The 43,337-nt window shown below is 68.8% G+C and carries 46 protein-coding genes (1 of these 46 only partly in view); 8 read left to right on the forward strand and 38 right to left on the reverse strand.

The genetic code is table 11. The features are described 5' to 3' along the window. A protein-coding gene (locus QTI51_RS33770) for an ABC transporter ATP-binding protein (RefSeq protein ID WP_116912804.1) crosses the window boundary here: on the forward strand, nucleotides 1-292 show its 3' end. The gene continues 779 nt to the left of window position 1, outside the view; the window shows 292 of its 1,071 coding nt (coding positions 780-1,071); its start codon lies off the left edge, out of view; the stop codon is at nucleotides 290-292. Between the two features lie 21 nt (nucleotides 293-313). Here QTI51_RS33770 and QTI51_RS33775 read toward each other — a convergent pair whose 3' ends face one another. Together QTI51_RS33775 and QTI51_RS33780 are read right to left on the reverse strand one after the other, a co-directional pair. Then, nucleotides 314-1,354, reverse strand: coding sequence for an endonuclease/exonuclease/phosphatase family protein (locus QTI51_RS33775; RefSeq protein WP_116912805.1), 1,041 nt, complete (start codon nucleotides 1,352-1,354; stop codon nucleotides 314-316). A 144-nt stretch (nucleotides 1,355-1,498) separates the two neighbouring features. Then, on the reverse strand, nucleotides 1,499-3,328 hold the full coding sequence (locus QTI51_RS33780; protein WP_116912806.1) for a DEAD/DEAH box helicase: 1,830 nt from the start codon (nucleotides 3,326-3,328) through the stop codon (nucleotides 1,499-1,501). A gap of 288 nt (nucleotides 3,329-3,616) precedes the next feature. On the opposite strand from QTI51_RS33780, the gene ettA reads away from it, so the two are divergent. Beyond that, nucleotides 3,617-5,278, forward strand: coding sequence for an energy-dependent translational throttle protein EttA (gene ettA, locus QTI51_RS33785; protein ID WP_116912807.1), 1,662 nt, complete (start codon nucleotides 3,617-3,619; stop codon nucleotides 5,276-5,278). A 23-nt stretch (nucleotides 5,279-5,301) separates the two neighbouring features. Here ettA and QTI51_RS33790 read toward each other — a convergent pair whose 3' ends face one another. The 4 genes from QTI51_RS33790 to QTI51_RS33805 are packed head-to-tail and all read right to left on the reverse strand — an operon-like array spanning nucleotide 5,302 to nucleotide 8,704. After that, nucleotides 5,302-5,754: a carboxymuconolactone decarboxylase family protein gene (locus QTI51_RS33790; RefSeq protein ID WP_116912808.1), complete on the reverse strand. Its 453-nt coding sequence runs from the start codon at nucleotides 5,752-5,754 to the stop codon at nucleotides 5,302-5,304. Beyond that, nucleotides 5,723-6,208, reverse strand: coding sequence for a MerR family transcriptional regulator (locus QTI51_RS33795; RefSeq protein ID WP_116912809.1), 486 nt, complete (start codon nucleotides 6,206-6,208; stop codon nucleotides 5,723-5,725). Before QTI51_RS33795 ends, QTI51_RS33790 begins: the two co-directional genes overlap by 32 nt. A gap of 51 nt (nucleotides 6,209-6,259) precedes the next feature. Next, entirely contained in the window at nucleotides 6,260-7,639 is a 1,380-nt protein-coding gene (locus QTI51_RS33800) for a TAXI family TRAP transporter solute-binding subunit (protein ID WP_286517450.1), read from the reverse strand. A 27-nt stretch (nucleotides 7,640-7,666) separates the two neighbouring features. Then, a complete protein-coding gene (locus tag QTI51_RS33805) occupies nucleotides 7,667-8,704 on the reverse strand; it encodes a P1 family peptidase (RefSeq protein WP_116912811.1) in 1,038 nt (345 codons plus the stop codon). A 40-nt stretch (nucleotides 8,705-8,744) separates the two neighbouring features. On the opposite strand from QTI51_RS33805, the gene QTI51_RS33810 reads away from it, so the two are divergent. Beyond that, nucleotides 8,745-10,082, forward strand: coding sequence for an NAD(P)/FAD-dependent oxidoreductase (locus tag QTI51_RS33810; RefSeq protein WP_116912812.1), 1,338 nt, complete (start codon nucleotides 8,745-8,747; stop codon nucleotides 10,080-10,082). Between the two features lie 12 nt (nucleotides 10,083-10,094). Here the strand turns inward: QTI51_RS33810 and QTI51_RS33815 are convergent, their stop codons facing one another. The 27 genes from QTI51_RS33815 to QTI51_RS33945 form a co-directional block, all read right to left on the reverse strand. Continuing rightward, entirely contained in the window at nucleotides 10,095-10,400 is a 306-nt protein-coding gene (locus QTI51_RS33815; protein WP_286517452.1) for a type II toxin-antitoxin system RelE/ParE family toxin, read from the reverse strand. 2 nt (nucleotides 10,401-10,402) lie between these two features. Beyond that, nucleotides 10,403-10,621 carry an addiction module protein gene (locus tag QTI51_RS33820; RefSeq protein WP_207786810.1) on the reverse strand — a complete coding sequence of 73 codons (219 nt, stop codon included), beginning with the start codon at nucleotides 10,619-10,621 and terminating at the stop codon, nucleotides 10,403-10,405. Between the two features lie 65 nt (nucleotides 10,622-10,686). Then, nucleotides 10,687-10,977, reverse strand: coding sequence for a copper-binding protein (locus QTI51_RS33825; protein ID WP_286517454.1), 291 nt, complete (start codon nucleotides 10,975-10,977; stop codon nucleotides 10,687-10,689). A gap of 45 nt (nucleotides 10,978-11,022) precedes the next feature. Further along, nucleotides 11,023-11,469, reverse strand: coding sequence for a DUF411 domain-containing protein (locus QTI51_RS33830; RefSeq protein ID WP_116912816.1), 447 nt, complete (start codon nucleotides 11,467-11,469; stop codon nucleotides 11,023-11,025). 22 nt (nucleotides 11,470-11,491) lie between these two features. After that, nucleotides 11,492-12,886 carry a multicopper oxidase family protein gene (locus QTI51_RS33835; protein ID WP_116912817.1) on the reverse strand — a complete coding sequence of 465 codons (1,395 nt, stop codon included), beginning with the start codon at nucleotides 12,884-12,886 and terminating at the stop codon, nucleotides 11,492-11,494. 103 nt (nucleotides 12,887-12,989) lie between these two features. Next, nucleotides 12,990-14,489, reverse strand: a complete 1,500-nt coding sequence (locus QTI51_RS33840) for a TolC family protein (RefSeq protein WP_353506570.1) — start codon at nucleotides 14,487-14,489, stop codon at nucleotides 12,990-12,992. A gap of 77 nt (nucleotides 14,490-14,566) precedes the next feature. Then, nucleotides 14,567-15,016, reverse strand: coding sequence for a hypothetical protein (locus QTI51_RS33845; RefSeq protein ID WP_116912818.1), 450 nt, complete (start codon nucleotides 15,014-15,016; stop codon nucleotides 14,567-14,569). 24 nt (nucleotides 15,017-15,040) lie between these two features. After that, a complete protein-coding gene (locus tag QTI51_RS33850; RefSeq protein WP_116912819.1) occupies nucleotides 15,041-15,319 on the reverse strand; it encodes a hypothetical protein in 279 nt (92 codons plus the stop codon). Further along, entirely contained in the window at nucleotides 15,316-16,344 is a 1,029-nt protein-coding gene (locus QTI51_RS33855; protein WP_116912820.1) for a glycerophosphodiester phosphodiesterase, read from the reverse strand. Before QTI51_RS33855 ends, QTI51_RS33850 begins: the two co-directional genes overlap by 4 nt. Continuing rightward, nucleotides 16,341-16,943 carry a DUF1439 domain-containing protein gene (locus QTI51_RS33860; protein WP_116912821.1) on the reverse strand — a complete coding sequence of 201 codons (603 nt, stop codon included), beginning with the start codon at nucleotides 16,941-16,943 and terminating at the stop codon, nucleotides 16,341-16,343. Before QTI51_RS33860 ends, QTI51_RS33855 begins: the two co-directional genes overlap by 4 nt. A 116-nt stretch (nucleotides 16,944-17,059) precedes the next feature. Further along, nucleotides 17,060-18,031 carry a M14 family metallopeptidase gene (locus QTI51_RS33865; RefSeq protein ID WP_503011570.1) on the reverse strand — a complete coding sequence of 324 codons (972 nt, stop codon included), beginning with the start codon at nucleotides 18,029-18,031 and terminating at the stop codon, nucleotides 17,060-17,062. 2 nt (nucleotides 18,032-18,033) lie between these two features. Then, complete coding sequence (locus tag QTI51_RS33870) at nucleotides 18,034-19,029, reverse strand: Bug family tripartite tricarboxylate transporter substrate binding protein (RefSeq protein ID WP_116912823.1); 996 nt, start codon at nucleotides 19,027-19,029, stop codon at nucleotides 18,034-18,036. Nucleotides 19,030-19,127: 98 nt separating this feature from the next. Further along, nucleotides 19,128-20,021 (reverse strand): LysR family transcriptional regulator, encoded by an 894-nt coding sequence (locus QTI51_RS33875; protein ID WP_116912824.1) that lies wholly within the window; start codon nucleotides 20,019-20,021, stop codon nucleotides 19,128-19,130. A 22-nt stretch (nucleotides 20,022-20,043) separates the two neighbouring features. Beyond that, nucleotides 20,044-20,541 (reverse strand): GNAT family N-acetyltransferase, encoded by a 498-nt coding sequence (locus tag QTI51_RS33880; protein WP_116912825.1) that lies wholly within the window; start codon nucleotides 20,539-20,541, stop codon nucleotides 20,044-20,046. Nucleotides 20,542-20,595: 54 nt separating this feature from the next. Further along, nucleotides 20,596-23,070: a TonB-dependent siderophore receptor gene (locus QTI51_RS33885; RefSeq protein WP_286517459.1), complete on the reverse strand. Its 2,475-nt coding sequence runs from the start codon at nucleotides 23,068-23,070 to the stop codon at nucleotides 20,596-20,598. Nucleotides 23,071-23,180: 110 nt separating this feature from the next. Next, nucleotides 23,181-24,170, reverse strand: coding sequence for a FecR domain-containing protein (locus QTI51_RS33890; protein WP_116912826.1), 990 nt, complete (start codon nucleotides 24,168-24,170; stop codon nucleotides 23,181-23,183). Nucleotide 24,171: 1 nt separating this feature from the next. Next, the gene (locus QTI51_RS33895; RefSeq protein WP_116912827.1) at nucleotides 24,172-24,681 is read right to left on the reverse strand and encodes a sigma-70 family RNA polymerase sigma factor; all 510 of its coding nucleotides are present in this window, start codon (nucleotides 24,679-24,681) and stop codon (nucleotides 24,172-24,174) included. Between the two features lie 146 nt (nucleotides 24,682-24,827). Beyond that, nucleotides 24,828-25,319, reverse strand: a complete 492-nt coding sequence (locus QTI51_RS33900; RefSeq protein ID WP_116912828.1) for a P-loop nucleotide/nucleoside kinase family protein — start codon at nucleotides 25,317-25,319, stop codon at nucleotides 24,828-24,830. Between the two features lie 184 nt (nucleotides 25,320-25,503). Continuing rightward, nucleotides 25,504-26,283 carry an amino acid ABC transporter ATP-binding protein gene (locus tag QTI51_RS33905; protein ID WP_116912829.1) on the reverse strand — a complete coding sequence of 260 codons (780 nt, stop codon included), beginning with the start codon at nucleotides 26,281-26,283 and terminating at the stop codon, nucleotides 25,504-25,506. Next, entirely contained in the window at nucleotides 26,267-26,920 is a 654-nt protein-coding gene (locus QTI51_RS33910) for an amino acid ABC transporter permease (RefSeq protein ID WP_116912830.1), read from the reverse strand. Before QTI51_RS33910 ends, QTI51_RS33905 begins: the two co-directional genes overlap by 17 nt. 19 nt (nucleotides 26,921-26,939) lie before the next feature. After that, nucleotides 26,940-27,602, reverse strand: a complete 663-nt coding sequence (locus tag QTI51_RS33915) for an amino acid ABC transporter permease (protein ID WP_116912831.1) — start codon at nucleotides 27,600-27,602, stop codon at nucleotides 26,940-26,942. A 15-nt stretch (nucleotides 27,603-27,617) separates the two neighbouring features. Further along, nucleotides 27,618-28,418: a transporter substrate-binding domain-containing protein gene (locus QTI51_RS33920; protein ID WP_116912832.1), complete on the reverse strand. Its 801-nt coding sequence runs from the start codon at nucleotides 28,416-28,418 to the stop codon at nucleotides 27,618-27,620. After that, on the reverse strand, nucleotides 28,415-29,221 hold the full coding sequence (locus tag QTI51_RS33925) for a GntR family transcriptional regulator (RefSeq protein ID WP_116912918.1): 807 nt from the start codon (nucleotides 29,219-29,221) through the stop codon (nucleotides 28,415-28,417). The genes QTI51_RS33920 and QTI51_RS33925 overlap by 4 nt, the downstream gene beginning before the upstream one ends. Nucleotides 29,222-29,331: 110 nt before the next feature. Continuing rightward, on the reverse strand, nucleotides 29,332-30,705 hold the full coding sequence (locus QTI51_RS33930; RefSeq protein WP_116912833.1) for an MFS transporter: 1,374 nt from the start codon (nucleotides 30,703-30,705) through the stop codon (nucleotides 29,332-29,334). 52 nt (nucleotides 30,706-30,757) lie between these two features. After that, a complete protein-coding gene (locus QTI51_RS33935; protein WP_116912834.1) occupies nucleotides 30,758-31,831 on the reverse strand; it encodes an MBL fold metallo-hydrolase in 1,074 nt (357 codons plus the stop codon). Between the two features lie 113 nt (nucleotides 31,832-31,944). Beyond that, the gene (locus tag QTI51_RS33940; protein ID WP_116912835.1) at nucleotides 31,945-32,718 is read right to left on the reverse strand and encodes an SDR family NAD(P)-dependent oxidoreductase; all 774 of its coding nucleotides are present in this window, start codon (nucleotides 32,716-32,718) and stop codon (nucleotides 31,945-31,947) included. Next, a complete protein-coding gene (locus QTI51_RS33945; protein WP_286517462.1) occupies nucleotides 32,715-33,278 on the reverse strand; it encodes an ester cyclase in 564 nt (187 codons plus the stop codon). Before QTI51_RS33945 ends, QTI51_RS33940 begins: the two co-directional genes overlap by 4 nt. A gap of 153 nt (nucleotides 33,279-33,431) precedes the next feature. Here QTI51_RS33945 and QTI51_RS33950 point away from each other — a divergent pair, with 153 nt between their 5' ends. Then, nucleotides 33,432-34,160, forward strand: coding sequence for a Crp/Fnr family transcriptional regulator (locus QTI51_RS33950; protein WP_116912836.1), 729 nt, complete (start codon nucleotides 33,432-33,434; stop codon nucleotides 34,158-34,160). 50 nt (nucleotides 34,161-34,210) lie between these two features. Here the strand turns inward: QTI51_RS33950 and QTI51_RS33955 are convergent, their stop codons facing one another. Both QTI51_RS33955 and QTI51_RS33960 read right to left on the reverse strand, forming a co-directional pair. Then, a complete protein-coding gene (locus QTI51_RS33955; protein WP_116912837.1) occupies nucleotides 34,211-35,194 on the reverse strand; it encodes a Bug family tripartite tricarboxylate transporter substrate binding protein in 984 nt (327 codons plus the stop codon). 53 nt (nucleotides 35,195-35,247) lie between these two features. After that, nucleotides 35,248-35,688, reverse strand: a complete 441-nt coding sequence (locus QTI51_RS33960) for an OsmC family protein (protein ID WP_116912838.1) — start codon at nucleotides 35,686-35,688, stop codon at nucleotides 35,248-35,250. Between the two features lie 316 nt (nucleotides 35,689-36,004). Between QTI51_RS33960 and QTI51_RS33965 the strand changes: the two genes are divergently transcribed. Next, nucleotides 36,005-37,705: a long-chain fatty acid--CoA ligase gene (locus QTI51_RS33965; protein ID WP_116912839.1), complete on the forward strand. Its 1,701-nt coding sequence runs from the start codon at nucleotides 36,005-36,007 to the stop codon at nucleotides 37,703-37,705. An 80-nt stretch (nucleotides 37,706-37,785) separates the two neighbouring features. Here QTI51_RS33965 and QTI51_RS33970 read toward each other — a convergent pair whose 3' ends face one another. Continuing rightward, entirely contained in the window at nucleotides 37,786-38,265 is a 480-nt protein-coding gene (locus QTI51_RS33970; protein ID WP_286517464.1) for a tetratricopeptide repeat protein, read from the reverse strand. Between the two features lie 210 nt (nucleotides 38,266-38,475). On the opposite strand from QTI51_RS33970, the gene QTI51_RS33975 reads away from it, so the two are divergent. Beyond that, nucleotides 38,476-39,009 (forward strand): thermonuclease family protein, encoded by a 534-nt coding sequence (locus tag QTI51_RS33975; protein ID WP_116912841.1) that lies wholly within the window; start codon nucleotides 38,476-38,478, stop codon nucleotides 39,007-39,009. Between the two features lie 44 nt (nucleotides 39,010-39,053). On the opposite strand, the gene QTI51_RS33980 is transcribed toward QTI51_RS33975, so the two are convergent. Together QTI51_RS33980 and QTI51_RS33985 are read right to left on the reverse strand one after the other, a co-directional pair. After that, nucleotides 39,054-39,305: a hypothetical protein gene (locus QTI51_RS33980; RefSeq protein ID WP_116912842.1), complete on the reverse strand. Its 252-nt coding sequence runs from the start codon at nucleotides 39,303-39,305 to the stop codon at nucleotides 39,054-39,056. Nucleotides 39,306-39,354: 49 nt separating this feature from the next. Then, a complete protein-coding gene (locus tag QTI51_RS33985; RefSeq protein WP_116912843.1) occupies nucleotides 39,355-40,701 on the reverse strand; it encodes an NAD(P)/FAD-dependent oxidoreductase in 1,347 nt (448 codons plus the stop codon). Between the two features lie 155 nt (nucleotides 40,702-40,856). Here QTI51_RS33985 and egtB point away from each other — a divergent pair, with 155 nt between their 5' ends. Beyond that, nucleotides 40,857-42,113 carry an ergothioneine biosynthesis protein EgtB gene (gene egtB, locus QTI51_RS33990; protein WP_116912844.1) on the forward strand — a complete coding sequence of 419 codons (1,257 nt, stop codon included), beginning with the start codon at nucleotides 40,857-40,859 and terminating at the stop codon, nucleotides 42,111-42,113. A 113-nt stretch (nucleotides 42,114-42,226) separates the two neighbouring features. After that, nucleotides 42,227-43,144 carry an L-histidine N(alpha)-methyltransferase gene (gene egtD / locus QTI51_RS33995; protein ID WP_503011571.1) on the forward strand — a complete coding sequence of 306 codons (918 nt, stop codon included), beginning with the start codon at nucleotides 42,227-42,229 and terminating at the stop codon, nucleotides 43,142-43,144. The last annotated feature ends 193 nt before the right edge of the window (nucleotides 43,145-43,337 follow it).

A 43,337-nucleotide genomic window follows, 5' to 3' on the forward strand; every position in this document is an offset into this window, starting at 1 on the left:
GCGCTGGCCGGTGCCGGTGGGCACCTCGGCGCCCGACGGGCAGCCGGTGCACTACGGCGTGCGCCCGGGCGACATGACGCTCGGCGGCGGCTCGCACGGCGTGGAAGCCAAGGTGATCGTGGTCGAGCCCACGGGCGCGGAAACCGAGCTGCTGGTGCAGGTCGGCGAAGCCAGGCTGGTGCTGGCGGTGCACGGCCGTGTCGATGCCCGGCCCGACGAGCTCGTGCGGCTGGCCATCGAGGCCGAGAGCGTGCACCTGTTCGACCGGCAGAGCGGCAAGCGCATGGGCTGACAAAGCCCCGGTGACGGGCGCTCAGTCGGTGCGCAGTCGCAGCAGCGCCCGCACGAAGCCGTGGTCGGAGCGCGAGCGGTCGCGCCCCTCGTGCAGGTGGTCGTTGAAGTAGTCGACGCGCCGCACGTCGCCCAGGCTGTGGCGGCTGGAGGCCACGAACTCCTCGCTCACCAGGATCTGGTCGAGCACATCGGGAAAGCCCTGGTGGATGTGCGAATAGGCCACGTCCTTCTTCAGCGCCGCCTCGCCCTGCATCTCGTAGGCGTTGAACAGCGCCACGTCGCGCGCGCCCTTGTCGTACGCGACCTCCGATGTGGCCGCCACCAGTTGCGTGGTGACGCTGTGCGGGTTGTCGTTGAAGTCCCCCATCACCACCAGCGGCACGTTGGTGCCCTGCAGCAGGTCGATGACGATGCAGCGCAGGGCGGCGGCCTCGGCGCCGCGCATCAGCAGCGAACGCAGCGAGGCCATCACGCCGACCTTGCGGTCGTCGCGGTCCTCCAGGTGGTTGCCCTGGGCGTCCTGCAGGAACTTGGGGCGCTTGGACTTCAGGTGCACCGTGAGCACGTGCACCTGCTGGCCGTGCTTCATGTGCACCGTGACCAGCAGGGGTGGGCGCTCGAAGCGCGTGTGCGGGCCCAGGCCGGGCACGTCGACGCCGAAGCCCGGCGGAAAGTCTATGAAGGAGCGGACGTCGTCCACCTTGAGCCGCGTGGCGATGCCCACGCGCGGCGTGCCCTGCGCGCCCGGCCGTGCGGGCGAGCCCGGCGGGCTGCCGGGCAGCGGCGTGTTTTCCGCGCCGGGCGCCGACACGAAGTCGTAGCGCAGCCCGCTGCGCGCGATGCAGGCCTTGAGCGCCGCCTCGTCCCACACCTCCTGCACCGCCAGCACGTCGGCGTTGAGCGCGTGGAAGCGCTCGCCGGTCCAGTCGATCTTTCGCTCGTACTCGCGCTCGGTGTAGCCGTCCTGGTTCTCGTAGTACACCCGGCTCGGGTTCGCGAGGTTCAGCAGGTTGCAGGTGGCTACGAAGAGGGTGGCGTAGTTGGGTGGGATGTACTGCATGAGGACACGATTGTGACGATTGTGTCCTGAGTCGGAATGGGCGGTCGGAGCACTGTGCGCGCAAGCGCATGCCGCGGCGCCAAAGAAAAAGGGCACCGAAGTGCCCTTGATTCATGTGCGAGGCAGCCGTGCTGCCTGCGCTATTCAGCGACCGAACGAACGGCCACCGCCGCCGCCACCACCGGAGCGGCCACCGCCGCCACCGCCGTAGCCGCCGCCGCCACCCGAACGGCCACCGCCGCCCGAACGGTTGCCGCCGTAGCCGCCACCGCCGCCACCCGGGCGACCGCGACCGCGGCCGGCACCCATGTGGTCCACGCTCGTGCGCAACGGATCCGGCTGGCCTGCCGCGCCGCCCGCGACCGCTTCGGCGCGCAGGTGCGCGACCTGGTTGGCCTGCGTCGGGCTGTGGCTGTTGCCGTGATGGCGCGGTTGGCGCTCGTCGTGCGGCTGGTGGTTTTGCGCCTGGTGCGCCGGTGCATGGTGCGGTGCGCGTGCCGGGCCTTGCGGGCCGCGGCCTTGCGGCGCGCGTGCGCCCGGACCACGCGGGCCCTGGCCCTGGCCCTGGCCTTGACCTCCGCCCTGGCCACCGCCGTTGGCGCTGCGGCCTTGGCCGCCGCCCTGGCCGCCACCGCGGCGTTGACCGCCGCCGTTGCCGCCACCACCACCGTTGCCGCCGCCCTGGCCGGCCTTGTTCTCGCGGATGCGCGACAGCATCTCGGTGCGCGCGGCCTTCGCGGCCGCCTGCATCACGTCGCGGCTCGGCGGACGGCCGGCGCCGCCCCAGATCGTCTGGCGACCCATGGCGATCGGCTCAGCGCGCTCGCCGTCTTCAGGGCCGTAGCCCTCGACGATCTGCACGGGAATCGTCTGCTTGGTGAAGCGTTCGATTTCCTGCATGAAGCCTTCTTCGTCCAGGCACACGAAGCTCACGGCCTCGCCGCTCGAACCGGCGCGGCCGGTGCGGCCGATGCGGTGCACGTAGTCTTCGCTGACGTTCGGAATCTCGTAGTTCACGACGTGCGGCAGCTCGTCGATGTCGATGCCGCGCGCGGCGATGTCGGTGGCCACCAGGGCGCGGATGTCACCGCTCTTGAAGCCGGCCAGCGCCTGCGTGCGCGCGCTCTGGCTCTTGTTGCCGTGCAGCGCCATCGCCTCGATGCCGTTCTTGGTCAGGAACTCGGCCACGCTGTTCGCACCGAACTTGGTGCGCGTGAACACGAGCACCTGGCTCCACTTGTTCTCGTTGATGATGTGCGCGAGCAGCGCCTTCTTCTTGCCGCGGCCCACGGGGTGGATCACCTGGGTGATGCGCTGCACGGTGGTGTTGCGCGGCGTGACCTGGATGCTTTGCGGGTTCTTCAGCAGCGTGGCGGCGAGGTCGCGGATGTCGTCGCTGAAGGTGGCCGAGAACAGCAGGCTCTGCTTTTCCTTGGGCACCAGCGCCAGGATCTTCTTCACGTCGTGGATGAAGCCCATGTCCAGCATGCGGTCGGCTTCGTCCAGGATCAGCATCTGCACCTGGCTCAGGTCGAGCATGCCCTGCTGTTGCAGGTCGAGCAGGCGGCCTGGCGTGGCCACGAGGATGTCGACGCCCTTCTTGAGCTTGCTGATCTGCGGATTCATGCCGACGCCGCCGAAGATCACGGTCGAGTCGAGCTGCAGGTACTTGCCGTAGGTGCGAACCGACTCTTCGACCTGCGCGGCGAGTTCGCGCGTGGGGGTGAGCACCAGGGCACGGATGCCGATGCCGCCGAACTTGTTGGTGGCGCTGCGGCTCATGGTGAGCTTGTGCAGCATCGGCAGCGTGAAGGCGGCCGTCTTGCCGGTGCCGGTTTGTGCGCCGCCCAGCAGGTCATGACCTTCGAGCACTGCGGGGATGGCCTGCGCCTGGATGGGGGTGGGGGTGTCGTAGCCGTGCTCGTGCACAGCCTTCAAGATGGCGGGAGCCAGCTTCAGTTCATCAAAATTCATTGGAAACAATAAGCGCCATACACGGCGCAGTGGCATCGGCCCGCCAGGCGTCTTTGGCGACGCAAGGCCAGTCAAGGCAGATGAAGGTCAGGGGTGGGAGCCGAAAAACCCACTGTCATAAAGGGTTTTCTTCGTCCCCGGCAGAGAGCCGGTGTTGCGGGCAACTGGACCCGGCAACGTTGACATTGTCGCATGAGTCGATAATCGGTGGTTTGCCGCGCCCGGATGCGTTGTTCTGGCGCCCGCGCTTTTCCCCCAATTTCCGCTACCCAAGGTAACTATCCACAGATGGCTCAATACGTCTATTCGATGAACCGTGTCAGCAAGACCGTGCCGCCCAAGCGGCAGCTCTTGAAGGACATTTCGCTCTCTTTCTTCCCCGGCGCCAAGATCGGCGTGCTCGGCCTCAATGGCTCGGGCAAGTCCACGCTGCTCAAGATCATGGCGGGTGTGGACAAGGAGTTCGAGGGCGAGGCGCTGCCCATGCCGGGCATGACGATCGGCTATCTGGAGCAGGAACCCAAGCTCAACCCCGAGCACACGGTGCGTGAATCGGTCGAGGAGTCCATGGGCGCGGTGTTCGCGGCCAAGGCGCGCCTCGAAGAGGTGTACATCGCCTACGGTGCCGAAGACGCCGATTTCGACGCGCTGGCCGCCGAGCAGGCCCAGCTCGAAGCCATCATCGCCACCGCCGGCACCGATTCCGAGCATCAGCTCGAAATTGCCGCCGACGCGCTGCGCCTCCCACCGTGGGACGCGAAGATAGGCTTGCTGTCGGGCGGTGAAAAGCGGCGCGTGGCGCTGTGCCGCCTGCTGCTGTCCAAGCCCGACATGCTGCTGCTCGACGAGCCGACCAACCACTTGGACGCCGAATCGGTGGAGTGGCTCGAAGTGTTCCTGCAGCGCTTCACGGGCACCGTGGTGGCCATCACCCACGATCGCTACTTCCTGGACAACGCCGCCGAGTGGATCCTGGAAATGGACCGCGGTCGCGGCATTCCCTGGAAGGGCAACTACAGCACCTGGCTCGAGCAGAAGGGCGAACGCCTGGCGCAGGAGCAGAAGAGCGAAGAAGCCCACGCCAAGGCACTGAAGAAGGAACTGGAATGGTCGCGCCAGAACCCGAAGGCACGCCAGGCCAAGAGCAAGTCCCGCCTCGCCCGCTTCGAAGAGCTGAGCGACATGGAATACCAGAAGCGCAACGAAACGCAGGAAATCTTCATTCCTGTGGCCGAGCGGCTGGGCCAGCAGGTGTTCGAGTTCCACGGCGTGAGCAAGTCCTTCGGGGACCGCATGCTGATCGACAACCTGAGCTTCACCGTGCCGCCGGGCGCCATCGTCGGCATCATCGGCCCGAACGGCGCCGGCAAGTCGACGCTGTTCAAGCTGCTCGCGGGCAAGGAACAGCCGGACGCCGGCAGTGTGGTCATCGGCTCGACCGTCAAGGCGGCTTTCGTCGACCAGCACCGCGACGAACTCGCCAATCAGAAAACCGTGTGGGAAGACATCTCGAACGGCCTGGACATCATCAACGTCGGCAAGTTCCAGATGGCCAGCCGTGCGTACGCGGGTCGCTTCAACTTCAACGGCGCGGACCAGCAGAAGAAGGTCGGCACGCTGTCGGGCGGCGAACGCGGCCGCCTGCACCTGGCCAAGACGCTGATCGCCGGCGGCAACGTGCTGATGCTCGATGAACCGTCGAACGACCTGGACGTGGAAACCCTGCGCGCGCTCGAAGACGCGCTGCTCGAGTTCGCCGGCACGGTCATGGTGATCAGCCATGACCGCTGGTTCCTCGACCGCATCGCCACGCACATCCTGGCCGCCGAAGGCGACAGCCAGTGGACCTTCTTCGACGGCAACTACCAGGAGTACGAAGCCGACAAGAAGAAGCGCCTGGGCGAAGAAGGCGCCAAGCCCAAGCGCATGCGCTACAAGGCCCTGAAGTAAGCCTTAGCCTGTTCCAGGCTCGTTCAGGCTGCTTCCAGCGAAGCGCGCGGTTCCGCAAGGGGCCGCGCGCTTTTTTCATCGTCGGCCGCGAACACCTCGCGTGCCGCGGCAAGGCCGTTCAGCGCCGCCGGAAAGCCCGCGTACACGGCCATCTGCATGATGACCTCGACGACTTCGGTGCGCGTCACGCCCACGTTCAGCGCGCCCTGGATGTGCACCTTCAGTTGCGGCGCCGCATTGCCCATGGCCGTGAGCGCGGCCACCACAGCGATCTCGCGTGCGCGCAGGTCCAGGCCGGGGCGCGAGTAGACGTCGCCGAACGGAAACTCGATCAGCAGCCGGGCGAAGTCCGGTGCGATGTCGGCCAGGCTCTCGACCACCTTGACGCCGCCTTCGCCGTCGATTTCCTGCAGCTTGGCCAGGCCGCGTACGTAGCGCGTGTCGTCATGGCCATCGGGTGCTTGTGTGTTCGTCATCGCTCGCTTTTCCTTCCGGGGCTTTGCCCGACAAAGGAAGACGCCGGCCCGGCTGCTTCGGCTGGTTCAGCTTCTTCGACCCGTTCTCGACCGCACGGTAGTGGTCGATCTTCAGCGACAGCGCCTGCATGGATTGCTGCAGCGCCGCCACCTTGGCCTGGACTGCGGCGAGGTGCTGCTCGAGCATCTCGCGCCGTTCGCCGACGCTGGCGTCCCCCTGGCTTCGAAGCCTGGCGAAGGCCTGCATGCCCTGGATGGGCATGCCGGTCTCGCGCAGGCGCAACAGGAAAGCCAGCCAGTCCATGTCGGCGCGCGCATAGCGGCGCTGGCCGCCCGGTGCGCGCGGCACGGCGGCGATCAGGCCGATGCGCTCGTAGTACCGCAGCGTGTAGGCCGTGAGGCCCGTGCGCTCGGCGACTTCCGCAATGGTCAGACTGGTCAGGCTGGTTTCCATGGCGTCGATTCTCGAAATTAGAGCGCGCTCCAAGTCAAGCGCCCGGCCGAACTATTTTTGCGCGGTGGCCGCGTCGGCCTCCGGCGTGCCGCGCGCCAGCACCCGCTTGCGCACCGCGTAGATGTTGTTGCGCAGCGCGTAGAGCTCGTCCGCGTACGACAGCGGCACCGCCACCTTGTTCACCGTGCGGTCGAGCTGGTCGAGGTCGTCCAGCAGCGCCTTCTGGCCGCCTTCCTTCACGTCGGCCTTGGCGTCGACCTTCGCCTCGATGTCGCGCAGCCGCGCATACCAGCGGAACACGCGACGGCGAACGCGGAACTGGTACAGCGGCGGCACCACGCGGCTCAGCGGCAGCATCAGCACCAGCAGGCCGCCCAGCACCAGCCACATGCGCTCGATGAGGTTGCTGGCCCAGAAGGGCAGGTAGCGCTGCCACACCGGCGGCGTGCCGTTGATGGCGCGGTCGCCCTCGGGGCTCACCGGCAGTTCGCTGGTGCGCGTGTTCGGAAAGTCGCGCGCGCGGTTGAACCAGCCCGCGCCGCTGTGCACCGTTTGCGCGGCCTGCGCGAACAGCTGGCGCAGGGCCGGGTGGGTCTCGTCGCGCGACAGCAGCGAGGTGGTGGCCGCGAGCAGCGCCACGTCGTGCGGCGGCAGGTCTTTCGACAGGTCGACCACGCCGCGCGGCAGCGTCACGGCCGACAGGAACGGAAAGCGCCGCGAGTACGCATCGGCCTGGCCGAAGTCCATGAGCTTGATGTCGTCCGAGCGCAGCAGCCGCTGCACCTGCGGCGACTGCGGCGCCGACGACAGCACGATGGCGTCCAGCAGGCCCGCCTCCAGCGCCGCGGCGGCCGCGCCTTGCTCCAGGTTCGACAGCAGCAGGTCGTCGGGCCCGAGCTTGTTGGCCTTGAACAGCCGTTCCATGATCTCCGGCAGCCCGCTGCCCTGCAGGTCGACGTTCACGCGCAGGCCGCGCAACTGCGTGAGCGAGCTCAGCGTGGCGGTCTTGCGGTCGATTTTCTGCGCGGTGTCGGCGCGGTAGAACAGCCACACCGGCTCGAAGAACAGGCTGCCCAGCGAGTTGAGCCCGGCCTCTTCGTCGGCCTTGGGGTCGGCGCTGCCGCCGCGCACGAAGCCCACGTCGGCGCCGCCGTTGCGCAGCAGCTCCAGGTTCTCGGTCGAGCCCGAGGTGGGCTTGAGCTCGACCTCGATGCCGGTGTGCTTGAGCGCCTCCGCGTAGCGCTTGCCGAACTGCGCGTAGGCGCTGCCCGTGGGGCCGGTGGCCAGCGTCACGTGCTTGGGCGGCTGCGGCTGCAGGTACCAGTAGGCCGCGACCAGCAGGCCGATGACGAGGAACACGATGGGCCCCGCCGAGGCAATCAGGTCCCGGATCGACAGCAGGATCAGCTTGAGTGTCTTGGGCATGGCCATGGTGTGTGCCGTTGTCGGTTCGTGTGCTCAGCCGCGCGGCGCGCCGAGGTCCGCCACGCAGGGAATGTGCAGTTCGCCCACCGTGACGGTGCGCGCCGCGTGCACCGCGCGCAGCGTGGCGATGGCCACGGCCTCGGCCGCCATGGTGCTCAGCACGGTCATGCCGGGAGCGTTGCCTTCGAGCGGCACGCGGCCGGTGGCCAGCGCGAACAGCGTGTCGCCGTCGCTCATGGTGTGCACCGGGTTGATGGCGCGCGCCAGGCCGTCGTGCGCCACGGTGGCCAGCCGGTTGGCCTGCACCTTGGTCAGCACCGCGTCGGTGGCGATCACGCCGATGGTGGTGTTGGTGCCCGCCAGCAGCGGCTTGGGCAGGTCGCCGCGCAGCAGGGCGCGGCGGGTGTCGAGCAAGGCGGTGCCGTCTTCGGTGCGCGCGCCGGCCACGGGCTGGCCGGTGTTGTGGTCGATCACGTCGCCCAGCGAGTTGACGGCAATCAGGGCGCCCACGGTCACGCCGCCGACCGTGACCGACGCGGTGCCGACGCCGCCCTTCATCGCGCGGTGCACGCCGAAGAGCTTGCCCACCAGCGCGCCGGCGCCCGCGCCCACGTTGCCTTCGGCGGGCGCCGCGGTGCTCGCGGCCTCGCAGGCGGCGTAGCCGGCGGCGGCGTCGGGGCGGATGCGCGCGTCGCCCATCGGCAGGTCGAACAGCACGGCGGCCGGCACGATGGGCAGGGTGCCGAAGCGCACGTCCATGCCGATGTCGCGTTCTTCCATCCAGCGCATCGCGCCTTCGGCCGCCGCCAGGCCCCAGGCGCTGCCGCCCGCGAGCATCACGGCGTGCACCTGCTGCACCAAATTGCCGGGCGCGAGCAGGTCGGTCTCGCGCGTGCCGGGCGCCGCGCCGCGCACGTCCACGCCGCCCACGGCGCCGTCGCGGGCCATGATGACGGTGCAGCCGGTGGGGCGGCGCGTGTCCGAGAAATGGCCGACTTCGATGCCGGCGACGTCGGTGATGGCACCGGCGGACGAAAGAGAGGGAGCAGGAGTGTGGGAGAGGGCGGACATGGCGGCCGATTATGGGACCGCACCCTCTACGATCCAGCGCATGACAGTTGCAAGAAGTTTCTCCGTGGGCGGCATTGGCGGCGCTGGCGGCAATGACGGTGCGCGCCGCCACGTGGTCGTGATCGGCGCGGGCGCCGTGGGCAGCGCCACCGCCCTCGAGGCCCTGCGCGCCGGCCTGCGCGTGACGGTGCTGGAGCCCGGCGAGCCGGGCGGCCCGCAGGCCACGAGCTACGGCAATGCCGGCTGGTTGTCGTCGCACTCCGTGGTGCCGCCCGCGTTGCCCGGCGCCTGGCGCAAGGTGCCCGGCTGGCTGGCCGACCCGCTCGGTCCGCTGGCGTTGCGCTGGCGCTACCTGCCGCGCGCAGCGCCCTGGCTGCTGCGCTACCTGGCCTCGGGCTGGACCGAGGCGCGCGTGCAGCGCACGGCCGACGCGCTGCGCACCCTGCTGGCCGATGCGCCCGCGCTGCATGCGCGGCTGGCCGCCGAAGCCGGCGTGCCGCAGCTCATCGAGCAGCGTGGGCTGCTGCACGCCTACCGCTCGCGCGAGGAGTTCGAGGGCGACGCGCTCGGCTGGCGCGTGCGCGGGCGCACGGGCGTCCGGTGGGAGGAATGGTCGGCCAGCGAACTGCGCCGCCGCGAGCCCGACCTGGACGCGCGCTACACGCTGGGCATCTACGTGCCGGAGGCCGGCCACTGCCGCAACCCGGGCGCCTACGTGGCCGCGCTGGCGCAGCATGCGCGCGACGGCGGCGCCGAGCGCGTGGCCGCGCGGGCCACGGGTTTTCGCATCGAAGGCGTGCGGCTGCGCGCCGTGCGCACCGAGTCGGGCGAAATCGCCTGCGACGCGGCCGCCATCTGCGCCGGTGCGCGCTCAGGCCCGCTCGCCGCGGCCGCTGGCTCGCCCGTCCCGCTGGAGTCGGAGCGCGGCTACCACGTGGTCGTCGAAGACGCGAAGGCGGGACCGCGCACCCCGGTGATGGTGGCCGACGGCAAGCTCATCGCGCACTGGATGGACGGCGGCCTGCGCGCCGCAGGCCAGGTCGAGATCGGCGGCCTGGAAGCCGCGCCCGACTGGCGCCGCGCCGAGATCCTGCACAAGCACCTGCAGTCGATGTTTCCGGGCTTGGCGAGCGCGACCGGCACGCCGTCCGTCAAGCAGTGGCTCGGCCACCGGCCCAGCCTGCCCGACGGGCTGCCGTGCATCGGGCCGGCACGCGCCAGCGCCGACGTGGTGCTGGCGTTCGGGCACGGCCACGTGGGGCTGTGCGGCTCGGCGCGCACGGGGCGTGTGGTGGCGCAGTTGCTGGCGGGAGCGGGAGCGGGTGCGGGGCCCGAGATTGCGCTGGCGCCGTTCGACCCGCAGCGCTTCAGCGTGTAAGGCGATGCGCTTCTAGGAAAAAGCGTCGGGCGATGGCGGCCAGCCTGCCGGGTCGCGCCGCTGGTGCTGGCAACTCAGCACCACCAGGCGATCCGTCTCGACGATGTAAAAAATGGAATACGGAAAGCGCTTCAGATGTGTTCTGCGAACGTCTTCCCAGACCAGAGGTGCGCCTTCAGGCTGACGTGCAATCCGGTGCACCACGGCCTCCAGGCTGCGGGCGAATTCCGCGCCCAAGCCGGGGCGCTGCGACTCGTACCAACTCTGGGCCTCTTCCAGTTCGCGCGCTGCGCTCCTCCGAAAAAAGACGTTCGGCAAGGTCAGAGCTTCAATGATGTCTTGACGTCGGCCCAGGACACGACCGCTTGCGGGTCGGCGCGGTGTTCAGCGCGACGAAGCGCCACTTCTTCCTGTTCGCGGGGGCTTAGCTTTCGTGCCTCGACATCCCGTGCAACGCTGTCCCAGAGTTCTTCGGCCAGCTCGATGCGTTCCGCCACGCTCAGCGAAGAAAGAGCCTGCTGCAGATCGGAGCTTCCCAATTCGATCTCCCAAAGAGTGGATCAACGCTTCATTCTATGCACCGACGCCGAAGGCGCCGCAGTGGTCAGTTCGCAGGCACCATGGACATCACAGTCAACGCCCCGTCGACCTTGTCCGCCGTGAACTGCACCTTGTCGCCGGCCTTCACCTTGCCCAGCAGTGCCGGGTCGGTCACGCGAAACACCATCGTCATGCCGCTCATGTCGAGGTTGGGAATGTCGCCGTGCTTCAGCGTGATCTTCTTCGCGTCGGTGTCGACCTTGCGGACTTCGCCTTCGACGGAAGGCAGTGCGGCCTGCGCGAACGCGGCGGCTGCGAGCAGGGCGGTGGAAAGTGCGATGGCGAGCTTCTTCATGAGTTGGTTTCCTTGGTCGGTGAGTGAAAGATCCGGTGGGTCGGTTCAGCGGTAGCTTTGGTACACGCGCGTGCTGCCGTCGGCCAGCACGAGCAGCACGTCGTAGGGATCGCGCTGGTCGCCGTAGGCGGGGCCGTCCATGCCGGGCGAGCCGACCGGCATGCCGGGCACGGCGAGGCCGACGGCCTGGGGCTTTTCCTTCAGCAGGCGCTGCACCTCGCTTGCCGGCACGTGGCCTTCGATGGCGTAGCCGCCCACCTGTCCGGTGTGGCAGGAGCCCAGCTTGACGGGCATGCCCAGCCGGGCGCGCGCGGCGGCGTTGCCTTCGTCGTGCACGCGGGTGGCGAAGCCGTTCTTGTTGAGGTGCTTCACCCAGTCCTGGCAGCAGCCGCAGTTTGGGTCTTTCCAGATCTCGACCATCGGCGCGGCGGCCAGGGCGAGGGGCGTGAAGGGCAGGCTCGCGGCCAGCGCCAGCAGGGTTCGTCTTTGCATGGGTGGGTTCCTTTCAGAAAAATCAGTGGTCGTGGGCGCCATGGCCCGAGGGCTTGCGCACGGTGGCGTCGGGCTTGCCGCCCGAGCTGCTGTCTTGGGTTTCGGGCGCGCTGCGCGTGGCCGTCGGCACGTCGGCGTTCGGCACTTCGCGCGCCACGGTGCCCGGCGGGTGCTTGAACCAGCCGGGGTCACGGTAGTCGCCGGGCTTCTGGTCGCGCCGCACCTTCAGCAGCGTGAACATGCCGCCCATCTCGGCCGCGCCGAAGGGGCCGGTGCCGGTCATCATGGGCAGGGTGTTGTCGGGAATGGGCATCTCCATGCCGCCCATGTCGGCCATGCCCTTCTCGCCCATGACCATGTAGTCGGGCACCAGCTTCCTGATCTTCTCGGCCACGCCCTTGTGGTCGACGCCGATCATGGTCGGCACCTCATGGCCCATGGGCCCCATGGTGTGGTGCGCCTTGTGGCAGTGCAGCGACCAGTCGCCTTCCTCGTCGGCGATGAATTCCATCTGCCGCATCTGGCCCACGGCCACGTCCACCGACACCTCGGGCCAGCGCGCGGTGCGCGACACGGGGCCGCCGTCGGTGCCGGTCACCTCGAACTCGTGGCCGTGGATGTGAATCGGGTGGTTGGTCATCGTGAGGTTGCCCACGCGGATGCGCACGCGGTCGCCCTTGCGCACGTTGAGCGTGTCGATGGCCGGGAACACGCGGCTGTTGAAGCTCCAGATGTTGAAGTCGGTCATGGTGTTGACCTTGGGCGTGGCGCTGCCGGGCTCCACGTCGAAGCTGCCGAGCAGAAAGCAGAAGTCGCGCTGCACGGGGTCGATGAGCGGATGCTTCTCTTTCGGGTGCGTGACCCAGAAGCCCATCATTCCCATGGCCATCTGCACCATCTCGTCGGCGTGCGGGTGGTACATGAAGGTGCCGGGGCGGCGTGCGGTGAACTCGTAGACGAAGGTCTTGCCCGGCGGAATGTGCGGCTGCGTGATGCCGCCCACGCCGTCCATGCCGTTGGGCAGGCGCTGGCCGTGCCAGTGCACGGTGGTGTGCTCGGGCAGCCGGTTGGTCACGAAGATGCGCACGCGGTCGCCCTCGACCACCTCGATGGTCGGGCCCGGCGACTGGCCGTTGTAGCCCCACATGTTGACCTTGAAGCCGGGCGCCATCTCGCGCACGACGGGCTCGGCGACGAGGTGAAACTCCTTCACGCCTGCGTTCATGCGCCAGGGGAGCGTCCAGCCGTTGAGGGTGACGACGGGGTTGTAGGGCCGGCCGTTCGGCGGCACCAGGGGCGCCGCGGTGGCGGTGGAGCTTTGCGAGACCGGCTCGGGCAGCGCGGCCATGGCCACGCGGCTGACGGTGGTGGCGGCGACCGCGGTGGCGGCGCCTGCGAAGAAGTTGCGGCGGTTCATGGTGTTGGCTCCTTCCGCTTCCGGGGGAAGGTGGGGATGGGGGCTGGGCTGCGTTGGATGAGGTGGCATTGCTGGTGCTGATGCGGGTTCGGGTGTGAGCGGCTCATTCGGTGGCCCCTCCTGCCGCAGCGGCCTGCAGCGCCGTCATGCCGCCGGGCGAACTGCCCGTGAGCACCAGTTGCAGGTCGACGTCGGCCAGCCAGAAATCGCGCTGCGCCTCGATGCCCGCATTCACGACCAGCATGCTGGCGCGCGTTTCGCCCAGCAGCTCCCACACGCTCGCGAGCATGCCGTTGTAGCGCAGCACCATCTCCTCGTTGACTTTCTTGCGCAGCGGCAGCACTTCGTCGCGGTAGCGCCGGGCAATGGCGTAGGCGGTGTTCCAGCCCTGCCAGGCTTCGCGCGCCTCGCTCGCGGCCAGCACGCCCACGTCGCGAACCCGCGCGGCCGATTGCAGGTACAGCGCCTCGGCGCGGCCGTTGCGGGCCTGGCCCCAGTCGAAGAGCGGAATGGGCAGCGCGAGCTCGAAGCCGCGCTGCGTGCGGCGCGAGCGCTCGGGGCCGTCGTCGAACTTGCTGTTGCGCGCCACGCCCAGCTCCATCGCGTCGACGACGCTGGTGGCGCGCGTGAGGCCGAGCGAGCCGGCCACGGCGGTGTTTCGCGCTTGCGCCGAGCGCACGTCGAGCCGGTCGCGCAGCGCCAGCGCCTGCACGTCGCCGAGTTCGGGCGCGGCCTTGGGCAGCGGCGGCAGGCGGTCGGGCAGGGTGTAGGCGGTGCGCTCGCCGCTCAGGCCCAGCAGGCGGTTGAGCTGTTCGCGCGAGGCGAGCGCGGCCTGCTCGGCGCGCGCCAGCTGCGCCGCCGCATCGGCCAGCAGCAGCTGCTCGCGCGTGCGCTGCAGCGCGCTCCAGTTGCCTGCCTGCGCCATGCGGTGCGCGAGCTCGGCCCCGGCTTCGGCGGCGTCCTTCGCGTCGCGCAGGTACACCACGCTCTGCTGCGCCGCCACCGCGCGCACCCAGGCGCGGCGCGTGTCGGCGGCCAGTGCCAGCACGCTCTGCGCGGCCTGCAGCTTAGCCGACTCGTGCCGCTGCCCGGCCCAGCGCGCCTGCCATGGCAGCGTGAGCAGGCCCACCACGTTGAAGCTGACGAGCCGGTCGATCTCGCGCTCGCTGCCCTCGGTCAGGCGGCTGAAGGCGAACACCGGGTTCGGCAGGCTCGCGGCCTGCACGCGGTCGGCGTCGCTCAGTTGTAGCGTCGCGAAGGCGTCCTGCACGCGCGGGCTTTCGAGCAGCGCGATGCGCACGGCGGCCTCGGCGTCGAGCGGCTTGGCGAGCAGCGCGTCCACGCGCTGGCGCGAGGCTTCGTCGGGCGTGCGCTGGGCCGTGGCGCCCGCCATGAGCGGGTTGGCGCCGACCAGCGCCTGAACGTCGGCGCTGCCGCCGTCCGGCGACAGGCTGGCGCAGCCGGCCAGCACCGCCGCGGCGGCCAGCGCGGCGGCTGGCCTGATGAATGAAATGCCGCGGGTGCGTGCGCCTGGCGTGCGCGGGTCGCTACCCGGTGCGGGGCGACGGATGCCGGCCAACGGCCAGCCAACAAAGGGGTTCACGCTCGATCTCCATGAGCAATACGACCAACGCCGCGAGCCTCGAAGGGCTCACCGCGGACGGACTACGGGCAGGGAGATCAGGAAATGGGTGGCTTCAGGCCCTGGGCGGGCTCTGCGCTGGCGAAGCGGCTGGCGTGTGCGGCGGGCGCCGCCTGGGGGGCGCCGTGCACGGTGTCGATCAGGGGCATGCCGCCGAGTGCCACCGTGTGGCAGACCTGGCAGGCGGTGCAGGTGCCGCAGCCCTGGTGGTCGGCGCCGCCGGTGGTGTCGTGGCTGGCGTGGCCGGCAGGGCTGTCGGACATGTCCATGGCCATCTGCATGCCGGCGTCCGCGTCCGTGGCGTCCATGGCTTCCATCGCCTCATGGCAATGGGCTTGCGTGGCCATCGTGGCACCCGAGGCCGCAGAAACCGTCGAGACGGAAGCCACCGGCAGCGAATGCCGCGCCATCTCCAGCGCCATCGCGTCGCCTAGCCAGCCGCGAATGGGCAGCAGGGCGATCATGAGGGCGAGCAGCAGGGTGCGCATGGGGCCGGATGATAAACGCGGGTGCTAAGCCACCAGCTGCCCGCGGGCCTTGTCCACCCACACCTGCAGGTTGTCGAGCAGGTCCTTCTGGCTGAACGAGCAGCTCTCCTCGCTGAACAGCGCGCTCGACTCCAGCCGGTCGAGCAGGTTCAGCAGCACCTCCGCGTAACGCGGCGGCAGGGCGCCCAGCAGCTCGGTGCTGGCGCGGGCCTCGTTCGACAGCGCGGTGATGGGTCCGCTTCCGCCGTCCCGCAAGGCCGTCACGCGCGTGGCGATGGCGTCGAGTTGCAGCGCCGCGCTCATGGCGTGCTCCTGCCGGGCGGCGGCAGCGACAGCTCGCGCTCGCGCATCAGGTCGCGCAGCACGTCGGGGTAGTCCGTGATGATCCCGTCGGCGCCCGCGTCCATCAGGCGCAGCATGTCGGCGCGCTCGTTCACGGTCCAGGGCAGCACCTTCATGCCGAGCTTCTGCGCTTCCTTGATGACGGCGGGGGTCAGGTCGGCGTAGGCCGGCGACCAGACGACGGGGCCAGGCCCATTGGCCGCGGCCGCCTTCACCAGCTGCGGCGTCGACGCGTAGCCGGCCGCGTCGAGGCCCGCCGTCCAGCGGCTGTCCTTCAGCGTGCGCGGCGTGGTGAGGTAGGCGCGCGGCAGCTGCGGGGCCAGCTGGCCGACCAGCGCCAGCGTGCGCCAGTCGAAGCTCTGGATGGTCACGCGTGCGGCCATGCCGGCCTTGTCGATCTCGGCCAGCAGCGCACGCACCATCGGCTCGGGCGCGGCGGTTTCGGCCGGCCTGGTCGGGTCGATCTTGGTCTCGATGTTGAAGCGCACCGTGGCCGCGTTCGCGCCGCGCGCCTGCACCTGCGCGAACAGCGCGGCCAGCGTGGGAATGCGCTCGCCGTCGCGCGGCTGCTGCAGCGCGAACTGCTTGCCGTAGTTGCTGCCCGGGTTCAGGCGGCCCACGTCGTAGGTCTGCAGCTGCGCCAGCGTGAGCGTGCGAATGGCCGCGCCGCTCTTCGGCGCCAGCCAGTTGCCGCCGGCGTCGCGCGTGTGGTCGGGGTTGAGCGAGGTGTCGTGCGAGATCACCACCACGCCGTCGGCCGTGAGCCCGATGTCGAGTTCCAGCGTGGTCACGCCCAGGTCGATGGCGTTGTTGAACGCCGCCAGCGTGTTCTCGGGCGCCAGGCCGCGACCGCCGCGGTGGGCTTCGAGGTCGAAGTGCTGCTTGGCGGCGGGCACGACGGCCGCGCAGCCGGTGATGCCGGCAAGCCCGGCAATCCCGGCGAGGGCGCTGGCGAGCACGACAGTGGAAAGGCGTGTGAATTTCATTTGAGCTGGACCTTGATTCCGTTGTCTAGCACCGTGATGTCGCCGATCTCGTAGGTCTTGCGCCCGACCGTGAGTTCGTCGGCCGTGAAGCTGCGCAGCACCTGGCCCTGCAGCAGCTCCTGCGCCACCACCGCGCCCACGCGCTGCAGGCGTTCGGCGTCGCGGCCTTCCACGCCCTGCAGCTCCAGCCGCTCGGCCTTGGGCTGGTCCAGCCGCAGCGCGCGGGTGGCGGCGTCGTACTTCAGCGCGCTGCTCACCGCCACCACGCCCTGCACCGGCGAGGCCGCCAGCAGGGGGCTCGCGATGGTCAGGGCGGCGGTGATGGTGGCGCGGTTGGTAGCGGCGTCCAGGCCCAGCTGCGGGTCGCGCAGCCCGACCATGAAGAGCTCGGCGTAGCGCTCGGCCACCGGAAAGCGCTTGGCGATCTGCGCCTGCAGCTCGTCGCGGGTGGCGGTGTATTCGCTGGTGAAGAAGTTGAAGCCGGCCAGCGCCGCGAACGGGGCCTGGAGCGCGGCGGCGCCCAGCAGCACGCGCAACAGGTGGCGGCGGGCGGGCACGGGCGGGGGGAGGGAGGGGGAGAACGAAGGGCGGATGTTCATACGGTTGGCGAGCTTGCCACAGCCCGGTGAAGCTGGTGAAGCCCGATGCACCCAGGTGCAGCGCCCGAGCGAGGGGCGGCTGCATTTTCTGCCGCGGCCGCGCCCCCCGGGCCCGTTCAGAGCGCCCGGCGCCGGGCGTAGCGCACCACCGTCACGCCCGGCTTGGCTTGGCGGGTCGATGGCATCACCAGCACGCAGTCGTCGTACGGCGTGGCCACGGGCTCGCCGTCGTTCCAGCCGATGACGGTGCCGGCCTTTGCAATCACCTCGAGCCCGGTGAAGGGCTTGGCGAAGCGAAAGTCTTCGCTGCGCGCGACCACGGGGCCGGTCACGTCGAGCGCCCACTGGCGGGGCGCGTCGGGCTGCAGCCAGCCGGGCAGCGCCTGGGCGATGGCCGCGTCGTCGAGCGTGCCGGCCGCGCGCAGGAAGCGCGCGCACTGGTCCTGCGCCACGGTGCGGCTGGCCGGGTCGCCGTGGAAGCCGCATTCGACCAGCAGCGCCAGCGCGTCGCTGGCCGGGTCCGCGTCGGCTGCGCCGAAGCGCCCGAAGTCGCGCATGCGCACGCCGTCCTTGTGGCCCGCGTCGATCACGATGTGCTCCGGGCTGCGCAGCTGCCGCGCCAGCACCAGGTTGCGCGGCAGCACGCCGGTGAGCGTGAGCGGGGCGGAGGGCTCGTGCATCGAGTGCAGGTCGAGCAGCCAGTCGGCCTGCGCCATGTGCGGCTGCAGCGCGGCGGCGCGGCGGCGTTCGCGCGTGCCGCCGGCCTCGAGCCGGTCGGCGGACCACTGGCGGTTGAGGTCTTCGTCGGTGAAGCGCGAGGCGTCGGCGTCGGTGGGGTCGAAGCGCTCGAAGGCCTCCAGGTTGCAGAAGGCCAGCGTCAGGCTGCCGCGCTGCGGGCGCACGCCGGCTTCGAGCAGGCCCTTGAGCGCCCAGGCGCCGCACACCTCGTTGCCGTGCACCAGCGCGCTGATCATCACGCGGTGCCCGGTCTGGCCCGAGTCGAAATGCCAGACGCCTTCGGTGCCGGTGTTGCCGGCGCGCCAGGCGGAAATGTCGGGTGCGGGGAGTTCGAAAGTGGACGCGGACAAGCTCATTCCTTGATGTTGGCGAATTGCACGATGTTGCGGTATTTGTCGGTTTCGGTGACAAGGAAGCGGTCGATGTCCAACGGCGCCAGTGGGACGACCGAGCTGGTCGCCTCCATCTTCTTGCGGAAGTCGGGCGACTGCAGCGTGTCGTCCAGCGCCTTCTTCAGCCGCGCCACCACCGGCTCGGGCAGCCTGGCCGGCCCCATCAGCGCGAACCACACGCCGATGTCCATGCGCTTGAGCGCCGGGGTCTCGCCCAGGGCGGGCAGGTCCGGCGTGATGGCCGAGCGCTTCGCCTCGGTGGTGCCCAGCGCCACCAGCTTGCCGCTGCGGATGTAGGGCAGCGCGCTGGACAGCACGAACATGCCGAAGTCGATGTTGCCGCCCATCAGGTCGTTGGTGAGCGGCGCCACGCCGCGGTAGGGCACGTGCGTCATGAACACGCCGCCCTGCTGCTTGAGCGTTTCGCCCGCCAGGTGCAGCGACGTGCCCACGCCCGAGCTGCCGTAGCTGTACCTGGCCGGGTTCTTCTTCAGCAGCGCGAGCAGATCGCCGGCGGTTTTCACGCCCACCGCCGGCGTCGCCACCAGCACCAGCGGCTGCGAGGCGACCAGGCCGATGGCGGTGAAGTCCTTCGGCTCGTAGCGCACGCTGGCGTTCACCAGCCTGCTGATGGCGATCTCGTTGTTGGCGCCCAGCAGCAGCGTGTAGCCGTCGGGCGCGGCGTTGGCCACCTTCTGCGCGCCGATGGCGCCACCGGCACCGCCGATGTTGTCGACGATCACCGGCACGCCCAGGCGATGCGACAGCTCCACGCCGAGCGCGCGGCCGGTCAGGTCGGTCGAGCCGCCGGGCGGGTAGCCGACCACCAGTGTGATGGGCTTGGCGGGATAGGCGTCGGCGGCGGAGGCCAGCGAGGGCACGGCGGCAAGCCCGCAGCATGCGGCGAGGGCGAGGCAGGAAGAAAAAGCAAGGGAAAAAGCACGCGGAAGACGCATCGTGGGCCTCGGGTTGGGAGTGGGTGCGCGAATTCTGCGAACCCGCACCCCGCCTCGTGGTGCCGTGCTGGCACCAACCCGTGCCGATTGGGTTGCGCTCAGCGCGTGGCCATGGCGCGCCAGACGTCTTCGGCCAGCGGCCCGAGCCGGCGCTTGGGGCGGTACAGCCGCACCTCGAAGCGCACTTCCATGCGCCGCCCGCCGGTGGGCACCAGCCGGCCGGCCTTGCAGTCGGCCTGCACCATCGACCACGGCAGCCAGGCCACGCCCAGGCCGCGCAGCACGTACTCGTACAGCGCATCGGCCGAGTCGCACTCGATGCGGCGCTTCAGCCGCGGCGCCTGCGGGTTGTTGGCCAGCAGGTCTTCCACCAGCCGGCCCATGGCCAGCGTGCGCACGTAGGACAGAAAGGGCACGTCGCCGGGCGCGTCGAAGCTGTGCGCCGGCTGCCCGCGCGCGTCGGCGCGCGACACCGGCACCAGCTTGTCGGAGGCCACCGTCACATGCGAAAACTGCCGCCCGTCGAGCCGGAAGGTGAGGGCGGAGTGATGAAAGATGAGCGAAAAGTCGACCTCGTCGTGCTCCAGCATGCGCACCGTTTCGGCCAGCGCACCGGTCAGTACGCGCACCTCGCCGCCGCGCAGCACCGGCTGCAGCCGCACCAGCCAGTCGGCCATCACGGTGCGCGCGAGCGTGCGGCCGGTCACCACCGTCACCGTGCGCGCCTGCCGCCCGGCCACGCTCTGCATTTCTTCGCGCGAGCTTTCCACGCCGCGCACCATCTGGCCGGCGTTTTCAAGAAAGCTCTCGCCCGCGGGCGTCAGCGCCACCGGCGAACTGCCGCGCTCGACCAGCGGCGTGCCCGCCCACGATTCCAGCGCGCGAATGCGCCGGCCGAAGGCCGGATGCGTCACATGGCGCAGCTCGGCCGCGCGGGTGAAGCTGCGCGTTTGCGCCAGCACGATGAAGTCTTCCATCCACTTGAATTGCATGGCGCGGCGGGTGTGGTGATCGTCAGTTGCCGAGCGGCTTCACCGCCAGTTCGTAGCGCGCGAAGGCCCGCTCGGCCTTGTGGATCACGCTGTGCAGCGAGAAGCCGAAGCGTTCGTACAGCGCGCGCAGCGGGGCCCGGTCCGCCACGCAGTCCAGCCGCAGAAAGGGGCGGCCCAGCTCGCGTGCGCGCGCCAGCGCAAAGTCCAGCAGCTGCACCGGCACGCCCTGGCCCGACCACGCGCGGCGCACCGCGAGCTTGTGCACATACAGCGAGCTGCCACTTTCGATCTCGGGCCAGAAGTACGGGTCTTCGAGGTCGAGACGCACGACGCCGGCGACATCACCGTTCCTGCGTGCGATGAAGTAGCCGCCGGCATCGGTGTCGCGCTGGATGCGCTCCAGCGCGACGTCGGCCGCCGACCACAGCGGACGCCCTTCGGCGGCGATCCACTGCGCGGCTTCGTTCAACACGGCTGCGACGGTGGCAGCTTCTTCGGGGAGGGCTTGTTGGATCTGCATCGGGGGCGAGCATACCGGCGCCCCGGCGCCCCGGCGCCTCGGCGCCCGTTGCCATCACTGCCAGCGGTAGCGTGCCGTGAGCGTCGCCGTGCGGCGGGTGCCCTGGTAGCACTCGCCGTGGTAGCAGATCGAGTTGTACTTCTTGTCCGCCAGGTTGGAGACGTTGAGCGCGAAGCGCCACGGGCCGCGCTCGTAGTGCGCCACCGCGTCCAGCAGCGTCACGCCGCGTTCGAAGGTGGAGTTCTGCTCGTCGTTCTGGCGTTTGCCCACGTAGCGCACCCCGCCCCCGAAGCCCAGGCCGTTGCCCAGCGTGTAGTCGAGCCACACCGAGGCGGACTGCCTGGGCACCAGCGGCGGGATCTTTCCGACCTCGCTCGCATCGGCGCTGTCGAGCACCTTCATGTCCAGCCAGGTGTAGGCGGCCGCAATGTTCAGGCCCGGGGCGACTTCGCCCTTGGCCTCCAGTTCGATGCCTCGTGAGCGCTGCCTGCCGACCTGGCGTCCCTCGCCGGTCGCCGGGTCGTAGGTGACCACGTTGGTCTTGCGCAGGTCGAATGCCGCGGCGGTGAACAGCGTGCGCGTGCCCACGGGCTGGAACTTGACGCCCACCTCGACCTGCTTGCCGCGGCTGGGCTTGAAGGGTTCGCTGTTGGCGTCGACGCCGCTGTTGGGCAGGAAGGAGGTGACATGGCTGATGTACGGCGCCCAGCCGTTGCCCAGCAGGTAGGTGAGGCCGGCGCGGCCACTGAACGCGCTGTCCGATTGGCGGGTATGGCCCACGTTCAGGTAGTCGTCGGTGAGCTGGCGCACATGGTCCTGCCGCCCGCCGAGGGTGACGACCCAGTTCTCGCCGAACTTGATCTGGTCCTGCGCGTAGAAGCCGGTCTGGCGCGTCGACTGGGCCAGGTTGTTCATCGGATCGGTGGGCGTCGCCACGGCCTGGCCGTAGACGGGGGCGAACAGGTCGAGGTCGGGGGCCGCGCCGATGAAGCGCTGTTGCCTGCCCTTCTGGTCGCTGTAGTCGACGCCCAGCAGCACCGTGTGCTGGACGGCGCCGTACTGCAGCTTGCCCTGCACGCTGGTGTCCAGCGCCGCCAGGTTCACGGGGTTGTTCCAGGTCCTGGCGATGCGCGAGAGCGTGTGCTGGTCTTCGCCGAGCGAGTCGGCCCACACCACGCGCCGGCTCATCTCGATCTGGCTGTAGCGGAAGTTCTGGCGCAGGGTCCAGCTGTCGTTCAGGGCCGTTTCGAAGCGGTAGCCAACGGCGCCGGACGTCTGCTTGAGCTGGCCGAAGCTGTAGTCGCCCACCTTGATGGGGTAGAGCACGTAGTTCTGGGTCAGGTAGTAGGGGTCTTCGCCGGTGCTGTTCCTGAGGTACTCGCCGAACACCGTCAACGAGGTCGTCGCGTTGGGCTGCCAGCGCACCGAAGGCGCGATGTAGCTGCGCGTGTGATTGAGCTTGCGGCCGTCGGGGTAGCGGTCCTGGTCGTTGCTGTCCAGTCCCAGGCCGACCACGCGGTAGCTCAGGTCGGTGTTGTTGCCGACCTGGTCGCCAAGGTCGAACGCCAGCTGCTTGCGCTGGAAGTTGCCGTACTGCAGCTCGATTTCGCGGACGCGATCGCCGGGCTGCTTGCTCACGCGGTTGACGATGCCGCCCGCATCGCCCTTGCCGAAGACCATGGACGACGGCCCACGCAGCACCTCCACGCGCTCCAGGCCGTAGGGCTCGGTGAGGTAGTAGGTGGGCAGGAACGCCGGCTGGCCGAGCCCGTCGCGGTAGATGCCGTTGACGCCGGCTTCGAAGCCGCGCAGCAGGATGTATTCCCAGCCCCGGTTGTCGGGGCCGTAGGTACTGGTCGTCACGCCGGGCGTGTAGCGCACGACGTCCATCACGTCCTGCGCGCCGCGCGCGTCCATCTCTTCGCGCCCGATGATGGAGATCGACTGCGGCACCTCGATCACCGGCGTGTCGGTCTTGGTGGCCGTGGCGCTGACGCGCGCGACATAGCCGGGCACGGGGCCGGTGGCGGTGTCGCGCTCGGCGGTGGCCGTCACGCGCACGGCGGGGAGGGTGGCCGCGTCAGATGGTGAGGCTGGCGGTGGGGGCGTTGCGGGCATCGGCTGGCTGCGCAGCACGTAGCCGCCGTTGTCCAGCCGCACGGCCAGCAGGCCGGAGCCGGCGAGCAGGGTGGCCAGCGCCTCTTGCGGCGTGAACTGCCCCTGCACGCCCGAAGTGAGCTTGCCCGCGGTCTGCTCGGCGACGAAAGTCAGCGGCAGGTTGGCCGCGCTGGCAAAGCTGCGCAGCGCCGGTGCGAGCGGGCCCGCGGGAACGTTGTAGCTCTGGCGGACCGGCTGGCCTTGCTGGGTTTGCTGGCCTTGAAAGGGTGCATTGGCGGGTGCCTGGGCCCGGGCGGGCCCCACCATGCCGGCCTGCGCGCCCAGCAGTGCGAGGCCGCAAAGGGCCGATGCCGAAATTCCCCGAGCTGGATGCTTGTTCTTGTGTGTGTGCTGGCGCCTGTTGGTCGGCATGGTGGTCTCTCGAAGTGATTGCTGAAAAAAAGCCCTCACTTGGTAGGTGCCGCGAGAAATGAAATCGGGCAGGCGAAACCCGAAAAATTCTCAAGAAAGGTCGGCCGGGCTCAGGTCGCGGGTTCCACCGTGGTCCAGTAGCGGGTGCGCAGGCGCACCTGAACCGGCAGCACGCTGGGCAGCATCGCGAGGATGCGATCGGTGTCGCCCAGCGGGAACACGCCCGAGAAGCGCAGGCTGGCCACTGCCGGGTCGCAGCGCAGGATGCCCGGGCGGTAGCGGCCGAGCTCGTCGATGAAGTCGTCCAGCCGCATGTCGTCGGCAATGATCTGGCCGAGCGACCATGCGGAGGTCTGCTCGTTCACCGGAGCGGGTGCGTCGATGTCGCTCGTGCTGAAGGAGGTGCGCTCGCCGGCGCGCAGGAGGCGCGACGGGGCCGAGGCGGCGAGCGGCGTGATCTCGACCGCGCTTTCGAGCACGGCCACGCGGGTGCGGCCCTGGTCTTGCCGCACGAAAAACCGGGTGCCCAGCGCGCGGATGCGGCCTTCGGCGGTGTCGACCACGAAGGGCGGACTGCCGGGCTGCGCGTGGCCGGTGACGATCATCACCTCGCCGGCCACCAGTCGCACCAGCCGGCGCCGGGCGTCGAAGCGCACGTCGATGGCGCTGGCCGTGTCGAGCGTGATGCGCGTGCCGTCGTCCAGCAGCACGCTGCGTTGCTCTCCGGTGCCGGTACGAAAGTCGGCCACCGACTGTTGCCAGGCCTGTGTGCGCGATGCGAGCACGCCCGTGACGCCGGTGGCCCCGAGCCAGAAAAGAGCGCGCATCGCCTTGCGGCGGGCCGGCGCCCGTGCGTGGCCCGCAGACGCGAGCACCGCGTAGGCCGCCGCGGGGTTCAGGCCTTTCAGGCGTGCGGTGAAGCTTTCGATGTGCTGCCACGCGCGCTCGTTGTCGGAGTGGCCGCGCCGCCATTGCTGCCAGCGCTGGCGGTCTTCGTCGGTGGCTTCGCCGGACATCAGCACGGTAAGCCACTCGGAGGCTTCGTCGGCGGCGCGCTCGCCGAAAGGCAGTGCCGCGGCGCTGCTCGTTGTCGCCGGCATCTCAGTCGGCCATGCCGAAGAAGCACTGTCGGTTGGCACGCGAGAGGTACTGCTTCACCGAGCTGGCCGACACGGCCAGCCGTTCGGCAATCTCCGCATAGCTGAGCCCTTCGAGATGGGCCAGCAGAAAAGCTTCCTTCGCCGCGGGCGGCAGGCTGTCGAGCACGCGGTCGACCTGGTGCAGCGCCTCGATGGCCAGCAGCTGTACCTCGGGGGACGGCGCCATGTCTTGCGGCAGGGCGGCCAGCGCCTCGAGGTAGCTCTGTTCAAGCACCTGCCGGCGATGCCGGTGCGCCATCAGGCGCCGCGCGATGGTGGCCAGGAAGGGGCGCGGCTCGCGAATGTCGGCCGTCGCGCCGGTGGTGATGACGCTGACGAACGTGTCCTGGGCCAGGTCCGCCGCGGCAAAGGAATCGCCCAGCTTGCGGCGTAGCCAGGTCTGCAGCCACCCGTGGTGTTCGCAATAGAGCGCCTGCACTTCCTGGTGCATGACCGACTCGGCGGCAGACATGGCATTCCTCTCGGCCAGCGGCCTGGTGTGGATCGATCAATGAGAACGTTTCTCATTAATTTTAGATGAGTCGAAATGCCTCGCGCAACATTTGTGTCTCGCCCCTGTGTCTCGTCCCTATGTCTCGCTCCTGTGTCACCCATGTCTCACCGGTGCCGAACCACCTCGAACCCCTCCGCCTCGGATGGCGCCACGAAATGGCTGCTGATCAGGTCGAACTGCGCATCCGTCGTCTCGAACGGGTGCTCTCCGCTCGCATTGCGCGCACGCAGGCGCTCCTTGCAGACCGCGTCGGGCACGTCCAGGAAGTGCAGGGCGTGCGCCACGCCGGCGGCTTCGAAGATGCCGCGCATCCAGCTTCGGCCACTCACGGTGTTGGCGGGAAAGTCGAGCACCACCGACACGCCGGCACGCAGCAAGTCCGTCACATGGCCGGCCATCACCTGCTTCAACCGGCCTGCGCAGCGCACATAGTCGGGCAGTTCGTGGATCTCGCCCGGGTACAGCGCCGCGAGCCAGGTGTCTTCGCTGATGAGCACCGTGGCGGGCGCCTGGGCCAGCTGCCGGGTAAGGGTCGATTTGCCGGCGCCGATCTTGCCGCAGACCATGTGAAGCGTCGGGGTGAGGGGTGCTGTCATTCGTTTCTCCTGCTGGGTCGGTTTTGAAAAAGAACCCCAGGAAACGAAAAACCCGCCTCGTGGGGCGGGTTGCATGGCGTGTGTCTGTGGAACCGCGCGCTAACCCACCATCTTTCGGATGGTGCGAATAATCGACGCGGTGTGCAGGCAAGCCATGGGCCGAGGATAGCCCAGCGCGGCCCGTTCAGTCATGCAGTGACGACAGGAACTGCTTCAGCTCCGCCGTCTGCGGGTTGCCGAACAGCTCCGCCGGCGGCCCCATCTCGTGCACGCGGCCCTGGTGCATGAAGATGACGCGGTCGCTCACCTTGCGCGCAAAGCTCATCTCGTGCGTGACCATCAGCAGCGTCATGCCCTCGTCGGCCAGCGACTCCACCACGCGCAGCACTTCGCCCACCAGCTCGGGGTCGAGCGCGGAGGTGATCTCGTCGCACAGCAGCACGGCCGGCTCCATGGCCAGCGCGCGCGCGATGGCCACGCGCTGCTGCTGGCCGCCCGAAAGCTGGTCGGGCATGGCGTCGAATTTTTCCTGCAGCCCCACGCGGTTGAGCAGCTTGCGCGCCTGCGAAGCGGCCTCCATGCTGCCGCGCTTTTTCACCAGCGTGGGCGCGAGCATCACGTTCTTTCCCACCGTGAGGTGCGGGAACAGGTTGAAGCTCTGGAAGATCATGCCCACGCGCTGGCGCAGCTCGCGCATGGCCATGGTGCTTTCGTGCAGCAGCGGCTTGCCGTCGACCGTGAGCGAGCCTTCCTGGAACACTTCGAGCCCGTTGATGCAGCGCAGCAGCGTGCTCTTGCCCGAGCCGCTCTTGCCGATGATGGCGATCACCTCGCCGCGCTTCACGTCCAGGTCGATGCCCTTGAGCACCTCGTTGGTGCCGTAAGACTTGCGCAGCGCGGTGATGCGCACGATGGGGGCGCCCACCGAGGTGGCGGGTTGTTGCGGTTCAAGCACGGCGGCCATGGGTTTTCCTCTCGAGGGTCTTGGCGTACAGGCTCACGGGAAAGCACAGCACGAAATAAAGCAGGGCCACGCAGCTGAACACCACGAAGGGCTTGAAGGTGGCGTTCGAAATCATGCTGCCGGCCTTGGTGAGTTCGACAAAGCCGATCACCGAGGCCAGCGCCGTGCCCTTGATGACCTGCACCAGGAAGCCGACCGTCGGCGCGATCGCGATCTTCACGGCCTGCGGCAGGATCACGTGGCGCATCTGCTCGCCGAAGCTCAGCGCCAGGCTGCCCGAGGCCTCCCATTGCCCCTTCGGGATGGAGGCCACGCAGCCGCGCCATATCTCGGTGAGAAAAGCGCTGGTGTACAGCGTGAGCGCCAAGCTGGCGGCCGTCCACGCCGACACGTCGATGCCGAACAGCGCAATGCCGAAGTAGGCGAGAAACAGCTGCATGAGCAGCGGCGTGCCCTGGAAGAGTTGAACGTACAGGCTCACGGCCTTGCCCGCCACCTTGCCGCCGCGCAGCCGCACGAACAGCAGCGCCGCCCCCACGATGCCGCCGCCGACGAAGGCGATGAGCGAGAGCACGACGGTCCAGCGCAGCGCCATCAGCAGGTTGCGCAGGATGTCCCAGAGAGAAAAATCGGTCATGGCAACGAAGTTCCTGCGTTCAGCGGCCGAAGAAGAACTTCGGCCCCGCCCAGTCGAGCAGCCGGCGCAACGCGACCGACAGCGCCAGGTAGATGAGCGTGGCGACGATGAAGGCCTCGAAGGCGCGGAAGTTGCGGCTTTGGATGAGGTTGGCCGCGTAGCTGAGCTCTTCGGTCGAAATCTGCCCGCACACCGCCGAGCCCAGCATCACGATGACGATCTGGCTCACCATCGACGGCCACACCTTCTTCAGCGCCGGCGGCAGCACCACGCGCAGGAACACCTGCGCCTTGCTCAGCGCCAGGCTCACGGCGGCCTCGATCTGCCCCTTGGGCGTGGCCTCGATGCCGGCGCGGATGATCTCGGTGGAGTACGCCCCCAGGTTCATCACCATGGCGATCACCGAGGCCACCTCCGGCGAGAGCTTGACGCCCGCGGCCGGCAGCCCGAAGAAGATGAAGAACAGCTGCACGATGAAGGGCGTGTTGCGGATCAGCTCCACGTAGGTGCCCACCAGCAGCCGCAGCCAGCGCGGCCCGCCCGAGCGTGCCCAGGCGCAGAAGGTGCCCACGGTCATGCCCAGCACGGTGCCCACGGCGGTGAGGCCGATGGTCCACGCCACGCCGCGCAGCAGCAGCGGCCATTCCGACAGAACCGCCAAAAAGTCGAATTCGATGTTCATGGCCGCGCGGCTCGATCAGACCGGCAGGTCGCCGGCCGGGCGGCCGAGCCACTTCTTGGACATGGCGTCGATGGTGCCGTCCTTGCGCGCGTTGGCGATGATCTCGTTGACCTTGGCCTTCAGCTTGTCCTCGCCCTTGGCGATGCCGACGAAGCAGGGGCTGTCTTTCAGCAGCAGCTTGTATTCGGCGTTGAGCTGCGGGTTCTTCTGCATCATGTCGCCGGCCACGGCGGCGCTGGCGGCCAGGGTCTGCGTCTGGCCCGAGACGAAGGCGGCGATGGTGGCGTTGTTGTCCTCGAAGCGCTTGTAGTCCAGCGTGGTGGGCGCCACCTTGGCGAGCTCCTGGTCTTCCATGGCGCCGCGCGTGACGGCCACGGTCTTGCCGCCCATGTCGGCGAAGGTCTTGATGTTCAGGCTCTTGGCCGCGAACACGGCCTGGAAGAAGGGCGCGTAGGCCGAGGAGAAGTCGATGACCTTCTCGCGCTCCGGGTTCTTGCCGAGCGTGGAGATCACCAGGTCGGCCTTGCGCGTCTGCAGGTACGGAATGCGGTTGGCGCTGGTGACGGGCACCAGCTCGATCTTCACGCCGAGCTTGGCGGCGATGAGCTCGGCCATTTCCACGTCGAGGCCCTGCGGCTTCATGTTCTTGTCGACCGAGCCGTAGGGCGGGTAGTCGGTGGGCACCGCGATCTTGATGGTCTTGGCCTTGAGCACGTTGTCGAGCGCGTTCTGGGCCTGGGCGGCGCCGGTGGCGGCCAGCATGGCAATGGAAGCCAGTGCGAGCGCGAGGTGGCGTTTGGACGAAGAGAAGTTCATAGCAGGGCTCCTAGGTAAGTCGAAGAATCTGGATCGGAATCGGGAATGGAATCTGAAGCGGGCAATGCGGCGGGCTTGCGGCGCTTCGCCTTCGGGGCTGCGGCCGCTGTAGCGGCGCTTGTGTTGTTCAGCGGCGCCAGCGCGTCGCGCAGCTGCGCGAGCGGATCGGTCGGTGCCTGCACGCGCAGGGCCGACTGCACCGTGCCGATGTGCTCTGCCATCAGCGACTCGGCCGTGGCGTGGTCGCCGCGCTCCAGCGCCGCGACGATCTGCACGTGGTCTTCGCACGACTGCACCGCGTCGTGCGTGGACTGGTAGAGCATGGCGATCAGCGTGGTGCGCGCCGTGTAGTCGCGCAGCGTGTCGGCCAGCAGCGTGTTGCCCAGGCATTCGGCCAGGCACACATGGAAGTCGCCCAGCAGGAAGCTGCGGTTGCCGACGTCGCTTTCTTTCAGTGCGGCCTTTTCACGCTGGAGGTGCGCCTTCAGCTGGCGCAGGGCGGTTTTCTCGATCTTTCCGGTGCTGCCGGCGCTGCGGATCAGGCCCAGCTCGATGACGCGCCGCGCCTCGAAGGCCTCGCGCGCCTCGTCCTGCGAGGGCTCGATGACGAACCAGCCGCGCCGCGCGCTCACGGTGACGATGCCGCGCGCCGCCAGCCGCGTGAGCGCCTCGCGCACGATGGTGCGGCTGCAGTCGAACAGCATGGCCAGCTGCTGCTCGCCCAGGCGCGAACCGGGCGCGAGCTTTTGCGCCATCACCGCTTCGACGATGCGTGCACTGATTTCGGATGCGGAGATGGCCATGGTCCTGCATATCAGCAGCTTCTGTGCCAACTGGTATGCAAGATCTGTGCACCCGAATGGCGCACGGGCCCTGGATCAGGGCAGTAAACGGGTGCAGTGGCCGGCCGCGCTCAGCGCGGCGAGCGCCCTGGCCTGCGCCCCAGCGCGCTCGCCGGCAGTGCCACCAGCATGAGCAGTGCCGACAGCACCAGCGCGCCGCTCAGCACACACAGGCTGGCGGTGAAGCCGCCCGTCAGCGTCTTCAGCGCGCCGACCATCATCGGCGCCACCAGCCCCGCGCTGCCGCCGATGGTGCTGATGAGCGCAATGCCCGCCGCCGCCGCGCTCTTCGACATGAAGGTGCCCGGCACCGACCACAGCACGGTGAAGGCGGCGGAAATGCCCATGGACGCCAGCGCCAGGCACAGCACCGCGGCGAAGGCGTTGTGCATGAACAGCGTGGTCAGCGCCAGCCCGGCGGCGCCCACCACCGCGCTGAGCGCGAAGTGCCAGCGGCGCTCTTTGTGTTTGTCGGAATGCCGCCCGACGGCGATGTTGGCCGCGATGCCCGCCAGCGCCGGAATGACCGCATAGAAGCCGATCTGCAGCACGCTGAGCCCCATCGACTTCAGGATGGTCGGCTGCCAGAAAGACAGCGCGTAGATGCCCAGGATGATGAGGAACGACATGAAGCCGATCAGCCACACGCGGGCGTCGCGCATCGCCGCGCCGAAGGTGTGCCGCTCGGTGGCGCCGTGGGCTGCCTGGTCTTCGGCCAGCAGCCGCGCCACGCGCTGCTTCTCGGCGGGCGAGAGCCACGCCGCCTGCGCCGGGCTGTTCGACAGCCAGCGAAAGGCCGCCACGCCCAGCAGCACGCTGGGCACGCCTTCGAGCAGGAAGAGCCATTGCCAGCCGCGCAGCGACAGCACGCCGTCGAGGTAGGTCATGGTCAGCCCCGCGATCGGCCCGGCCACGATGGGCGCCGCCCCGAAGGCCATGAAGAACAGCGCCGTGGCCTGCGCGCGCCGGTGCGAGGGGAACCACAGCGTCAGGTAGAACAGCACGCCCGGCGCGAAGCCCGCCTCGAACACGCCGATGAGAAAGCGCAGCACGTAGAACTGCGTGGGCGTGGTGGCGAACATCATGGCCGCCGACGCCAGCCCCCACAGACCCATGATGCGCAGCAGTGTCGCGCGCACGCCGATCTTCGCGAGCATCAGGTTGCTCGGAATCTCGAACACCGCATAGCCGATGAAGAAAATGCCCGCGCCCAGCCCGAACACGGCGTCGCTGAAGCCCAGCTGCTCCTTCATCTGCAGCTGCGCATAGCCGACGTTGGTGCGGTCGAGGTAGTTCAGCATGTAGCAGGCGCACAGCAGCGGCATCAGCCGCCAGGTGATCTTGCGGAAGAGGGCGGCGTCATCGCTGGTGGTGCTTGCGCTGCCGGTGGCGGAGGTCTGCGCCGGTGGATGCGCGCCGGTGGTGTCGAGCGTGGCGGTGTTCATCGTTGTCTCCTTCTGTTGTCTTGTTGTTCGTGGCGACGTGCGGGCCGGCGCGTCAGGCGACGGTGACCGTGCCGAAGCGCGTCTCGCCCCACAGGTGGCTGGTCGGCGCGCCCGGAAACAGCCAGTGCGGCGAACACTCGCTGGACGGCACCACGTTGCTGAAGCCGTGCAGCGCCGACGTGCCCGCCAGCGTCTTCTCCAGCACCATCGACAGGTACTGGTCGTTGCTGCTTTCCTGCGTGTTGCCGTTGAGGATCACCTCCGCGCCCGTGGCCTGTGCGTAGCGTCGGATGCCGTTGTGCCGCGACTGCAGCGGTGCCCAGCTGTCGGCCGACACGCCGTTCTCGCTGCTCACGCGCAGCCCGTCGCCGGCGCGATACACCAGCGAGTGATTGCCTTCGGTGTGGCCCGGCGTGTGCACCAGCGCCACGCCGCGCCCCAGCTGGATGCTGCCGTCGAAGGAGACCAGGCGGTCGGCCGGCACGCCTTGCAGCCCCTGCGGGCAGTACCACTCGGCCTGCACCGGCAGCAGGCCTTGCACGTTCGCGAGCTCCTGCTGATGCACCAGCAGCCGGGCGTTGGGCAGCAGCCCCGGCGTGCCCGCGCTGCCGAGCCAGCGCCGAACGTCTTGCGTGTGCAGGTGGTCGTAGGTGATGTAGTCGACCTGCTCCGGCTTCACCCCGCAGAGCGCCAGCGCCTGCAACACGGTCTGGTAGACCGGCGCGATGGTGCTGTGCAGGAACTTGGGCGTCTGCGCGCTCAGCCGTTTGAAGTACGGCGTCTCGCCGCCCGATTCGAAGTCGGCGGGCGTGAACAGCAGCGTGCGCAGCCGCCCTTCGAAGTCGTCGTACTGGACCAGCGTGGTCCGCGCCAGCAGGTGAACCATGTGCGGCTTGAGCAATTGCTGCGAGTACACGCCGGTGAAGGCGAACCACGCGGGGTAGGGAATGCGCAGCAGGTTGAAGCTGCGCGCGAAGCGAACCGGCGGTGCGTCCAGCAGCTGTTCGCGCAGCGCTTCGGCGCCGTGGCGAATGGCGCGCAAGCGGTCTTGCGGCATGGCCGCGTTGCGGGTGCCATCGAATGCCGTCAGTTGCGCGAAGCCGGTGGGTTCGGGGTCTCGGGTCATGTCGTCTCCTGGAAATGCTGGTCGTTGGGTTGCTGTTGTTCAGGGCGCGATCACGACGGCGCGGTGGTTGATCGCAGTTCACCAACCCAGAACAACCCCTTGCGCGAAGCAGCTCAATACAAAGAGCGCCCGCCAGAAATATCGAACACCGCTCCCGTACTGAAAGAGCAGTCGTCCGAAGCGAGCCACGCCGCCATGGCGGCCACCTCGTCCACTTCCACGAAGCGCCCCATCGGCACCCGCGAGAGCAATGCCGTGCGCAACTGTTCGCGGTGCTCCGCGGGCACGGCGGCGAACACCTCGGTGTCGGCGGCAGACGGTGTGATGCAGTTCACCAGCACCCCCGAAGAGGCCAGCTCCTTGCCCAGCGACTTCGTCAACGCGATGAGCCCCGCCTTCGACGCCGAATACGCGGCGTTGAGCCCGTTGCCCTCCTTGCCCGCGACCGAGGCGATGTTGACGATGCGCCCGCGCCGCTGCGCGAGCATCACCGGCGCCACCGCGCGGCAACACAACCACGCGCCCGTGAGGTTGACGTCGAGCACGTCGCGCCACTGCGCGGGCGTGTGCGCCCAGCTCGGTACCGTCGGGCCCAGTATTCCGGCGTTGTTGACGAGGATGTCGAGGCTGCCGAAGCGCTCCTGCGACTGCGCGGCGGCGCGGGCGATCTGCGCTTCGTCGCGCACATCGACGACCGCCGAAGTCGCGGTGCCCAGGGGTTCGAGCGCCTGCACGGCCGCCGACAGCACGGCCGCATCGAGGTCCCACAGCGCCACGCTGGCACCTGCCTGCAGGCAGCGCCGCGCAATGGCCAGGCCGATGCCGCGGGCGCCGCCCGTCACGATGGCGTGGCGGCCACGGAGCGCGTCGGAGCGCAGCGCTGTCATGCGGTGGCTGCTTCGGCTGCGCTGGCTGCATGGGCTGCAGCGGGCTGGCCCAGCAGGCTGCCCACCAGTGCCGCGACATGCTCCGCCGGCACGCCCACCAGCAGCTGCCGCAGCATCGTCAGCGTGTCGAAGTACACGCGCTCGCACACCAGCGTGTCGCCCTCGAAGATGAAGAAGGCGTTCATGCGGCAGCGAAAGCTGTTGCCCGTCGGCGGAATGCCCTTCAGCGGACCGCGGTGCGTGCCCAGCAGCCAGAACTCCACGATGACCGAATCGTGCGCATGGCGCAGCTGGATGATCTCGTGGCGCTGGTCAGGAAAGGCACGGCGCGTGTCGATGTAGTACTGGCGCACGTCCGCCGTGCCGTCATGCACCTCGCCGCTGGGAATGAGCTCGTAGTGCGGGTGCGGAAAGGTGCCGAGCACGGCGTCGAAGTCTTGCCGGGTCTCGTCGGCGAAGTGGTCGAGCACGAGGCGCTCGCGGCGGGCTTGAAGGTCGGCGAGTTCGTTGAGTTCGTTGAGTTCGTTGCGTTCGTTGCGTTCGTTGGTCGAGGCGTTCATCGGGGTGTGCTCCATGTGACAGGAAATGGCGAGTCATGACGGGTGGCCTCGGGTTGCTGCGAATGCGCCGCCCCGGGCTCGCTGCGTACTATCGGCAACCCCTCGAACCAAGACTGTCCGGTGTTGGCAATCGCCGCTACGGACAAACCCGCGATGCCACGCACGCCCCCTTCATCCCCCGTCACCGCGCCGAACGCGCAACCCTCGCCGGTGCACAACAGCGACATGCGCCTGGCCGAAGACGTGCAGCAGCGCCTGCTCGCGGTGGCGCACCGGCGCACGCTGGCGCGCGGCGAGTCGCTGTTTCACAAGGGCTCGTCGCCCGACGCGCTGTTCGGCGTGGTCGGGGGCTCGCTGCGCGTGAGCGTGGTGGCGCCGGGCGGGCGCGAGGCGGTGATTGCCATGCTCGAGCCCGGCCATTGGTTCGGGGAGGTGTCGCTGCTGGTGGGGCGCGAGCGGGTCTACGACACCTGCGCGGTCGACACGACCGAAATGGCCGTGGTGGCGGCGGCCGACTTCCACCGGCTGGTGGCCGAGTTCCCCGACGTGCACATGGCCTTCACGCGGCTGGTGTGCCTGCGGCTGCGACAGGCGCTGGCGTGGATCGACGACGTCATCCTCATGCCGCTGCCCGTGCGGCTCGCGCACCGGCTGCTCACGCTGGACCCGCACGGCCAGGTGCGTGCCGAGGGTGGTGAGCCCGGCGGCACCCTGCTGGCGGTGTCGCAGGAAGACCTGTCGTTCATGCTCGGCGTGTCGCGCCAAAGCGTGAACCGGCAGCTGAAGCTGTGGGAAGAAGATGGCACGCTGCGGGTGCGCTACCGCAGCATCGAGCTGCTGAGCCGCGCGCAGTTGGAGCGGCACGCGGCCACGCCAAGCTGAACTGAGCCGGGCCGAACCGAACCGAGCGCCGGCGTGAAGAAAGCGCCGGCTCAGTCCATCCGCGCGCCGGACGCCTTCACCGCCTGCTGCCAACGCGGCGTTTCCGTCGCCAGGAAGCGCGCGAAATCCTCGCTGCCCAAAAAGGCCGGGTCCGCGCCCTGGCTCACCATGCGGTCGCGCACCTCGGGGTTGTTCAGCACCTGCTTGAATGCGTCGCTCAGCCTGGCGACCACGTCCTTGGGCGTGTCCTTCGGCGCAAGAAAGCCATAGAAGCCGACCACCTCGAAGCCCTTGACGCCGGACTCGATCACGGTCGGCACGTCGGGCAGCGCGGGGTTGCGCTCGCGGCTGGTCACGGCCAGCGCGCGCACCTTGCCTTGCTTGTGGTAGTTGGCGGCCTGCGGAATCGACTCGGCCATGAACTGCACCTGGCCGCCCATCAGGTCGGTGAAGGCCGGCGCGCTGCCGCGGTAGGGAATGTGCACCATGAAGATGCCGGTCGCGGTCTTGAACATCTCGGGCACCAGGTGGCTGATGCCGCCGTTGCCGGCCGAGCCGTAGTTGACCTGCCCGGGCCGCGCCTTGGCGTAGTCGACGAACTGCTTCAGGTTCTGCACCGGCAGCTTGGGCGTGACCAGCAGGGCCAGCGGCTGCATGGCGGTGCGCGCGATGGGCACGAAGTCGCGCTGCGTGTCGTAGGGCAGCTTGCTGTACAGCGCGCCGTTGATCACGGCCACGCCGGTGTTGGCCAGCATGAGCGTGTAGCCGTCGGCGGGGCTCTTGGCGACCGCGTCGGCGCCCACCGAGCCGCCCGCGCCGGGCTTGTAGTCGACGATCAGCGGCTGGCCGAGCACGGCCTGCAGCTTGTCGGTGAGCAGGCGTGCGTGCTGGTCGAGCGGCCCGCCCGCCGGAAAGCCGATGACGACCTTGATCGGCTTGTCGGGGTAGGCGGCCAGCGCGCTCGTGCTGATCGTGCAGGTGGCGCCTGCGGCGAAAGAAAGGACCGCCAGGGCGGTCCGGATGGGGGTGTTCATGATCCGTCTCCTTTTTTTGTGGAGACGATCATAAGCAGCCGGGTTCGGCCCGATCAGCTGGCCAGCGTCGCCTTCAGCGTGATCTCGGGCACGCTCGCCAGGGCCTTCGACAGCGGGCAGCCGGCCTTGGCGCCGGCCGCGATTTCCTGGAACTTGGCTTCGTCCAGGCCGGGCACGGCCGCGTCCAGTTCGAGCTGGATGCGGTCGATCTTGAAACCAGCGCCGTCCTTGGCCAGCCGCACGGCCGCCTTGGTGTCGATGCGCGTGGCGGTCAGGCCCGCCGCTTCCAGCGCGAAGGCGAAGGCCATGGTCAGGCAGGCGGCATGGGCCGCGCCGACGATTTCCTCGGGGTTGGTGCCGCGCTTGTCGTCTTCGAAGCGGCTGGCGAAGCCGTAGGGGTAGTCCTTGAGTGCGCCGGTCTCGGTGCTGACCTGGCCCTTGCCGGTCTTGCCGGCGCCTTCCCAGTGAACGCTTGCGTGCTTGTCTGCTGCCATGTCGGTTCCTTCGGTGCGGTGGGTGGTTGGGGGAACCTGCAGGTATCGCCGATGCGGGGGGGCGCTGTCTGTAGTCGCACATCGCGTGCGGCATCCCCCGAACGGGGTGGGGGTGGAGGGCTGGGAGCAGCTAGGAGGAGCGGGCGGTCAGTCGAAAGGGCGTCACCTTGGCGACGTTACGGGGGCTTCCCCGATGGGAGCGGCGGCCCGCTCGGCTTAGGCTGGCGAACGACCGTCCTTTTTGGCGCACTTTTCTCGGTTTGCCCCTCTGCCCTCTGTCTTCCCCTCTGTTTCCCTTCCTCCGCCTGTTCTCACCATGCAACAACGCCCGCATCACAAGTTCTGGCCCAAACGCCTGCCGCACGCCATCACCGTTCCCGCCACCTCGCTCTGGCACAACCTGGCCACCTCGGCCGCGCGCTACCCCAACAAGCCCGCGCTGGTGTTCTTCGGCCGCGTGCTCAGCTACCGCGAGTTCGCGGCCCAGGCCGAGCGGCTGGCGGGCGCGCTGCATGCGCTGGGCGTGAAGCGCGGCGACCGCGTGATCCTGGACATGCAGAACTGCCCGCAGCTCGTCATCGCGCATTTCGCGATCCTGCGGGCCAATGCCGTGGTGGTGCCGGTCAACCCGATGAACCGGGCCGAGGAACTCAAGCACTACATCACCGACCCCGACGCCAAGGTGGCGATCATCACCGGCGACCTGGCCGGCGAACTGGCCAAGGCCAGCAACGCGCTGCCGCGCGAGCAGCAGCTCGACCACATGATCGTGACCCAGTTCACCGACGCCTTCGACGCCGACGTGTCGGGCGACGACGCGCCGGCCCCGGCCTGGAAAGACTGGCTCACCACCCGCCACCCGCTGCCCGAACTGGCCCACGGCAAGGTCGTGGCCTGGACCGACGCGCTGGCCGCGAACCACGCGCCGCCCGAGCACGTGGTGGGCGCCAACGACATGGCGCTGCTGCCCTACACCAGCGGCACCACCGGCCTGCCCAAGGGCTGCGTGCACCACCACTCGAGCCTGATGCACAACGCGGTGGCCGGCCAGATGTGGGGCGGCTCCACCTCCGAAGCGGTGGTGCTGGCCGTGGTGCCCATGTTCCACATCACCGGCGTGGTGAGCATGATGCACACCGCCGTGCTGGCGGCGGCCACGCTGATCATCATGCCGCGCTGGGACCGCGACGTGGCGGGCCGGCTCATCTCGCGCTGGAAGGTGACGGCCTGGACCAACATCCCGACCATGGTCATCGACCTGATGGCCAGCCCCAACTTCGCGAGCTACGACCTGTCGAGCATGAACTACATCGGCGGCGGCGGCGCGGCCATGCCGCAGGCGGTGGCGCAGCGCCTGTTCGAGCAGTACGGGCTGAAGTACCAGGAGGGCTACGGCCTGACCGAGACCGCCGCGCCTTCGCACACCAACCCGTCGGACCACCCCAAGCAGCAGTGCCTGGGCATTCCGTTCATGAGCACCGACGCGCGCGTGGTCGACCCCGACACCCTGCAGGAGATGCCCATCGGCGAGTCGGGCGAAATCATCATCCACGGGCCCGAGGTGTTCCAGGGCTACTGGAAGCGGCCCGACGCCACGGCGGCGGCCTTCGTCGAGTTCGAGGGCAAGCGCTTCTTCCGCTCGGGCGACATGGGCCGCATGGACGAGGAGGGCTACTTCTTCATCACCGACCGGCTGAAGCGGATGATCAACGCGAGCGGCTTCAAGGTGTGGCCGGCCGAGGTCGAGCTGCTGATGTTCCGCCACCCCGCCATCCAGGAGGCCTGCGTCATCTCGACCAAGGACGCCTACCGCGGCGAATCGGTCAAGGCGGTGGTGGTGCTGCGGCCCACGCACAAGGACACGAGCGAGCAGGACATCATCGACTGGTGCCGCGAGAACATGGCGGTCTACAAAATTCCGCGCAAGGTGCAGTTCGTCGACGCGCTGCCCAAGAGCGGCAGCGGCAAGGTGATGTGGCGGCTGCTGCAGGAGGACGAGGCCGCGGCTGGGAAGTGACGCGCCGGAAGTGATGCGCCGGAAGTGAAACGCGCTGAGCGCGAGCGACCGGGCGGCGCTTGCTGCTCGGCCGGCTGGCGCTACTTGCGCGCCATCGACTTCAGCAGGCTGCCGGCCTCCTTCTTGCCCTCCGCGCTGATGCACGGCGAGGCCGCGGCCTTGCTCAGGTAGTCGACGACTTTGCGGTGGTTCTGGTTGGGGCCTTCCCACAGAAAGAGCCGGCCCAGCTCGAGTGCCGCATCGGCGTCGCCCTGCGCGTAGGCCTTCTCGAACCAGAAGCGGGCCCAGCGGAAATTGCCCTCGTCGCGGTAGCAGATCGCCAGGTTGGCGCAGCCTGCGATGTCGCCGGCCCTGGCGGCCTTGCGGTACCACTCGCGCGCGGCCGCGGCGTCTTGCTTCACGCCGATGCCGTGGTCCAGGAAGTAGCCCACGCTGTTCAGCGCATGGGTCTCGCCCGCGGCCGCCGCCTTCAGGAACAGCGAGAGCGCCTTCTTGTGCGCGCCGGCTTCCCATGCGTCGTTGGCCGCGAGAAACCAGTCGTCGTTGGTCGGTTCTTGCATGGTGCGCAGTCTCCTTCGAAGCACCGGCTGAAAGAAAGAGGGACAAAGGAAAAAGTCTGTGTACCGCCGCGTGGCGGTGCGCGAATGACTTAGCCTCGCTCCGACGGCCATTCTGCCCATCTTCGGGCGGAAGGGCTGCTTCTGTTTTGTTCGCCGGGTCTCCCCCTTTCCCCCGTCTTTTCTGCCCGTCCGGTTCCCTTCGGCTATTTCATGCATCTTCGCGCGCTGTCTTCCGCCTTTCTTCTTTTCGGCCTGCTGGCCCTCCCTGTTTTCTCTCAAGCCGCTCCCCGCACCTGTCTTGTCGTCGGCATCAGCGACGGCGACACGCTTACCGCGCGCTGCGGCCGTGCCGGCGCCTACGAGCGTGTGAAGGTGCGCATCGCCGCCATCGACGCGCCCGAGAAATCGCAGCCCTACGGCCAGCGCAGCAAGCAGGCGCTGAGCAGCATCTGCTTCCAGGAAAAGGCGCGCATCACCGAGATCGACACCGACCGCTACGGCCGCACCGTGGCCGACGTCGACTGCAACGGCGAAGACGTCGGCACCCGCATGGTGAGCGACGGCTGGGCCTGGGTGTACGACTACAACCGCATCGCCACCAAGCGCGGTGGCGGCCTGTTCAAGCTGCAGGACAGCGCGCGTGCGCGGCACCTCGGGCTGTGGGCCGATTCGAAACCCACGCCGCCCTGGGACTGGCGCAAGCACCAGCGCAACGAGTCGTCGCACTGGGGCGGGTTCTTCTGAATTTGCCTTGAGTTTCTTTGGGGAGCGCGCGGCGTGCCCGGCGGTCAGCAGGCGCCGCCCACCCAGCAGCGCAGCGACGGCACGAACAGCCCGACCACAAAGCTGACCGCGCAGAACACCAGCAATATCAGCGCCGCCATGCGCAGCCCCTCGGCGCTCCAGCGCGGCGCGAAGGTGCTGACGAGAAAGCCCGAGAGCAACGTGCCCTCGAGGTAGGCGGCGCCACCCCAGCGCAGTATCCAGAGCCACAGCAGCGCCTGCGCCGCGTGCACCACGGTCCACAGCGTCAGCGACATGGCAGGCCTCTGTGCAGCATTCCGTTCAGGATTCGCGTCAGGACTCGTATCAGGATTCGCTCTTGCCCTGCACGTCGGCCACCACGCGCGCGTTGCGCCGGAAGCTCCAGTAGGCGCCGGCCCAGTCCATCATCACGACGATGCGGTTGCGAAACCCGATCAGGAAGTACGCGTGCGCGAACAGCCAGAACAGCCACGCCAGCCGTCCGCTGAAACGCAGCGGCCCGAAGGGCGTGCCCAGGTCGACCACGGCCGAGTTGCGCCCGATGGTGGCCAGGTTGCCGTAGTCCGCATAGCGGAACGGCACCGTCGGCTGGCCCGCGATGCGCCGCAGGATGTTGGCCGCCGCGGCGCGCCCCATCTGCTTGGCACCGGGCGACACGCCCGGCACCGGCTTGGGGGGCTTGCCGGGCGCATGGCTCATGGCGGCGGCCAGGTCGCCGACCACGCTGATCTCGGGGTAGCCGGCCAGGCTCAGGTCGGGCTCGACCTTGATGCGGCCCGCGCGGTCGCACTCCACGCCGGTGGCCGTGCCCAGCATGCGGCCCAGCGGCGAGGCCGCGACGCCGGCCGCCCAGACCACGCAGCTGCTATCGATTCGGTAGCTGGTGGCCGGCGCGCCGTCCGCGCCGCCGCCGGTCTGCACTTCGAGCCCGCTCGGGTCGATGGCCGTCACGCGCGCGTTCAGCCGCACCTCCACGCCCAGCCGCTCCAGCTGTTCGAGCGCCTTCTGGCTCAGCGACTCGGGCATGGCCTGCAGCACGCGCGCGCCACCCTCGACCAGCAGCACCTGCGAGCTGCTCGGGTCGATGTGGCGGAACTCGCCCGAGAGCGTGTGCTTGGCAATTTCGGCCAGCGTGCCGGCCATTTCCACGCCCGTGGGGCCGGCGCCGATCACCACGAAGGTGAGCAGGGCGCGGCGGCGTTCGGGGTCGGTGGTGATCTCGGCGGCCTCGAACGACAGCAGCACGCGGCGGCGAATCTCGAAGGCATCGGCCAGCGTCTTCAGCCCCGGCGCCACGCTGGCCCATTCGTCGTGGCCGAAGTAGCTGTGCGTGGCGCCTGCCGCGACGATCAGGTGGTCGTAGGGCACGCGGTCGCCGTGGGCCAGGTGCACGCTGTTGGTGGAGGGGTCGATGCCGCTCACTTCGCCCAGCAGCGTGGTGATGTTCGGCTGCTTGCGGAACAGCGAACGCACCGGCGCCGCGATGGAGGGCGCTGCCAGCCCCGCGGTCGCCACCTGGTAGAGCAGGGGCTGGAACAGGTGGTGGTTGGTCTTGTCGATCACCGTCACGTCGACGTCGGCGCCTTGCAGCTTTCGCGCGGCTTCGAGGCCGCCGAATCCGCAGCCGACGATGACGACTTGGGGCCTGCCCGAGGGGTTGGTCGTTTGCATCCGACGGATGATACGCAGCCCCCCTGCACGCCCCGGCGTCTTGTGCCACAGTGGCGGCCCGCCGATTTTTTGGCTGCGGGGCTGCGGGGTCTTGTCCTACGCGGCGCCGTAACCGGGATGGGCTACAACTTGCGGCTGACCCGACTGGAGACCCCATGACGCTTTCCCGGCCGATCACACCGGCGGCAAGCGCACTGCGCGACAAGTTTCGCGAGGTGCGTGCCACGAGCCTGGCGCTGGCCGCACCGCTTTCCGCCGAAGACCAATGCATCCAGTCCATGCCCGACGCGAGCCCGACCAAGTGGCACCTGGCGCACACGACCTGGTTCTTCGAGACGGTGCTGCTGCAGCCGCACGCCGCGGGCTACCAGCCCTTCGACGTGCGTTTTCATTACCTCTTCAATTCGTACTACGAGGCGCTGGGCCCACGCCATCCGCGCCCGCACCGCGGCCTGCTCACGCGCCCTTCGGTGGACGAGGTGCATGCGTACCGCCGCCATGTGGACGAGGCCGTGGTCGCACTGCTTGAAGCGGGCGCCTTCGACTGGGCGGCCATCGAGCCCATCGTCACGCTGGGGCTGAACCACGAGCAGCAGCACCAGGAGCTGCTGCTCACCGACATCCTGCATGCGCTGTCGTGCAACCCGATGCTGCCGGCCTACAAGCCCGCGAGCGGGCCGGCCTTGCGGCTGGCCGCGGTGCCGCCGGCCGTGCGCTGGATTGCGCAGCCTGGTGGCGTGGTCGAGGTGGGCTTCGCGGGCCAGCCTGAGTTTTCTTTCGACAACGAAACCCCGCGCCACCAGGCGCTGGTGCAGCCGCATGCCATTGCCGACCGGCTGGTGAACTGCGGCGACTATGCGCAGTTCATTGCCGACGGTGGCTACCAGCGGCCGGAGCTCTGGCTGTCCGACGGCTGGGCCGCGGTGCAGGCGAATGGATGGCGGCATCCCGCGTACTGGCTCGCCCCCGACGATCCGCGCCTGGGCTTCGGTGCGCAGACGCAGGGCGCTGCCAGCTGGCATGTGTTCGGCCTGCACGGCGTGCGGCCGATGGAGGCCGACGCGCCGGTGTCGCAGCTCAGCTTCTACGAAGCCGCCGCGTACGCCGAGTGGGCCGGCGCGCGGTTGCCGACCGAGTTCGAGTGGGAGGCCGCGTACGACGCGCCGGGCATCTCGCAGATGACCGGCCATGTGTGGCAGTGGACACGCTCGTCGTACGACCCGTACCCCGGCTTTCGTCCCATGCCCGGCATTGCGGCCGAATACAACGGCAAGTTCATGGTGGGGCAACTGGTGTTGCGCGGTGGCAGCGTGGCCACGCCGGCCGGGCACACGCGGCCCAGCTACCGCAACTTCTTTCCGCCGGCCGCGCGCTGGCAGTTCTCGGGGCTGCGGCTCGCGAAAGACCTTTGATCATGCGCAATCCAATTCCCTCTTCGTCGCTGTCCTTCGTGCCTTCGAGCGGGCAGGCACAGAAGAAGCCGCGTAGTGCTTCTTCGTCCGCCGACGCGGCCCCTGCGCCGGCGATGTCCGAGTTTGCCCGCGAGATGCAGGCGGGGCTCGCACGGTCGCCGCGCAGCATTTCGCCGAAGTTCTTCTACGACGTGGCGGGCTCGCAGCTGTTCGACCGCATCTGCGACCTGCCCGAGTACTACCCCACGCGCACCGAGCTGCGCATATTGGGCGAGTGCGCGGGAGAAATCGCCGAGCAGGTCGGGCCGAACGCTGAAATCGTGGAGTTCGGCGCGGGGTCGCTGACCAAGGTGCGGCTGCTGCTGGACGCGCTCGATTCGCCCAAGCGCTACCTGCCGATCGATATCTCGGGGGAGCACCTGGAGGCGGCTGCGGCGCGGTTGAAGGCGGACTATCCGGCGCTCGTGGTGCAGCCGATTGCCGCGGACTACACGATGCCCTTGGTGCTGCCCGCGCCGTTGCCTGGCGCGGGGCGCCGGGTCGGGTTTTTTCCGGGGTCGACGATCGGGAATTTCGAGCCTGAGGAGGCGTTGGCTTTTCTTCAGCTGGCGGCTCGGATGCTGCGGGGCGGCGGGCTGTTGATCGGGGTCGACCTGGTGAAAGACCCGGCGCGTTTGCATGCGGCCTACAACGACGCGCAAGGGGTGACGGGGGAGTTCAACCTGAACCTGCTTCGGCGTGCCAATTCGGAACTCGATGCGGACTTCGACGTCGACGGGTTCGCGCATGCGGCGTTCTACAACGCGCCTCGTCAACGCATCGAAATGCACCTTGTCAGTCGCCGGGCACAGAGCGTTTCTTTGAATGGGGAAAGCTTCGGGTTCGAAGAAGGGGAGACCATTCATACGGAGTACTCGCACAAGTTCACTGTGGAGGGGCTTCGGGCGCTGGCTGTGCGGGCAGGGTTTCGGCCGGGGGCTGTCTGGATGGATCCTGAGAGGTTGTTCAGCGTGCATTGGCTGGCTGCTTAGTTCTTTTTGGCTTTGCAAAGGCTGCTGGCCGGGTCTCGCCCCGGCGGGCGACTTGCTTTCTTTTGCTTCGCCAAAAGAAAGTAAGCAAAGAAAAGGCGACCCCACTGGCTGCGTCCCTCCGCTTCGCTGCGGGCAACCTGCGGTGCTCACGTTTCGCGGGGTCTCGCCCAAACTCGCTTCGCTCAAACAAGGG

Source organism: Variovorax sp. J22G73 (assembly GCF_030317035.1).
GTDB lineage: Bacteria > Pseudomonadota > Gammaproteobacteria > Burkholderiales > Burkholderiaceae_C > Variovorax.

What these genes read in the sequence shown, in the direction of transcription:
- QTI51_RS33775 (WP_116912805.1), bottom strand. Translation starts at nt 1,354, where the DNA reads ATGCAGTACATCCCACCCAACTACGCCACCCTCTTCGTAGCCACCTGC.
- QTI51_RS33780 (WP_116912806.1), bottom strand. Translation starts at nt 3,328, where the DNA reads ATGAATTTTGATGAACTGAAGCTGGCTCCCGCCATCTTGAAGGCTGTG.
- ettA (WP_116912807.1), top strand. Translation starts at nt 3,617, where the DNA reads ATGGCTCAATACGTCTATTCGATGAACCGTGTCAGCAAGACCGTGCCG.
- QTI51_RS33790 (WP_116912808.1), bottom strand. Translation starts at nt 5,754, where the DNA reads ATGACGAACACACAAGCACCCGATGGCCATGACGACACGCGCTACGTA.
- QTI51_RS33795 (WP_116912809.1), bottom strand. Translation starts at nt 6,208, where the DNA reads ATGGAAACCAGCCTGACCAGTCTGACCATTGCGGAAGTCGCCGAGCGC.
- QTI51_RS33800 (WP_286517450.1), bottom strand. Translation starts at nt 7,639, where the DNA reads ATGGCCATGCCCAAGACACTCAAGCTGATCCTGCTGTCGATCCGGGAC.
- QTI51_RS33805 (WP_116912811.1), bottom strand. Translation starts at nt 8,704, where the DNA reads ATGTCCGCCCTCTCCCACACTCCTGCTCCCTCTCTTTCGTCCGCCGGT.
- QTI51_RS33810 (WP_116912812.1), top strand. Translation starts at nt 8,745, where the DNA reads ATGACAGTTGCAAGAAGTTTCTCCGTGGGCGGCATTGGCGGCGCTGGC.
- QTI51_RS33825 (WP_286517454.1), bottom strand. Translation starts at nt 10,977, where the DNA reads ATGAAGAAGCTCGCCATCGCACTTTCCACCGCCCTGCTCGCAGCCGCC.
- QTI51_RS33830 (WP_116912816.1), bottom strand. Translation starts at nt 11,469, where the DNA reads ATGCAAAGACGAACCCTGCTGGCGCTGGCCGCGAGCCTGCCCTTCACG.
- QTI51_RS33835 (WP_116912817.1), bottom strand. Translation starts at nt 12,886, where the DNA reads ATGAACCGCCGCAACTTCTTCGCAGGCGCCGCCACCGCGGTCGCCGCC.
- QTI51_RS33845 (WP_116912818.1), bottom strand. Translation starts at nt 15,016, where the DNA reads ATGCGCACCCTGCTGCTCGCCCTCATGATCGCCCTGCTGCCCATTCGC.
- QTI51_RS33850 (WP_116912819.1), bottom strand. Translation starts at nt 15,319, where the DNA reads ATGAGCGCGGCGCTGCAACTCGACGCCATCGCCACGCGCGTGACGGCC.
- QTI51_RS33855 (WP_116912820.1), bottom strand. Translation starts at nt 16,344, where the DNA reads ATGAAATTCACACGCCTTTCCACTGTCGTGCTCGCCAGCGCCCTCGCC.
- QTI51_RS33860 (WP_116912821.1), bottom strand. Translation starts at nt 16,943, where the DNA reads ATGAACATCCGCCCTTCGTTCTCCCCCTCCCTCCCCCCGCCCGTGCCC.
- QTI51_RS33870 (WP_116912823.1), bottom strand. Translation starts at nt 19,029, where the DNA reads ATGCGTCTTCCGCGTGCTTTTTCCCTTGCTTTTTCTTCCTGCCTCGCC.
- QTI51_RS33875 (WP_116912824.1), bottom strand. Translation starts at nt 20,021, where the DNA reads ATGCAATTCAAGTGGATGGAAGACTTCATCGTGCTGGCGCAAACGCGC.
- QTI51_RS33880 (WP_116912825.1), bottom strand. Translation starts at nt 20,541, where the DNA reads ATGCAGATCCAACAAGCCCTCCCCGAAGAAGCTGCCACCGTCGCAGCC.
- QTI51_RS33885 (WP_286517459.1), bottom strand. Translation starts at nt 23,070, where the DNA reads ATGCCGACCAACAGGCGCCAGCACACACACAAGAACAAGCATCCAGCT.
- QTI51_RS33890 (WP_116912826.1), bottom strand. Translation starts at nt 24,170, where the DNA reads ATGCCGGCGACAACGAGCAGCGCCGCGGCACTGCCTTTCGGCGAGCGC.
- QTI51_RS33895 (WP_116912827.1), bottom strand. Translation starts at nt 24,681, where the DNA reads ATGTCTGCCGCCGAGTCGGTCATGCACCAGGAAGTGCAGGCGCTCTAT.
- QTI51_RS33900 (WP_116912828.1), bottom strand. Translation starts at nt 25,319, where the DNA reads ATGACAGCACCCCTCACCCCGACGCTTCACATGGTCTGCGGCAAGATC.
- QTI51_RS33905 (WP_116912829.1), bottom strand. Translation starts at nt 26,283, where the DNA reads ATGGCCGCCGTGCTTGAACCGCAACAACCCGCCACCTCGGTGGGCGCC.
- QTI51_RS33910 (WP_116912830.1), bottom strand. Translation starts at nt 26,920, where the DNA reads ATGACCGATTTTTCTCTCTGGGACATCCTGCGCAACCTGCTGATGGCG.
- QTI51_RS33915 (WP_116912831.1), bottom strand. Translation starts at nt 27,602, where the DNA reads ATGAACATCGAATTCGACTTTTTGGCGGTTCTGTCGGAATGGCCGCTG.
- QTI51_RS33920 (WP_116912832.1), bottom strand. Translation starts at nt 28,418, where the DNA reads ATGAACTTCTCTTCGTCCAAACGCCACCTCGCGCTCGCACTGGCTTCC.
- QTI51_RS33925 (WP_116912918.1), bottom strand. Translation starts at nt 29,221, where the DNA reads ATGGCCATCTCCGCATCCGAAATCAGTGCACGCATCGTCGAAGCGGTG.
- QTI51_RS33930 (WP_116912833.1), bottom strand. Translation starts at nt 30,705, where the DNA reads ATGAACACCGCCACGCTCGACACCACCGGCGCGCATCCACCGGCGCAG.
- QTI51_RS33935 (WP_116912834.1), bottom strand. Translation starts at nt 31,831, where the DNA reads ATGACCCGAGACCCCGAACCCACCGGCTTCGCGCAACTGACGGCATTC.
- QTI51_RS33940 (WP_116912835.1), bottom strand. Translation starts at nt 32,718, where the DNA reads ATGACAGCGCTGCGCTCCGACGCGCTCCGTGGCCGCCACGCCATCGTG.
- QTI51_RS33945 (WP_286517462.1), bottom strand. Translation starts at nt 33,278, where the DNA reads ATGAACGCCTCGACCAACGAACGCAACGAACGCAACGAACTCAACGAA.
- QTI51_RS33950 (WP_116912836.1), top strand. Translation starts at nt 33,432, where the DNA reads ATGCCACGCACGCCCCCTTCATCCCCCGTCACCGCGCCGAACGCGCAA.
- QTI51_RS33955 (WP_116912837.1), bottom strand. Translation starts at nt 35,194, where the DNA reads ATGAACACCCCCATCCGGACCGCCCTGGCGGTCCTTTCTTTCGCCGCA.
- QTI51_RS33960 (WP_116912838.1), bottom strand. Translation starts at nt 35,688, where the DNA reads ATGGCAGCAGACAAGCACGCAAGCGTTCACTGGGAAGGCGCCGGCAAG.
- QTI51_RS33965 (WP_116912839.1), top strand. Translation starts at nt 36,005, where the DNA reads ATGCAACAACGCCCGCATCACAAGTTCTGGCCCAAACGCCTGCCGCAC.
- QTI51_RS33970 (WP_286517464.1), bottom strand. Translation starts at nt 38,265, where the DNA reads ATGCAAGAACCGACCAACGACGACTGGTTTCTCGCGGCCAACGACGCA.
- QTI51_RS33975 (WP_116912841.1), top strand. Translation starts at nt 38,476, where the DNA reads ATGCATCTTCGCGCGCTGTCTTCCGCCTTTCTTCTTTTCGGCCTGCTG.
- QTI51_RS33980 (WP_116912842.1), bottom strand. Translation starts at nt 39,305, where the DNA reads ATGTCGCTGACGCTGTGGACCGTGGTGCACGCGGCGCAGGCGCTGCTG.
- QTI51_RS33985 (WP_116912843.1), bottom strand. Translation starts at nt 40,701, where the DNA reads ATGCAAACGACCAACCCCTCGGGCAGGCCCCAAGTCGTCATCGTCGGC.
- egtB (WP_116912844.1), top strand. Translation starts at nt 40,857, where the DNA reads ATGACGCTTTCCCGGCCGATCACACCGGCGGCAAGCGCACTGCGCGAC.
- egtD (WP_503011571.1), top strand. Translation starts at nt 42,227, where the DNA reads ATGTCCGAGTTTGCCCGCGAGATGCAGGCGGGGCTCGCACGGTCGCCG.